General features: G+C 36.9%; 53 protein-coding genes and 3 pseudogenes (1 of these 56 cut by a window edge). 42 read left to right on the top strand and 14 right to left on the bottom strand.

Translation table 11 applies throughout. The annotated features are described in order from the left end of the window. Positions 1-211: pseudogene (locus MPH60_RS13670) on the bottom strand (DUF1641 domain-containing protein); the annotation flags it as partial. Between the two features lie 966 nt (positions 212-1,177). Between MPH60_RS13670 and MPH60_RS13665 the strand changes: the two are divergent. From MPH60_RS13665 to spoVK, 9 genes are all read left to right on the top strand, one after another. Continuing rightward, a complete protein-coding gene (locus MPH60_RS13665; protein WP_241592848.1) occupies positions 1,178-1,633 on the top strand; it encodes an SMI1/KNR4 family protein in 456 nt (151 codons plus the stop codon). Positions 1,634-1,705: 72 nt separating this feature from the next. Further along, complete coding sequence (locus tag MPH60_RS13660) at positions 1,706-2,413, top strand: response regulator transcription factor (protein ID WP_241592849.1); 708 nt, start codon at positions 1,706-1,708, stop codon at positions 2,411-2,413. Beyond that, complete coding sequence (locus MPH60_RS27910; RefSeq protein ID WP_241592850.1) at positions 2,410-3,471, top strand: sensor histidine kinase; 1,062 nt, start codon at positions 2,410-2,412, stop codon at positions 3,469-3,471. The genes MPH60_RS13660 and MPH60_RS27910 overlap by 4 nt, the downstream gene beginning before the upstream one ends. A gap of 97 nt (positions 3,472-3,568) precedes the next feature. Beyond that, the gene (locus MPH60_RS13650; protein WP_241592853.1) at positions 3,569-4,345 is read left to right on the top strand and encodes an ABC transporter ATP-binding protein; all 777 of its coding nucleotides are present in this window, start codon (positions 3,569-3,571) and stop codon (positions 4,343-4,345) included. Further along, entirely contained in the window at positions 4,323-6,263 is a 1,941-nt protein-coding gene (locus tag MPH60_RS13645) for an FtsX-like permease family protein (protein ID WP_241592854.1), read from the top strand. The genes MPH60_RS13650 and MPH60_RS13645 overlap by 23 nt, the downstream gene beginning before the upstream one ends. Before the next feature lie 547 nt (positions 6,264-6,810). Then, on the top strand, positions 6,811-8,157 hold the full coding sequence (locus MPH60_RS13640; protein WP_241592856.1) for a sensor histidine kinase: 1,347 nt from the start codon (positions 6,811-6,813) through the stop codon (positions 8,155-8,157). 304 nt (positions 8,158-8,461) lie between these two features. Further along, positions 8,462-9,382 (top strand): tRNA (adenosine(37)-N6)-dimethylallyltransferase MiaA, encoded by a 921-nt coding sequence (miaA, locus tag MPH60_RS13635; protein ID WP_241593027.1) that lies wholly within the window; start codon positions 8,462-8,464, stop codon positions 9,380-9,382. A gap of 3 nt (positions 9,383-9,385) precedes the next feature. Beyond that, a complete protein-coding gene (hfq, locus tag MPH60_RS13630) occupies positions 9,386-9,619 on the top strand; it encodes an RNA chaperone Hfq (protein WP_034313436.1) in 234 nt (77 codons plus the stop codon). Between the two features lie 363 nt (positions 9,620-9,982). After that, complete coding sequence (spoVK, locus tag MPH60_RS13625; protein ID WP_241592858.1) at positions 9,983-10,939, top strand: stage V sporulation protein K; 957 nt, start codon at positions 9,983-9,985, stop codon at positions 10,937-10,939. A gap of 37 nt (positions 10,940-10,976) precedes the next feature. Here the strand turns inward: spoVK and MPH60_RS13620 are convergent, their stop codons facing one another. Further along, on the bottom strand, positions 10,977-11,585 hold the full coding sequence (locus MPH60_RS13620; RefSeq protein ID WP_133353081.1) for a trimeric intracellular cation channel family protein: 609 nt from the start codon (positions 11,583-11,585) through the stop codon (positions 10,977-10,979). Between the two features lie 165 nt (positions 11,586-11,750). Between MPH60_RS13620 and hflX the strand changes: the two genes are divergently transcribed. The 4 genes from hflX to glnA all read left to right on the top strand — a co-directional run bounded on the left by hflX (position 11,751) and on the right by glnA (position 16,258). Then, positions 11,751-13,004, top strand: coding sequence for a GTPase HflX (gene hflX / locus MPH60_RS13615; RefSeq protein WP_241592860.1), 1,254 nt, complete (start codon positions 11,751-11,753; stop codon positions 13,002-13,004). A 12-nt stretch (positions 13,005-13,016) separates the two neighbouring features. Continuing rightward, complete coding sequence (locus tag MPH60_RS13610; protein ID WP_241592862.1) at positions 13,017-14,285, top strand: methionine gamma-lyase family protein; 1,269 nt, start codon at positions 13,017-13,019, stop codon at positions 14,283-14,285. A 197-nt stretch (positions 14,286-14,482) separates the two neighbouring features. Further along, positions 14,483-14,887: a MerR family transcriptional regulator gene (locus MPH60_RS13605; RefSeq protein WP_101226049.1), complete on the top strand. Its 405-nt coding sequence runs from the start codon at positions 14,483-14,485 to the stop codon at positions 14,885-14,887. A 36-nt stretch (positions 14,888-14,923) separates the two neighbouring features. Further along, positions 14,924-16,258 carry a type I glutamate--ammonia ligase gene (gene glnA, locus MPH60_RS13600; RefSeq protein WP_034313424.1) on the top strand — a complete coding sequence of 445 codons (1,335 nt, stop codon included), beginning with the start codon at positions 14,924-14,926 and terminating at the stop codon, positions 16,256-16,258. 456 nt (positions 16,259-16,714) lie between these two features. On the opposite strand, the pseudogene MPH60_RS13595 reads toward glnA, so the two are convergent. Then, positions 16,715-16,871: pseudogene (locus MPH60_RS13595) on the bottom strand (hypothetical protein). A 69-nt stretch (positions 16,872-16,940) separates the two neighbouring features. Next, positions 16,941-17,411, bottom strand: a complete 471-nt coding sequence (locus MPH60_RS13590) for a hypothetical protein (RefSeq protein ID WP_241592864.1) — start codon at positions 17,409-17,411, stop codon at positions 16,941-16,943. 861 nt (positions 17,412-18,272) lie between these two features. On the opposite strand from MPH60_RS13590, the gene MPH60_RS13585 reads away from it, so the two are divergent. Both MPH60_RS13585 and MPH60_RS13580 read left to right on the top strand, forming a co-directional pair. Further along, positions 18,273-19,754 (top strand): serine hydrolase domain-containing protein, encoded by a 1,482-nt coding sequence (locus MPH60_RS13585; RefSeq protein WP_241592866.1) that lies wholly within the window; start codon positions 18,273-18,275, stop codon positions 19,752-19,754. Between the two features lie 745 nt (positions 19,755-20,499). After that, positions 20,500-20,994: a GNAT family N-acetyltransferase gene (locus MPH60_RS13580; protein ID WP_241592867.1), complete on the top strand. Its 495-nt coding sequence runs from the start codon at positions 20,500-20,502 to the stop codon at positions 20,992-20,994. A gap of 352 nt (positions 20,995-21,346) precedes the next feature. On the opposite strand, the gene MPH60_RS13575 is transcribed toward MPH60_RS13580, so the two are convergent. Beyond that, positions 21,347-21,805: a hypothetical protein gene (locus MPH60_RS13575; RefSeq protein WP_241592870.1), complete on the bottom strand. Its 459-nt coding sequence runs from the start codon at positions 21,803-21,805 to the stop codon at positions 21,347-21,349. Between the two features lie 419 nt (positions 21,806-22,224). Here MPH60_RS13575 and MPH60_RS13570 point away from each other — a divergent pair, with 419 nt between their 5' ends. Further along, positions 22,225-22,497, top strand: a complete 273-nt coding sequence (locus tag MPH60_RS13570) for a hypothetical protein (protein WP_241592872.1) — start codon at positions 22,225-22,227, stop codon at positions 22,495-22,497. Positions 22,498-22,790: 293 nt separating this feature from the next. Here the strand turns inward: MPH60_RS13570 and MPH60_RS13565 are convergent, their stop codons facing one another. Next, positions 22,791-22,949 carry a hypothetical protein gene (locus MPH60_RS13565; RefSeq protein WP_241592874.1) on the bottom strand — a complete coding sequence of 53 codons (159 nt, stop codon included), beginning with the start codon at positions 22,947-22,949 and terminating at the stop codon, positions 22,791-22,793. A 1,034-nt stretch (positions 22,950-23,983) separates the two neighbouring features. Here MPH60_RS13565 and MPH60_RS13560 point away from each other — a divergent pair. The 10 genes and pseudogenes from MPH60_RS13560 (at position 23,984) to MPH60_RS13520 (ending at position 32,406) form a co-directional block, all read left to right on the top strand. After that, positions 23,984-24,385, top strand: coding sequence for a hypothetical protein (locus MPH60_RS13560; RefSeq protein WP_241592875.1), 402 nt, complete (start codon positions 23,984-23,986; stop codon positions 24,383-24,385). A 99-nt stretch (positions 24,386-24,484) separates the two neighbouring features. Continuing rightward, positions 24,485-24,748: a CPCC family cysteine-rich protein gene (locus tag MPH60_RS13555; protein WP_241592877.1), complete on the top strand. Its 264-nt coding sequence runs from the start codon at positions 24,485-24,487 to the stop codon at positions 24,746-24,748. 455 nt (positions 24,749-25,203) lie between these two features. Continuing rightward, the gene (locus MPH60_RS13550) at positions 25,204-25,419 is read left to right on the top strand and encodes a hypothetical protein (RefSeq protein ID WP_241592878.1); all 216 of its coding nucleotides are present in this window, start codon (positions 25,204-25,206) and stop codon (positions 25,417-25,419) included. 42 nt (positions 25,420-25,461) lie between these two features. Then, positions 25,462-26,023 (top strand): annotated as a pseudogene (locus tag MPH60_RS13545) (ABC transporter permease); the annotation flags it as partial. 292 nt (positions 26,024-26,315) lie between these two features. Then, on the top strand, positions 26,316-28,931 hold the full coding sequence (gene ppsA / locus MPH60_RS13540; protein WP_241592879.1) for a phosphoenolpyruvate synthase: 2,616 nt from the start codon (positions 26,316-26,318) through the stop codon (positions 28,929-28,931). A gap of 404 nt (positions 28,932-29,335) precedes the next feature. Continuing rightward, the gene (locus MPH60_RS13535; RefSeq protein WP_101221498.1) at positions 29,336-29,614 is read left to right on the top strand and encodes an ArsR/SmtB family transcription factor; all 279 of its coding nucleotides are present in this window, start codon (positions 29,336-29,338) and stop codon (positions 29,612-29,614) included. Positions 29,615-29,717: 103 nt separating this feature from the next. Beyond that, positions 29,718-30,101, top strand: coding sequence for a VOC family protein (locus MPH60_RS13530; protein WP_241592880.1), 384 nt, complete (start codon positions 29,718-29,720; stop codon positions 30,099-30,101). A gap of 74 nt (positions 30,102-30,175) precedes the next feature. Next, entirely contained in the window at positions 30,176-30,310 is a 135-nt protein-coding gene (locus MPH60_RS27815; protein ID WP_272492875.1) for a hypothetical protein, read from the top strand. 109 nt (positions 30,311-30,419) lie between these two features. Beyond that, positions 30,420-31,046: a GyrI-like domain-containing protein gene (locus MPH60_RS13525; RefSeq protein ID WP_241592882.1), complete on the top strand. Its 627-nt coding sequence runs from the start codon at positions 30,420-30,422 to the stop codon at positions 31,044-31,046. Positions 31,047-31,734: 688 nt separating this feature from the next. Beyond that, a complete protein-coding gene (locus MPH60_RS13520; RefSeq protein ID WP_241592883.1) occupies positions 31,735-32,406 on the top strand; it encodes a carbonate dehydratase in 672 nt (223 codons plus the stop codon). A gap of 807 nt (positions 32,407-33,213) precedes the next feature. Here MPH60_RS13520 and MPH60_RS13515 read toward each other — a convergent pair. Next, the gene (locus MPH60_RS13515) at positions 33,214-34,116 is read right to left on the bottom strand and encodes a DMT family transporter (protein ID WP_241592884.1); all 903 of its coding nucleotides are present in this window, start codon (positions 34,114-34,116) and stop codon (positions 33,214-33,216) included. Between the two features lie 161 nt (positions 34,117-34,277). Between MPH60_RS13515 and MPH60_RS13510 the strand changes: the two genes are divergently transcribed. The 3 genes from MPH60_RS13510 (at position 34,278) to MPH60_RS13500 (ending at position 37,711) form a co-directional block, all read left to right on the top strand. Continuing rightward, on the top strand, positions 34,278-35,654 hold the full coding sequence (locus tag MPH60_RS13510; protein ID WP_241592885.1) for an aminotransferase-like domain-containing protein: 1,377 nt from the start codon (positions 34,278-34,280) through the stop codon (positions 35,652-35,654). A gap of 224 nt (positions 35,655-35,878) precedes the next feature. Further along, complete coding sequence (locus MPH60_RS13505; RefSeq protein WP_241592886.1) at positions 35,879-37,048, top strand: MFS transporter; 1,170 nt, start codon at positions 35,879-35,881, stop codon at positions 37,046-37,048. A 348-nt stretch (positions 37,049-37,396) separates the two neighbouring features. Further along, positions 37,397-37,711 (top strand): MTH1187 family thiamine-binding protein, encoded by a 315-nt coding sequence (locus tag MPH60_RS13500; protein WP_241592888.1) that lies wholly within the window; start codon positions 37,397-37,399, stop codon positions 37,709-37,711. A gap of 378 nt (positions 37,712-38,089) precedes the next feature. On the opposite strand, the gene MPH60_RS13495 is transcribed toward MPH60_RS13500, so the two are convergent. Continuing rightward, positions 38,090-38,542 carry a hypothetical protein gene (locus tag MPH60_RS13495; RefSeq protein WP_241592890.1) on the bottom strand — a complete coding sequence of 151 codons (453 nt, stop codon included), beginning with the start codon at positions 38,540-38,542 and terminating at the stop codon, positions 38,090-38,092. A 167-nt stretch (positions 38,543-38,709) separates the two neighbouring features. Beyond that, complete coding sequence (locus MPH60_RS13490) at positions 38,710-39,180, bottom strand: hypothetical protein (protein ID WP_241592894.1); 471 nt, start codon at positions 39,178-39,180, stop codon at positions 38,710-38,712. Between the two features lie 224 nt (positions 39,181-39,404). Between MPH60_RS13490 and MPH60_RS13485 the strand changes: the two genes are divergently transcribed. Together MPH60_RS13485 and MPH60_RS13480 are read left to right on the top strand one after the other, a co-directional pair. Next, a complete protein-coding gene (locus MPH60_RS13485) occupies positions 39,405-39,686 on the top strand; it encodes a hypothetical protein (protein ID WP_405389940.1) in 282 nt (93 codons plus the stop codon). Positions 39,687-40,017: 331 nt separating this feature from the next. Next, positions 40,018-40,293 carry a hypothetical protein gene (locus MPH60_RS13480; protein WP_241592895.1) on the top strand — a complete coding sequence of 92 codons (276 nt, stop codon included), beginning with the start codon at positions 40,018-40,020 and terminating at the stop codon, positions 40,291-40,293. Between the two features lie 675 nt (positions 40,294-40,968). On the opposite strand, the gene MPH60_RS13470 is transcribed toward MPH60_RS13480, so the two are convergent. Then, entirely contained in the window at positions 40,969-41,520 is a 552-nt protein-coding gene (locus MPH60_RS13470; RefSeq protein WP_241592896.1) for a hypothetical protein, read from the bottom strand. A gap of 241 nt (positions 41,521-41,761) precedes the next feature. On the opposite strand from MPH60_RS13470, the gene MPH60_RS13465 reads away from it, so the two are divergent. Further along, the gene (locus tag MPH60_RS13465) at positions 41,762-42,826 is read left to right on the top strand and encodes a sulfite oxidase (protein ID WP_241592897.1); all 1,065 of its coding nucleotides are present in this window, start codon (positions 41,762-41,764) and stop codon (positions 42,824-42,826) included. Between the two features lie 457 nt (positions 42,827-43,283). Next, positions 43,284-43,919 (top strand): hypothetical protein, encoded by a 636-nt coding sequence (locus MPH60_RS13460; RefSeq protein WP_241592898.1) that lies wholly within the window; start codon positions 43,284-43,286, stop codon positions 43,917-43,919. Positions 43,920-44,246: 327 nt separating this feature from the next. On the opposite strand, the gene MPH60_RS13455 is transcribed toward MPH60_RS13460, so the two are convergent. From MPH60_RS13455 to hppD, 4 genes are all read right to left on the bottom strand, one after another. Next, positions 44,247-45,404 (bottom strand): homogentisate 1,2-dioxygenase, encoded by a 1,158-nt coding sequence (locus tag MPH60_RS13455; RefSeq protein WP_241592900.1) that lies wholly within the window; start codon positions 45,402-45,404, stop codon positions 44,247-44,249. 50 nt (positions 45,405-45,454) lie between these two features. Further along, positions 45,455-46,750: a fumarylacetoacetase gene (fahA, locus tag MPH60_RS13450; RefSeq protein ID WP_241592902.1), complete on the bottom strand. Its 1,296-nt coding sequence runs from the start codon at positions 46,748-46,750 to the stop codon at positions 45,455-45,457. Further along, entirely contained in the window at positions 46,747-47,691 is a 945-nt protein-coding gene (locus tag MPH60_RS13445) for a hypothetical protein (RefSeq protein ID WP_241592903.1), read from the bottom strand. The genes fahA and MPH60_RS13445 overlap by 4 nt, the downstream gene beginning before the upstream one ends. 61 nt (positions 47,692-47,752) lie before the next feature. Further along, positions 47,753-48,874: a 4-hydroxyphenylpyruvate dioxygenase gene (gene hppD, locus MPH60_RS13440; protein WP_241592906.1), complete on the bottom strand. Its 1,122-nt coding sequence runs from the start codon at positions 48,872-48,874 to the stop codon at positions 47,753-47,755. 240 nt (positions 48,875-49,114) lie between these two features. Here hppD and MPH60_RS13435 point away from each other — a divergent pair, with 240 nt between their 5' ends. From MPH60_RS13435 to MPH60_RS13395, 9 genes are all read left to right on the top strand, one after another. After that, positions 49,115-49,360: a DUF1450 domain-containing protein gene (locus MPH60_RS13435; protein WP_241592908.1), complete on the top strand. Its 246-nt coding sequence runs from the start codon at positions 49,115-49,117 to the stop codon at positions 49,358-49,360. 166 nt (positions 49,361-49,526) lie between these two features. Next, positions 49,527-50,168: a hypothetical protein gene (locus MPH60_RS13430; RefSeq protein ID WP_241592909.1), complete on the top strand. Its 642-nt coding sequence runs from the start codon at positions 49,527-49,529 to the stop codon at positions 50,166-50,168. A gap of 342 nt (positions 50,169-50,510) precedes the next feature. Next, positions 50,511-51,185 carry a GntR family transcriptional regulator gene (locus MPH60_RS13425; protein WP_241592910.1) on the top strand — a complete coding sequence of 225 codons (675 nt, stop codon included), beginning with the start codon at positions 50,511-50,513 and terminating at the stop codon, positions 51,183-51,185. Between the two features lie 19 nt (positions 51,186-51,204). Further along, a complete protein-coding gene (locus MPH60_RS13420) occupies positions 51,205-52,089 on the top strand; it encodes a hydroxymethylglutaryl-CoA lyase (protein WP_241592911.1) in 885 nt (294 codons plus the stop codon). Positions 52,090-52,213: 124 nt separating this feature from the next. Then, positions 52,214-53,371: a CaiB/BaiF CoA transferase family protein gene (locus MPH60_RS13415; RefSeq protein ID WP_241592916.1), complete on the top strand. Its 1,158-nt coding sequence runs from the start codon at positions 52,214-52,216 to the stop codon at positions 53,369-53,371. Positions 53,372-53,568: 197 nt separating this feature from the next. Next, positions 53,569-54,900 (top strand): CitMHS family transporter, encoded by a 1,332-nt coding sequence (locus MPH60_RS13410; protein ID WP_241592917.1) that lies wholly within the window; start codon positions 53,569-53,571, stop codon positions 54,898-54,900. A 205-nt stretch (positions 54,901-55,105) separates the two neighbouring features. Further along, entirely contained in the window at positions 55,106-55,642 is a 537-nt protein-coding gene (locus MPH60_RS13405; RefSeq protein ID WP_241592918.1) for a gamma carbonic anhydrase family protein, read from the top strand. A 265-nt stretch (positions 55,643-55,907) separates the two neighbouring features. Next, entirely contained in the window at positions 55,908-56,213 is a 306-nt protein-coding gene (locus MPH60_RS13400; RefSeq protein WP_101221521.1) for a YerC/YecD family TrpR-related protein, read from the top strand. 629 nt (positions 56,214-56,842) lie between these two features. Continuing rightward, a protein-coding gene (locus MPH60_RS13395) for a processed acidic surface protein (RefSeq protein WP_241592919.1) crosses the window boundary here: on the top strand, positions 56,843-57,217 show its 5' portion. Its footprint extends 1,035 nt past the window's final position; only the first 375 of its 1,410 coding nucleotides appear in the window; its start codon is at positions 56,843-56,845; the stop codon falls past the right edge of the window.

Genomic DNA, 57,217 nt, shown 5'->3' with positions numbered 1-57,217 from the left:
TCAAGACATCATCAGTCGCAACCGATTGAGCGAAATCATATGACTTTGTTAAAATATTCACTAACTCAGTCAGTTTTGGTAACTGCTCAACTAAAGTGTTCAATGATTCCTGAACCTCAGGCTTTAAAAGCTGATCTAGGATGTCCAATTGTTCTTGGTTTGCAGAAATATTAAGTGTTTCATGTTCAGGTTTTGTGACTACATCTACCATGTCTAATTCCCCTTTAAACTCAATTATTTTGATTTATGTGTTTTCCGCCGATACTACTAATCATACGACTCTAATCTCTTAATTTCAAATATTTCTTTTGTGATACGAATATAATTTTATAGTTTTAAATAAGAGTTATTAGGTGGGTTTAGAAATTTATCTTAATATTCCGAGAAAATATTAAGATTATTCTAATGATAATACCTTTTTTCTTGTTTCCTATAATAATAGGACACTCCATGTCCATAATCTTTGAATATGCCATGATTGAAGGAGACCCAAGAATATTTTAGCTGATTTAGGGTAAATAATATTATCGGAATTGGAGATGATGCCTTTGGTAGAACGCAGGATGTTAAAGGTCCGTGGTGAGAATATCGAAATATCCTCTAGGTACAATGAGAAATATAGTAAATGGAATTGTACGGCTAAAATTCCCAATAGTTCCATCATTGCTTATTGTCGTGATAAGAATAAGCTGCGTGCTGAGACAGTTTCTATGAGCAGGTTATTAATTACTTATGATGACTATAAAATTATCTGAGTTGTAAAAGGCGCCCAACCTTGAAGAGGTAGTGGGCGCCTTTTTTATAGAATAATATTTTTATCTGCGATATCGGGAACATATCTTGAAAATGGAGATATATCAACGAAAACTCCTGATTTATCTTCGAATTATACGATTTATCGATTTTTCGACAAAAATTCCTTAACAAAAAGCTAATTTCTTAACGAAATTGTCAAAAAAAATATCAGAAAATACTGAAAAGGAAAGTAAAATTATGTTAATATATTTAAAAAAAGTATTATTTTATTAGAAATATTGAATATTTTATTTTTAAAGGATCTCCATTAATGGAGTGTAGGACCTGGCCATTTTATATGCAGCGATTAGCAAGTGAAATGGCCTTATAGAATAAGATTATCAATTGAATTTACTACAATAAACTGAAATGGAGTGATAGAATGGTTAATATTACCGGATATGGCAAAGCGACTCAAGAAGCAGTGAACAATTTTCAGGAATTTTTGGGTTTTGAGATCCCAGCAGATTATCAAAAATTTCTCCTTACTCATAATGGCGGCACAACTGCGGTCAGAAACAGTAAGTTTTATGTAGATGGATTAGACACGCTCGTTTGCTTAAATGTACTTTATGGATTAGAGCTTCAAGATAAAGACCTGGATTTACAGAAATGGCATGAAGAAAATAGGGAAGACTTACATAAGAATTGCATTATAATAGGTAATGATACATGTGCAGGTAAAATCTTGCTGATAGATAACGAAGAGGAAAAGGGAGTTTACTTCTGGGATCAGGGTTGGTATTCGGATCCATCTAGTCAGGATGAAAATATTTATAAAGTTGCATCGAGTTTTCAATCCTTCATTGAAGGATTGAAAATCCCGGAAGAAATCTAATTTTATTGTAATCCCCTTGAGTGGCTCATACCATTCAAGGTTTTTTATTGTCATGTTAATGAGGAGAATAAGATGTATAAAATATTATTGGTTGAAGACGATTCAAAAATAGCTGGAATTTTGGTCAATTACTTAACAAGGTATGGGTATGAGGTTTTTGAAGTGAAGCATCTGGATCAAGTCTTTGCGGAGTTCCAGGAGATAAAGCCAGATTTGGTTTTATTGGATATTAATCTGCCCTATTATGATGGTTTTCATTGGTGTCGGCTAATAAGGACGGTTTCAAAGGTTCCCATCATATTCATCTCTGCAAGGACAGATGAAATGAACCAAGTCATGGCCATTGAATATGGGGGAGATGATTATTTAACAAAACCGTTTCATTTGGAAGTGGTACTGGCGAAAATAAAGAGTGCCCTACGTAGGGTTTACGGTGAATATGCGGAAATATCTTCATTCCACCAACATATTAAGGAAATGGATGGATTAGCGCTTTATATGGAAAAAGCAATGATCGAATATCAAGACAATCAGGTAACGTTAACTCAAAATGAGTTGAAATTATTGAGCTGTTTACTACGACAGTATGACACGATTGTCTCGCGCGAAGATTTGCTTGAAGCATTATGGAATGATGATTCATTTGTTGATGACAATACATTGACCGTCAATGTTACAAGGGTTCGGAAAAAGCTTGAAGATATCGGCGTCAAGCATGCCATAACAACCTCTAGGGGAAAAGGATATCGACTAAAAGTAGTGCATGGTGAAGAAAAGTGAAACTAAAATCCTTTATGAAAGACCGTCTTTATTTTATATTTTATACCGTTCTATTGGTAAGCCTGCTTATTATTGCTTATACACTAGCCGTTCTGGAAGCGGGGAATCACTTATCGGTTTCAAATATTATCTATTTAATTATTCTGGCGTTATTTATGATGCTTTTATTTTTAGCGGGCGATTATATAAGGCATTTCCGTTTTCTTAATCAATTAGCAAGGATGAAGCAGGAACCGAGCTTATCATTTGAATATGTCGAAGCCTTTAGGGATCCCCTGTCAAATGAACAAAAGTTGTGGATGGATCTTTTTCAACAAATGAATCAGGTAACAATTGGACAATTACAAGAACAAATCAAACAGAAGGAGCAATATGAGTTGTTGATTCATCAATGGGTTCATCAAATGAAGACTCCTGTATCAGTCATTTCCTTACTGGTCCAAGAAGGCAATAGGGCATTTTCGGATGAGACGATGAAGGATTATCTAAAAGGGATAGAAGAAGAAAATGATCGATTTCGCAGAGGGCTGGAAATTATATTGCATGGAGCAAGGCTGCAGCGTTTTTCGGACGATGTAAAATCGGAGCGTGTGGACTTAATTAATCTAGTCAAGCAAGTGATTAACCAGGAAAAAAAACAGTTCATCAAACGGTTCATTTATCCCAGGCTTGAAACGGAGCTTGAGAATGTTTTTGTGCATTCGGATCGTAAGTGGCTCCACTTCGCCATTAGTCAGGTGGTCTTTAATGCACTGAAGTATTCAAGGCAGGAAAAGCATGACAGCATAACGTTCAGCATTGTGGAAAAAGAGTCGGAGATTTTCCTCAGGATAACAGATCAGGGAATTGGAATTGTCCCGCATGATGTAAAGAGAGTGTTTGATCCATTTTTTACTGGAGAGAACGGGCGAGTCCAACAAGAGTCAACTGGAATGGGATTATATCTAGTGAAGGAAATCGTTAACAGACTTGGGCATGGGGTTACGGTTCGATCGACTGTATCCGAAGGGACTACAGTGGAATTTTTCTTTAAGTCAAATACCTTACATGATAGGTGACAGAATTGTAAGGGTGCTAAACGAATATGTAATAAACTTCGATGGGAGCCTCCCGCTTTATTCATTATACTTACGGTAAGAAAGGGAGGTATTAAGGATGTCAATTTTAATAGCGGAACAATTATCCAAAACTTATTTTCAAAAGCAAGGGAATCTATTTCATAAAGCGTTACATAATTTCACCATGAATGTACAGAAAGGGGAATTTGTCGGGGTGATGGGTCCATCAGGCAGCGGTAAAACCACTCTGCTTAACTTAATGGCCACGATTGATAAGCCCACCACCGGTATAGTCATTCTAAATGATCAAAACCCTAATGAATTAAACAATCAAGACCTGGCTTTGTTTCGCAGGAGGGAAATTGGATTTGTTTTTCAAGACTTCAACCTACTTGATACACTTACCGTTCGAGAAAATATCCTCCTTCCTTTAGCTTTAGATCATTATAAATTGGAGGAAATGGAAAACAGGGTAAATCAGTTGGCGAGCCTTCTTGGTATAGAAGGGATTTTAGAAAAGCGGACTTATGAAATTTCCGGAGGTCAGCAGCAACGAACGGCTTGTGCAAGAGCGATGATTCATGAGCCTTCCATTATTTTAGCGGATGAACCTACTGGTAATTTGGATTCCAAATCCGCCAAGCAGGTAATGGATACCCTCACGACACTTCAGGAAAAAAAGGGAGCAACCATTCTCATGGTCACTCATGACCCGACTGCCGCCAGCTTCTGTGACCGAATTCTATTCATAAAGGATGGCAAGTTCTTTTCGGAGGTTCACAGCGGAGGGGAAAGACAGAGCTTCCACCAAAGGATATTAGATACGTTAAGCGTTTTGGGAGGAGTCTATCATGAACATCCGACTTCTCGCTAAGAGAAATATCCAAGGAAATGCACAACGTTATCTAGCTTATTTTTTCAGTATTGTCCTTTCGGTCTCAATCTTTTTTATTTACGCATCATTTATCTTTCATCCAGATGTGGTCCAGGCGAATATCCCTGGGGGACAGTTAATTAGTAAGGGGCTCATTGCAGCTGAAATAGTGATCATCATATTTTCAGTTTTCTTTATCGCTTATTCGAATGCCGCATTTATACATCCGCGAAAAAAAGAGTTTGGGCTGCTGACACTGCTTGGAATGTCTAAATCCCAATTAAGAAAGCTGATTTACCTGGAGCAAACGATGGTTTCCCTCATATCTATCCTGATAGGAGTAGGGTTGGGATTTTTGTTCTCAAAGTTATTTTTGATGGCAGTTTCTTGGTTATTGGCTGTAGAGCAACCAATTTCGTTTGTCGTTGTCCCTGAGGCCTTTGTTTATACGATTGTCGGTTTCATCTTGCTATTTCAGCTATTATCGCTCCTTTCTTTATTCCACATTGGAAATGCGGAGGTGGTCGATTTACTAAAAGATAAACAAAAACCAAAAAAGACGCCCCTCGTTTCAAAGTGGTTAATTGCTTTATCAGCGATTTGCTTAAGCGCTTCTTATTATTTGGCAGGCACTATGTCGTTGAACAATTCTTATATTCGAGTGATGCCCATTTTATTCTTGGTACTGATCGGCACTTATTTTTTCTTCAGCCAAAGTATTGTCGCTTTTTGCAGCAGGCTTTACCGGAAGAAGAAAAGTTTATATGGTGGAACGAATTTAATCACGCAAACAAATCTGATATTTAATATTAAGGACTATTCTAGATTATTCTTTTTGACCTCGATCATTACAGCCGTGATTTTGACAGCTGCAGGAACACTTTTCATGTTCAGTGCAGATTTAAAAAAGCAAGGGATGGATAATATTCCGCAATCAATTGGCTGGGTTGAAAATGACGCTTCCATTTATTCCGTAATTGAACCATCCGCTGTGGAGAAAACATTAAAGGAAGATGGATTCAAGATCCTTTACGAAGTTAATATGACAGGTGTGCCCATTTCACACATGTTACCTCATATGAAAACGGGAGAATCCAATGAAAATTGGTCATTATTAATCTCGGAAAGTGATTATAACAATGCGGCTGCATGGCGAAAAATTGATCCAGCAAAGCTATCTGGAAAAGAAGCCTTATACATTTTTCCTTATGGAGGAATCGACTATCAATTCGTCCAAAAGGGTGAGCAAAAGGAGCTTTACTATGGTAAACAAACCATACAGGTAACAATGATCGGTCAGCGCAATCAATCGATAGTCGCTCCCATAAAATCAGCAACCACCCTGATGGTCGTCGATGATCAACTGTATCATGAAATCACTGCTGATGTACCTTTAAAAGAGAAGGTAAGAGTACGAGGATATGAAGTTAAGGATTGGGAAGAATCAATGGGAACAGCTGCTAAAATCGAAAAAATGTCTAATAATCCTGACCATAATCAATTGCAAACAAGAGCTCCGATTTATCAAGAAATGAAACAGGGAAGCATTTTGATACTTTTTATCGGATTGTTTGTCAGTTTATTATTCTTTATCGTCCAAGGAAGCATGATGTATCTGCGAGTTTTTACGAATTTAGAAGATAAAAAAATTCAAATTCACGCCCTTCATCGATTGGGCCTGACAAAAAAAGAAATACGGCAAATTTTAAGTGCGGAAATACGGATTCTCTTTTTCGCTCCTTTTCTGATAGGAATGATTCATGCCATAGTCGCTTACGTGGCATTAAGCAATTTATTGGGATCCAATTTGTTTGTCTATTCGGCCATCGTCATCGCAACGTATTTTCTTTTTCAACTGCTCTATTATCAAGTAACTAAAAAGATGTATGAGCGGGCAGTCATCAAATCGATTAAATAAAAGCTATCATATAAATGGAATCAGGGGATCAGGCTCTGATTTCATTTTTTTTATTCAGGAGATCTCCTCATTGAAATGGCGTTTTCATTAATGAGGAATTAGTGAATATGTACTATTGAAAGAGGAGTGATTTGCTTTTTTGCACAAATTATATGAAAATGGTGGGATTTTACAGGTCAATTCTCTATATTCTTGTAATATTTTCATATAAAGGGTAAAATTATTTATTTGAAGCGAAAATATCGAACTTCACAACAGTAATTTTCCCCCTTTTCACATACAAAATTATACTGATATAACTATTTATATGGAAATAAACTGATTTATTAGAAATGATTTATAGTTAAAGTGGTTTAGATTAAAATATAAAAAGTTAGATGATCAAAAAATAGTGGGTAAACTGTTAATTATTTGATTAATTATAGTAGTATATGCCCGGGATTACAGAGAATTTTAGTTTTTTCTCTATTTCTTTGTCACTTTATATAGTAAACTCAGAATAGGTTCGTTAACTTTTAGCTGCTAGAGATGAGGTAAGTTTAATCCTATGAAAAATAAAAAGTTAAGGGCATTTCTTTATTTGACCATTCTTTTATTGATTGTTTTCATTCTTCTAAATATGTTTTCAACATATTTAAGCATTAAAAATTCTGTGCAAAAATCCGTTGCTAATCAAAACTTGGTAGCCGCTAGATCTATAGCCGACTCGATGGATATGGAGGCTTATCAGCGATTTCTCAATAACCAAGTAAAGAGCCGGGATTATAAGGATATAAAAGCTTACTTAGAAGATGCCCGAGAAAAAATAGGAGCATTATATGTTTATACCATTTTGATTGATAATCCGAGAGTATCCAAGGCCATGATCACTGGATTTTCAAAAAATCATAAAGGGGATTTTCCTATCGGCGGTGCATGTACTGTTCCGCCGGAGCAGGTCAAACAGGGTTATGAAGGCAAAAGCTTCATTACCGGGATTCTAGAAGATCCGGAATATGGTGAATATTTGACTGTGGGAGTGCCAATGAAAAATCAAGATGGAGACATTATTGGTTTTTTGGGCATTGATGTGAGCGCAGAGGATATTAATGCCATTAACGGCAAGGTATTGAAAAGCAGCATTGCCATTCTTGTTTATAATGGTGGATTTGTTATCATGCTGCTGGTTACCTTTTTTGTCATTCAAAAATGGTATCAAAAGGAACTGACACGTGAAGTGGGAGATACGGAGGATACGTATCAATCGGAATTTCAATCGCTCATTGCTTCAGTCCGTTCATTAAGGCATGATTTTTCCAATCATATACAGGTGATACATGGACTGCTTAAATTAGAGGAGAACGCAAAAGCACTCGAATACTTAACAGGTCTTTCAAAAGAAGTGCATTCGATTGAATCGATGAAATTGGATGTGAGTCATCCGGGCTTATCTGTCCTGTTAGAGACGAAAAGACTCTCGGCCCAGAATTATAACATCGATATTGAAATCGATGTATCACCCGAATCCTTCAATCGGGTCAAAACAACCGATTTGATAAAACTATTATCAAATGTTATCGACAATGCTATTGAGGCAACGATTGAATTGCCAGAGCAAGAACGCCGAATGAATATAGCATGTAAAGCTGATGATGAAAAGTATACGTTTATGGTAACGAACACCGGACCAATGATTTCGGAATTAGATCTGGAGAATATATTCACCAGCGGATTTTCAACCAAAAAGGCACAAAAGGGCAAAGTTCGCGGACAAGGATTGTTCATCGTTAAAGACTTAGTGAACAGATATGATGGAGAGATTCATGTACATTCCTCGGAAAAAGAAACGGCCGTTACGATGATCATACCCGTAAATGGAAAAATGGGCAAAATTGAAATTGATAAAAAGGCATGATTCTAGTATCGGGATTAGAAACCCCTGCTATCAGGAGGAGGGGATTCATTTTTCCACAGTGCCGCAAATGGAGCTATGAGCTTCAAATGCATTTTTGGTATTTTACACTCTGACTATTTAAGAGTTATAAAGATGAAAAGTTGAATAAAAGTACCTGAAATGGACATAATGGGTAGATGTTTAGCTGCTTTCTTCGAGATTATGATAAGATAGGGAAAAAATCAATTAAGGCAGTGAGATTGTGAAACAACAAAAAGGCAAACTTCTCGTGATCATTGGACCGACTGCTGTTGGGAAAACAAAGATGAGCATTGAGATGGCAAAGTTATTTAATGGTGAAATTATTAGCGGAGACTCCATGCAGGTTTATAAAGGGATGGATATTGGGACTGCTAAAATCAAGAGGGAAGAAACAGAAGGAATTCCACATTATTTACTTGATATTAAAGACCCGGATGAACCATTTAGTGCTGCAGAGTTCCAAGAGCGAGCTAATGCTTGTATTGAGGATATCCAAAGCAGAGGTAAACTCCCCATTATCGTCGGTGGAACAGGATTATACATACAATCGGTCATTTATGATTATCAATTTTCGGAGGCGCCATCCGACCCTGTTTATAGGGAGGAACTTGAAAAAATGGTAAGGGAGTCAGGAATTGATCCCATTTTTGAACAATTACGCAGCGTTGATCCGGAAAGTGCGAATCGGATTCATCCTAATAATGTAAGAAGGGTGATCAGGGCCCTTGAGATTTTTCATTGTACCGGTAAAACGATGAGTGAGCAGCTGAATGAACAGCCTACAGAATTGAAATATGATACGTGCATCATTGGGTTGACAATGGAACGTGAAAAGTTATATCAACGCATCGATCAACGTGTTGATGTCATGGTAGGAGAAGGGCTGATTCAAGAAGTGAAGTCATTTCATGAAAAAGGCTTGAGGGATTGTCAATCGATCCAGGCTATAGGCTATAAAGAAATCTACGATTATTTTGATGGAAGGGCTTCATTGGAAGAAGCGGTTGAGTCATTAAAGCAAAACTCCCGTCGCTATGCAAAAAGGCAATTGACCTGGTTTCGGAATAAAATGGATGTAAATTGGTTTGATATGACCGATCTCGAGGGCTTTCCAAAAAAAATACATGAAATATCTGGATTTATAGCAGGAAAGCTTTTCAGTGAAGGCGAATACATAAATTTAGAGAGAAAAGAGGAGGACTAGTTCATGAAACAATCAGTAAATATTCAAGATCAGTTTCTTAATCAATTACGGAAAGATGGTACGTATGTGACGGTGTTTTTATTAAACGGGTTCCAGATTAGAGGACAAGTGAAAGGGTTCGATAATTTTACCGTTTTATTTGAGTCGGAGGGCAAACAGCAATTAGTCTATAAACATGCGATCTCTACATTTGCTCCACAACGTAATGTTCAGATTGATTACGAAGTGAAGGAATAATCATATATATGTATGTAAAAAACAGGTTTAGCTTATAGCGACCTGTTTTTCTTTTGCGTGCATTTTGCTGTTCTTTTTAAAAGAATCGATAATTTTACGTACCTGTTTTGAATATATATCAAGGGACGGATTATTTTCCGGGAAACCGCAGGAAATGACATTCCCCTATATAAATTGGTGAATGGGAATGGAGATTGTCGTAACATATCCTCCAAGGAAAGAATTCTGTCAGAATAAGTCGCTTTTCAGGAAGGGAATACGGCTTAAATAATCGAATTTTCCGATGGGTTAGTTGTAACCATCATAAATCGAATGAAAATTTGTGGAATTAGAGTAAGGGTCCAAGATGGAGAGGTGAATGCATTGGAACAACCGATCCGTATGAAAAATAACGGGCAAATCAATATTGTGTTTAATGCGGAAAACAGAAAAGCGCTACAAAAGGAACTGCCGATAAAAGAAATTTTGGTGCAGGAAATCCCCCACCAGCATGTGGCATTGAAAGAGATTGAAGATGAGCTGAAATCGCTGGTCGGGATGGAAGAAATGAAAAAGATGATAAAAGAGATATATGCCTGGATTTACATCAATAAACAACGTGAGGCAAAAGGGCTGAAGACTGGCAGGCAAGCACTGCATATGATGTTTAAAGGAAATCCCGGAACGGGGAAAACAACGGTTGCACGTTTAATCGGTAAGTTGTTTCAAAAAATGAATGTACTATCGAAAGGGCATTTAATTGAAGCGGAGAGAGCAGATTTGGTCGGGGAATACATTGGTCATACTGCCCAAAAAACAAGGGATTTAATTAAAAAGGCCATTGGCGGGATCTTATTTATTGATGAAGCCTATTCCTTGGGAAGAGGCGGCGAAAAGGATTTTGGCAAAGAAGCCATAGATACCCTTGTCAAGCATATGGAGGATCGGCAGCACGAATTCATTTTGATCCTTGCTGGATATTCGAGGGAAATGGATTATTTCCTCAGCCTTAATCCCGGACTTCATTCCAGATTCCCGCTTGTTATTGATTTTCCGGATTATACGATTGAACAGTTAATGGAAATAGCCGATCGGATGCTGCAGGAAAAAGAATATCTAATGAATCGGGATGCCGAAAGGAAATTAAAAGAACATTTAATCATATTGCGTTCATTTCGGGGACCTATTTCATTTTCAAATGGACGTTATATCCGAAATGTACTTGAAAAGTCAATTAGGGCCCAGGCAATGCGGCTTTTACTGGAGGATTCATTTGAAAAATCCGATTTACTGACGCTTACCAGTCAAGATTTGGTTTTCGAGGATGATGAAAAAGAATGACATGGAAAAGCCCACCAAGACGGCGGGCTTTTCAAATTTATGTTTTAGGCACCCATTTTTTATTAGGAAGATGCCAATTGTTGGTGTAGGAAAGGACTCGCAAAATCGTGATGACGGCAAAGAGCGAATAAAGCTGCCATGACTGGGATAATACACCACTGCCTAAGGCCAAGCCAGCAATGATGGCCCATACTGCGTAGATTTCTTTTCTGAAGACCAATGGCTTTCTGCCGGCGAGTACGTCACGGAGTATCCCGCCGCCGCATCCGGTTAATGCAGCTGATACAATGATGGCGCTTATTGGATGATTAAGTTCCACGGCATACATCGCCCCTTGGATGGCAAAGGCTGAAAGGCCAATGGCATCACTGAAGTTTCCCCATCTATCCCAGTGCTTTGAAAGGTTTGTAGGAAAAACAAAAACGATGGTGATGGATACTAAAGCGATGACAAAATAGAAACTTTGATCCCATAATGCTGAAACGGGGACACCAATCAGCAGATTGCGGATTGCCCCTCCGCCAAAGGCGGTTATGATTCCTAAAATATAAACTCCTAAAATATCATACTCTTCTTCCATGGCGATGATGGTCCCGCTAATAGCGAATGCAATCGTACCTATGAAGCTTAATACTTCCCATGTCATATGAATGTCCCTCTATGTCTTTTTGATTTTGATGGTAAAGCCAATATGATTTTAGCATGTTATCGGAATTTTTAAAACGGTTAAAAGCTACGTTTTCAGGAAATTTTTATATATTCCATTTTTTTGTTATGATTAACTGAAATCTACCCGAAGGTGGTGCATGTTTTGGAAGAAGCAATAAAGGAAACGGCCGTTTTGATTGGGTGTCAAACAACTGAGACTAATGAACGTTTTGAATATTCACTTGATGAACTGGCTTCATTGGCGAAGACGGCGAATGGTGAGGTTTTAATGACCATCACCCAGAAAAGGGAAAGCGTCGATCCAGCTACATATATAGGAAAAGGAAAAGTGGAGGAACTTCGGAATCTGGAAGAGGAGCTTGAGCCGGATTTATTTATCTTTAATGATGAACTTTCCCCGAGCCAGATCCGGAACCTTTCGAAGGAATTGGAGGCAAGGGTCATTGACCGGACACAGCTAATATTGGATATATTCGCTCAGCGGGCGCGATCCAGGGAAGGGAAGCTGCAGGTCGAACTTGCTCAGCTCCAATATTTATTGCCGCGTTTGGTCGGACAGGGGACGGCAATGTCCAGGCTGGGCGGCGGAATCGGCACCAGGGGACCAGGTGAGACGAAGCTGGAAAGCGACCGCCGCCATATTCGTGGGAAAATAGATGAAATCAAGCAACAATTAAGTGGCATAGTGAAGCATCGTGAACGCTATCGTGACAGAAGGAAACGTAATAAGACCTTTCAAATAGCCCTTGTGGGATACACGAATGCAGGTAAATCAACACTGTTCAACCGTTTGACGGAGGCAGATTCTTACGAAGAGAACCAGTTATTCGCTACACTTGATCCCATGACACGAAAGGCGATTCTTCCTAGCGGATTTACCGTGCTGCTGACGGATACTGTTGGCTTCATTCAAGATTTGCCGACATCTTTAATAGCCGCTTTCCGCTCGACCCTGGAAGAAGTGAAAGAAGCGGATCTATTGCTCCATGTGGTGGATTCTTCAAGTACAGATTACTTTAATCATCAGAAAACGGTGCAGGATTTGCTAAATGACTTAGATGTCCCTTCCATTCCACAGCTAACATTGTATAATAAGAAAGATAAGGTTCACGCTGATTTTGTCAGGTCAGTCAGTCGTGCTTCATTAATGATCAGTGCATATGAACAATCGGATCTATATGAAATCATGGAAGAAATTGAAAAGTACGTGATTGAAGAAATGGTCCCGTATCATGTTTTCCTGCCATCGAGTGAGGGTAAACTATTATCACAGCTGAAAAATGAAACCATATTGCGCACTCTCTCCTTTAATGAAGAATCGGAAAGATATGAATGCAAAGGTTTTTGTCTAGCTGATCATCCAATAACCGGGCAGCTGGAGAAATATTCATTATAAAGGGGAATTTTGATGTATCAGCAGTTAACAAATGGAGAAGTGTTGAAAAACATTGCACAGGAAGTGGAAGCAATGATTTCTCCATTACATAAGCAAGTGGACGAAAGAATCGAAGAAAATCAATTCCGCGTATTACAAAGCTATCAAGCACATAAAGTGAGTGATTCCCATTTCATCCCTACTACAGGGTATGGATACGATGATATGGGCCGCGATACGCTGGAATTGATATACGCAGATGTTTTTGGAGCGGAAGCTGGATTGGTGCGCCCCCAAATTATATCAGGCACACACGCCATCTCCACCGCTCTTTTTGGCATATTGCGCCCAGGGGATGAATTGTTATACATAACTGGTAAGCCGTATGATACTTTGGAAGAAATCGTCGGTATCCGGGGAACGGGCATCGGATCTTTACGTGATTTTCAGATCAGCTATAAGGCCGTTCCGTTAGCGGAAACTGGAAGCGTTGATTTCGAATCCGTCAAACAAGCCATTCAACCAAATACGAAGATGGTCGGTATACAGCGATCAAAAGGGTATGCTACACGTCCTTCCTTTACGATCGATGAAATAAAGGAAATGATTTCCTTTGTCAAAGGCATTAATCCCGAAATCGTCGTGTTCGTGGACAATTGTTATGGAGAGTTTGTTGAGACACAAGAACCATGTCATGTCGGAGCGGATTTAATGGCTGGTTCTCTCATTAAAAATCCTGGCGGCGGGATAGTGAAAACCGGTGGATACATTGTTGGTAAAAAGGACCTGGTTGAAGCTTGCTCTTATCGGTTAACATCACCAGGAATAGGGGCTGAAGCAGGTGCGTCGCTTTATAGTCTGCAGGAAATGTACCAAGGATTCTTCCTTGCACCGCATGTAGTGGGCCAAGCTGTTAAAGGAGCCATGTTCACAGCTGCCTTTTTAGAAAAGCTCGGTATGAATACATCCCCAAAATGGGATGCGAAGCGAACAGACTTGATTCAATCCGTTCAATTTGATGACCGGGATAAGATGGTTGCCTTCTGTCAGGCCATCCAATATGCATCACCAATCAATTCACATGTGACACCATATCCTGCCTATATGCCGGGATATGAGGACGATGTAATCATGGCTGCAGGCACCTTTATACAGGGGGCCAGCATTGAACTGACGGCAGATGGTCCAACAAGGGCTCCATATGTTGCCTACGTTCAAGGCGGATTGACATACGCCCATGTTAAAATAGCTGTATTGACTGCTGTGAATGCGCTAATGGACAAAAAGCTGATTCAATTGTAAATGAAATTAAATTAGATAGGTAATGGGAATCCAGATACAATTGGATTCCAGTAAAAACAATAGTCGAAATATTTGTGTAGTAACAAATCATTTAATTTTTCTGAAAAAATTCATGTTATTAAATGTAACATCATATTGACAAGTTTAATAACATGATATAAGATTACTTTAAGATAAACAAAAGGAGGATGCTAAGAATGAGCGGCAACAACATTCGGCGTTCGATGCCTCTTTTTTCCATCGGAATCGTCATGCAGTTAACTGAGTTGTCTGCACGCCAAATTCGGTATTACGAAGAGCATCAACTTATTACTCCTATGAGAACAGATGGAAATCGTCGGGTTTTTTCATTAAACGATATCGATCGGCTGCTTGAGATTAAAGATTTAATCGAACAAGGAGTCAATCTGGCCGGCATTAAAAAGATTTTCACTGTAAAGGAACAGAATTTACCTAAAACTCAAGAATTAGAACAAGCGGAAAAAATAAGGCATGACCTTAGTGACGAGGAGCTTCGCAAGCTTCTGCGTTCCGAGCTTTTACAAGGAAGCAAGCATCGAACATCTCTTAGACAAGGGGATATGTCCCGTTTTTTCCAATAAAAAATATGATTTAAGAATTATTAGGGGGAATAGAAATTGGCAAAGTTCACACGTGAAGACATCACTCGTTTAGCGAAAGAAGAAAATGTTAAGTACATTCGTTTACAGTTTACTGACATTTTAGGGACAATTAAAAACGTTGAAATCCCAGTCAGTCAATTAGAAAAAGCACTTGATAATAAAATGATGTTTGACGGATCTTCCATTGAAGGCTTCGTTCGTATCGAAGAGTCTGATATGTACCTATATCCTGATTTAAACACATGGGTTATCTTCCCTTGGACTTCCGAAAAAGGTAAAGTGGCACGTTTAATCTGTGATATTTACAATACGGATGGAACACCTTTTGATGGAGATCCACGTGCTAACCTAAAACGTGTTCTTGCAGAAGCAAGAGAAATGGGCTTCACAGATTTCAATCTTGGACCTGAACCTGAATTCTTCCTATTCAAACTGGATGCAGCAGGCGAGCCGACGCTGGAATTGAACGATAAAGGCGGATACTTTGACCTTGCACCTACTGACCTAGGAGAAAACTGCCGTCGTGATATCGTTCTTGAGCTTGAAGAAATGGGATTTGAAATCGAAGCATCCCACCATGAAGTAGCTCCAGGACAACATGAAATTGACTTTAAATATGCAGATGCAATCTCAGCTTGTGATAACATCCAAACATTTAAATTGGTTGTTAAGACGATTGCCCGCAAACATGGTTTACACGCGACATTCATGCCAAAACCATTGTTCGGTGTTAACGGTTCTGGTATGCACTGTAACGTTTCTTTATTCAAAGGCAACGAAAACGCATTTTATGATAAAGAAGGTAAATTGGAATTAAGCAAAACAGCTGAGCAATTTATCGCAGGTATCATTAAGCATGCTCCAAGCTTCACGGCGGTAACAAACCCAACTGTTAACTCATACAAACGTCTAGTTCCTGGTTACGAAGCCCCTTGTTATGTTGCATGGTCCGCTAAAAACCGTAGCCCATTAATCCGTATCCCAGCATCACGCGGAGTAAGTACTCGCGTTGAGGTACGTAGTGTCGATCCAGCAGCAAACCCATACTTGGCACTTGCAGTTCTACTAAAAGCTGGTCTTGACGGTATCAAGAACGACTTGACTCCACCGGCTCCAGTTGACCGCAACATCTATGTTATGAATAAAGAAGAACGTGAAGAAGTAGGTATCGTTGATCTACCAGCTACTTTATATGCTGCATTGGAAACATTAAAATCTGATGAAGTCATCAAAGAAGCATTAGGTGAACATTTACTTGAACACTTCGTCGAAGCAAAAGAAATCGAGTGGGATATGTTCCGCACACAAGTTCACCCATGGGAACGCGAACAATATATGTCAATGTATTAATATCTCAAACCCTTGGCACCTTTGGTGTCAGGGTTTTTTTATTTGGTGGGCAAATCTAAGTTAAATAAATGAAATAGATTTTTGCCCACCATTTGCCCACCAAATTCAGCAAAAAAATTTAATCGATGATTCCCTTGGTGTATTCCTCAAACTTGTCCATATTTTTCTTTTCGAGTTTTTTGCTTATATGTACGTAAACATCAGAAGTTATAGCAACACTGCATGACCTAATCTTTTCTGAACATATTTCATATCGGCTCCAGATGGAGATCGCCCTGGGTGTTTGATTTTTGATGAATGGCATTATGAAGATACAAAACTAATAAATACGCTAAGCTCTGGTTTAGGGAAAGTAAAGCATAGAAGAAGAATTAGCATCCTTTTGAGGGTGCGTTTTATTATGGGGAAAGAAGGTGATGGATAAATAGTGTGCAAACAAAAAGACCTATCAAAGGGTCAGATACTTTTCTTCATGCCACTATAGATAAAGTCCTTAACGGAACTTTTAAACTGGGCTTTATCACAATTATCACATACCACTCTTAATATCAGGGTGGTCTTTATAGTCGTAAACAATGGATGTATCATAGCCGTTGTATTTTTCTTCAGTCAATGCTGATCACCTTCAATAATGGATTTAGCTTAATATATGATAACAGATTGTAGAATAAGGTGCAGTTGCTCAGTTAAATATCTTTTTAAAGTAATGAACATTCATTATGTTAATAGCAATTCCGATTATCGTAAACATAATTATATCGATTAGATTAGTTTCATCCATGGAATGATATGGAGCGAAAAGTTCAATATATGTATAAGCAATGATAAATAAAGGTACTGACCATAAAAAGCTACGTAAAAATAATGGAATCGTTAAGCTAAAGAATGGTAAGAAAAAACCTAAATCTTTTCTACTTCTCTTTTTATAAATAACGATTAACAGAAAGATTGCAATTACATCGATAATTGAGGTCAATATAAAATCAATAACATCATATCTATTCATAGATGAAGGGTTATAAACTACAGGAAGTGAAAGCACTGAAAGAGCAACTATTACCCCAAAAATAATACTGTAACTTTTCTTTTGATTGTCAGTAATCGTTCCTTCCTGCAAAGCCATGACGAGTTTGTTAATATTCCAAATATACATTGTTGTCTCCTTATGATGTAGAGTATCAGACTAATTATAGGTTAGGGTTCATTGAAAAGCCATCTTTATTAAGATAGTAAGGGAGGTCAAGGGTCTATTATGATTGTCTCAATTCATGGGTAATCAGCTCACAATAACAAATACAAGCCTGATAAGCTAAGAAGTTCTATAAGTCAATGAAACTGTTTACGAGCGAATGACTAGGAGTTGTTGCTAGGACAGATGAGCAGAAGAAAAAGTTCTATAGGACAGGCGACTGGAACAGGCTAAGGCAGCAGGCATTGGTAAGAGATAACTTTGAATGTCAATGGTGCAAGAAAGGGGGAAAGGCACTGTTGATTCAATCAAGAAAAAGGTATACAAAAGGATATTGTTCTCAACGTTGACCATAAGTATGGCATAGAAAATTATCCGCAGCTGGCACTGGTATTAAATAATTTGGAAACATTATGCGTTTATCATCACAATGTTAAGGAAGGAAGGGTCGAATTGATCGAGACGATCTGATAGAAGTTGATAAGGTGATTCGGTATATAGCGATTGTTAAGCAAATTAGAAAGCTTCAAATTGCAAAGAGCATTTCAATTCTAGGAGCAAGTTTTCTTGGATGATATAGATTTTTAAAAGGCGCTGTAAAAGGACGTTGTTGATTTTCAAATTGAACTATGAGGCAGGATTGTTAAATAATTATAATGGTTTTTTGTGTTAAAATAAGCAGGAAAAGGAAATGAGGAGGGTAACTATGGAAGGTAGGAAATATACGATTTTTTAAGATTAGTTTTTATTACTTTTATATTAGTTATTTTATTGAATAGAAACAAATTCGAATAATAAAATTTACAGTTAAGGGAAAATGAGATTATGCGAAAAAAACAATTTGTAATCGGTAAAATGATCGTAATCGCCATATTAATGCTAATGACAAGTGTAAACGGAGTTGTATTTGCAAACGATAATGAATCTATAAATGGTAATCTTGATATTTCTAATATAGATGAGTTTATGACAAATGAGATAGAGAGACTGAACATTCCTGGTGCTTCATTGGCCATCGTAAAGGGAGATCAAGTGGAATACTTACAAGGATATGGTGTTTCGAATCCAGATGGAACAGAAATGACATCGCAAACGCCAATTGTTCTTGGATCAGTTAGTAAATCGTTTACGGCACTTGCCATTATGCAGTTAGTGGAACAGGGAAAAATTAGCTTACTTGATCCCGTGCAATCATATATACCGTGGTTTCAAATTGAAGATAAAGAGGAATCTAAAAAAATCACCATTCAACACTTACTGAATCATACAAGCGGTCTTTCTACATATGAAGGTCAAGTAGCTATATCACAAGGGGATAAAACATTAAAAGAACATATACAAAGCTTGGCAAATACAGAATTGAAACACCCTGTTGGTGATCAATATGAATATTCGAATTTAAATTATAACCTATTAGGCTTAGTCATCGAGGAAGTTACGAATAAATCGTATAAAGACTATATAAATGAATTCATATTCAAACCGCTTGAAATGAATAATAGCTATGCTGACTCTAAAGATGATACAAATAATACAATTGCGGATGGATATCAAACTGTATTTGGATTTAAGATGCCAACAAAGCAATTAAACCATGAGGGAACTGTTCCTTCTGGTTATATTATTTCCAGTGCGGAAGATATGGCAAACTATATGATCGCACAATTGAATCAGGGAGAATTCAAAGGAAAAAGTATATTATCAGCGAACGCCATGAGCACTATGCATCATCCATCATCATTCATGGGGAATGATACCTACTATGCGATGGGGTGGGAAGTGAATAAAGAAGGTATCTCCCATAATGGATGGACAGAAAACACATACTCAAAAGTTTTGTTAGATGGGGAGTATGGCATCAGCCTGCAGATCAATTCAATGGATTATTTCAATCTTAATGAATATGATGCCATCATAAGTGGGATAAACAAGCTGGTACATAATGAAGAACCTTCTCTATCTGATAGCAATCCATTTATGAAGTATGTAATTATTGATTTGATTTTACTGGCAATCGTTGCTTTAATTGTTTGGTCATCTTACAGAATTTTTAAACCTAAGAATCGTAAAGTAACAACATTCCGTAGGATTCTAAATGGGTTCTCAATATTAGTATTTAACTGGCTGCTGCCCTTGATTATTTTAATTGGATTCCCTAAATTATTTGGCCCTTTGTCTACCGTAACATTATTTGCACCTGGAATAGGGCATCTGTTATTTTTAATACCTTTGCTCCTTCTAATTGTGGGAGTCGTTAAATTAGGTAAAGTTACACTACCATTAAAGAAAAATACTTTGGATGCATAAGCTGAAAAATCGTGATTGATTTTATGAATTCTCTCTATTAATTGGAAAAGGCAATTTTACATGGATCCTACAGGCAACACTTTATTTGGAAGGATTAGTAAATATAAATTTCTTCTATTGTACTAAAGGGGGCAATACTTGATTAGTGGTATTGCCTATTCTTATCTCACAAACGAAGCAGCATTCCTGTAATAACTGAAAAACATTTTAGAGTTTGTGAATTAATGTACTTAAACAAATGGGTGCGTTAGCTGAAGATCAGCACTGTCGGCTTTATTTCAGAAAATTGAATTGCGATTTTACAAAATAGAAAAAAAAACCCCGAAAGATAGGGGTTATTTTTTATTTACTTGACGTCCACTTTTTTTGGGGCTCTGTGAACTTGTGTTACCAATTTGAAATTCATTACCTAGTTCAACATCATTTCTTTTATCCTGTTTCTCGATTTGCTTTCTCGTTTGATCCTTGTTTTGCATCCCTTGTTTAGACAATATGTATCCATCTCGCTTTCATTGTTATTGTTTTTAATATGCGCAAGTATTAGGAAAATACGTATTATTATTTTAAAAAAATTCTTGTCTTTAGTAACTTATTATTTAGCCTTGTTGAAATATCAGGTGCGGTAGCTTTAGATCAGGGCTGTCTTTAAGGAAGCTTTTTCTTTATGCAACTAACGGGGCAGGTTAGTTGAAGAACAGGTAATAAATTTTCCATGTCGAATTAGTAACAAATGGGGTGATTAATTTTGATACTTGTAAAAAGTTCGGAACAAAGTGAGCATGATTTAGATTTTTTAACGGATATGATGTATGAAGCTATTCATATTCTTGAAAATAAGCCACCTAAAGAAGAACTGTTAAATTTACCACATATCAAAAAATATAGTGAGGGATGGGGACGAAAAGGTGATAGAGCAATAATTGCTTTTGAGGATAATTTTCCTGTTGGTGCTGCATGGTATCGCCTATTTGCAGAAAATCAAAAAGGTTATGGATATGTTGATGATAAGACTCCTGAACTGGGTATAGCTGTAATTAATAAAGCAAGAGGTAAGGGAATAGGTAACCTGCTTATGGAAAAGTTATTTGAAACAGCTTCTAGAGATGGTTATACATCACTATCTTTGAGCGTTGACCCTAAAAACACTCAGGCTGTACGACTTTATAAGAAACTTGGATTTGAACAATGTGATTCATCAGGAACATCTTGGACAATGATATATAACATCTCTTCCAGTTAGAAATTTTCAACTAACGGGTGCTTTAATTGATTAAGCAACACAAAATTGATCAATCTTTTTTATAAAAGAATAATCCAAATAAGATTACAAGGGCATGTTTTGATTGATTTTTTTTCAAAACATGCCCTTTTATTTATTCATTTATCAAGGTTTCTTGTATTAATTTGATCAAATTTTGTTTCAAAGCTAAGTAAGACGGTTTTTAAAAGGACCGTCTTATTTTAAATTCTTATTTCATTTTTCTAAACTTCTTTGTAATTGTTGATTTAAGCACTACGTAAGTATTATTTATACGAGTAATAGATTCTTTTTGTCATAAAAATTATTTATCATACTCTCCAATCTTAGGTATTCACTTTAACTGTTCGAGAACCACAACTTTGTTCCATTCTTTGTTTTTATAATCGGATTCTTCCCAACCCACGCGGAATATACTGCCATAGTCTGGATGAAATCCCATGGTTGTAAATACCTTTTTATCAAAAGTAATGTCTTCGCCCTCGCCACGCGAATTCTCCCCAAGGAGTTTACCATTGTCGATATCCCTGATTTCAAATGTCTCGGAAATGATATTCTCTTCGCCCTCATTAGCAATCAGTTTTTCTCTACCCATATATACTTCAGATGTTTGCTCGTCCAGTTGTACTATTGGCATTTCCTTAATTTTTGAGAGACGGTTTATTTCTGCGATGATCTTTTCATTTTGCTTTTCATCTTGCCTTTCGTCCGCGTTGTAAAAACCGATTGCGTATCCCCCACTTAATCCTACTAACGTTCCTGCAATTGTGAATGCTAATACTGTCTTCTTCATATGTATTTCCACCTTTTCTATTGCTCTTATCTACTTACTTATTAACAATAACATGCAAATCATTACCGTACTCTCCAATCATAGGCATTTTACTAGTTAAAGCCCACTTTTCAGTAGATTTTAATTCACTGGTGTTGCTCTGTAATAAAGTTTGATAATTTGTAAAAAAGTTTGATTAAAACACATTACCTCTTTAGTTTTTCATATAAGATTTTTGGATATTTATGTTAATAAAATTATAGAGATTGTGAAAGAATGTACTTAAACTATCGGGGCAGGTTAGTTCAACAAGCATAGTGTTTTCGTCCGGCGCAGTTTATTATTTACACAAGCTCTTATTATTGTTAAGATTTGGTATTGTATAATGATTTTTTAAAGGACAAAAATCATTATAATCTAATTCATAAGGGGCAATTGTTATGCAAAAAATACCCGGACTTTTATCCATTCTAATCCCGTCTGTTTTAACTCTATTGATCATTAACTTTTTATTTGATATCGTATCCTTGAAAATTCAAGGAATGCCACTCGTATTTCCTTTTATACTGTGTCCAATAGGAGCTATATTTGGATTCGTAGGCTATAAAATGAATCGCGATAAACTTTCGTTTTTTGGAATAATTTTTAACATCATTTTATTTGTGTTCCCAATCTTATATAACATCGTCGTAATACTGACACAAGGTGTATAGTTCTTTAGTGAAAAAGGGTTGGATTATCCAATCCTCCATTTTAGAGATATATCGCACAGTTTGTGTCCCACTCTATAATAGGCCTTAATGAACAACGGGTGTGTTAGTTGAAAATGCGGAGCTTCCATTTGGTGGCTTTTTTCCTTTATGAACTAAAGGGGCAAAGACGGTCTTTATTGTTCAGATAGACAATAGTATAGGTAAAGGTTGATAAAAAAAATTAAATATTAGGAGGATGAAATGGTTGATAATAGTTATGAGAAACAACAACTGAAAAAAGTCAGAACTTATATTTACATCACGATAGCATTACTTTTTTCAATGATATTTATATTTGTTAGCATTTTAATTTTGTATTTCCCTATGACAGGCATTTTAGACATTGTGTATTTTCCATCAAAACTCGCAATTTTTTCATTCTTAATTTCTATTGTATTTTCTGTCTTAGCCATAAAAAATCTCTTTGGTAAGATATTGTTAGTATTAAACATATTTCTAATGCTATTTATGATTTTTTATGGACCATAAATAGATACAAGAAGACTATCTTAGGCTGTAATAGTCAGGCTATTGTTTGGACAGTCCTTTCTTAAGTACAAACGAAGCAGTATTTATTGTGAAGTAATTCCTTAAACTAACGGGCCAGGTTAGTTGAAGATCGGAGCTGTCTTTAAGACAGCTTTTTCTTATGGAACTAAGGGCAGGATCGTTCTATTAGGCATTTTTTTAGATTTATATTAACTCCAGGTATGTTAAAATGAATTAACAATATATGGATAAAAGAAGGAGGGGTTAATTAATTGAATAAATACATAAAACCCTTTTTAGTTTTTGAATGGATAACGGTATTAGGAGCATCAACAGTTGCTTACATACGTTGGGGTTTTCCGCTTTATATCTGTATAGGAATCGTTTTATTAGGTGTTATCCTTACTCTATACTTTTCAAAACGATACGAAAAGAAATCAATTAATAAATGACAATAAACATAGAATCGAAGGATCTCTGATTAGAAGATCCTCTGCTGCTTAAAAAATGCCTTTTCCTTAATGAACTAAAAGGTACGTTAGATGAAGATTGGAGCTGTCTTTAAGACAGGTTTTTTTTATGGGAACTATCGGGGCAGGATAGTTCCACAAGCACAGTGTAGTCGTACTGTGACGTTAAACATTAATACTCCTGTATAGTAAAAATATTAATTAATATGGTATCCTATTAATTAGCAAAATTATACAAATGAGGAGTGTGTAAAAGAGAATGAACGACGACCAATGCCCTAAATGTAACTCAAACAATATTAAGAAAGGAGCTCTTGGAACAGGGTTTAAATTTGTTCAAATGTTTTCCTATGATAATTCAAGGAATAAACCTTCCAAGATTATTTCTTACTATTGTTCAGATTGTGGCTACATACTTAGTTCTTATTTGAAAAACCCATCTAATTTAATAAACTGACATGGGTAACTAGAGAGTGGAGGTGATTCTTTTGGGACAATACACTGGCGTATATTACACATTAGCAATTATCTTTTTAGTAGTAATTTCTAATAGGTTTATATTTTGGTGGATAAAAGCCACAATAGTAGCTTATTATTCTTTGATTTCTTATATCTTTATCACAACTAAAAATAAAATTGATAGGCAATACGAGAATATAACCCCTGTACCGGACGCTTACTGGGATAAAAATTCAGGCTGGGTTGATACTATGGCTAGTTATTATTTCTGGCCTTTGGTGGTAATTCTTCTTTTTATTTATTTCAAATGGTATACAAGCAGACAAAGCAGAATAGCTAAAGGGTGGGTTGTGGTAAGTTTCATTCCATCAACTTTCATTTTTTTATTTTTTACTTTTATGTTTGTGTTTGCATATGGGTACAGACCATAAGGTTTGTACTTTTTTATTGCACAGTTTGTGTCAACTCTACAATAAGGCAGGTTGCTGAGGCTGACTTTTCTTATGGCACTAACGGGGCAGGATAGTTGTATGAAATATACTTGTCCTTGCTGTGGATATAAAACAAAAGATGAGGAACCTCCTGGAACGTATGATATTTGTGAAATCTGTTTTTGGGAAGATGATGGTTACCAATATGAACATCCAGATGAGGATGGAGCAAATTATGTTTCCTTTAGAGAGGCACAACAAAGTTTTGAAAAATTTGGGGCTAAAGGTGAAAGAAGTTTGCAGTATGTAAGAAAGCCAAATAAATCCGATATAAAGGACCCAAATTGGAAATCGTTAGAGTGAGGGTACATAAAGTATTTGTTAGTTCCTTGTAAACTAGGCATACAGAAATACATGATCTACAACAAATAAAGTGATTGTAATGTCTTATGCTTAGTTTAGAGTGAATAAACAATTAGGAATCCTTGCCTTTTAGTTGAATATAAATAGTATGAAAACTAAGGGGGAGAAAAGGTGGATATATTTGATGAACATGCGAAAGTGCTAAAAAAGTTGTTTGACAATAAAAAAGCCCAAAAAGAAATTATATAGAAAATGGGAAACGGCATAAATTCAGAGTTGGAGAATCAGTTGCAAACATTAAAAAAGGAATACTGCGTGTTGAGCAAATTAGAAAGAACATATGATAATCGCTATGAATTTAATTAAAATAGAGCACTTATACATATAGGTGCTTATTATTTGCAGGAAAAAGTCTCATTTTTGTCGTATTGGTTAAACGAAGGGGATGACAAAAAATGAATGATGATTATGAGAAAATCGGTATTTTATTGTCCAATATGACGAACGAATTAGTGTCGAATAGAGTAAGGGTTAAAGCTTTAGTAGAATTACTGATTGAAAAAGGTCAGATAACCTACGAAGAGTATGAAAAAAGTTTTGAAAAAGTGTTTGAAAGAGATGCAAAGTCATTTAGAGATGATTTAATGAAAGACGTCAAGAGTAGTGAATAAAAGCAGAGGGCATCCATTAATTTGGATGCTTTTTTTATCCTGCCGATTGCGAGTGGTATTTCTTATTCGGCTTACCGTCTGTTTTAAGATACTCAAGGGGCATATTTGAGAGGTTTCACTCCATGCCGATTTCGCGTTCAACCGTGCTGTAGGGGCATGTGCTAACCTCGCTGGTATCCAAAGCCTTTTCCGTTGTTGTAATCATTCTCGTTGCTCTCATTATGGGCTTTTGATCATCGGCGGTGGTGCTGTCATGGCTGCCGTAGCCGGTATTCTCGCGCTGTTTACGCTCACTCTGACTTGGATCGTGGCGATTGCTGGACTGTCAGCAAAATCAGTGGACGGTGCAAGCGCCTTTTCCTATCCGTTAATCTTCCTGCCGTTTATCAGCTGAGCGTTTGTACCAATCGAGTCGATGTCGTCGGCAGTTGGCGCCTTTGCCGAAAATCAACCGGTAACCTCGATAGTGAAATCCATTCGTGCGTTGTTGTCAAGTCAGCCAGTGGGTATTGATATATGGATTGCTCTTGGGTGGTGCTTAGGGATTATGATAGTGGCTTATACCTTTATGAGGGCGTATAAAAAGCGGGTATGGAGAAGGTGACGGAAAAAATAAAATTAGCAGAGGTCAAATTAAAACATGATGATACAGTTATGCCAGGGCAAATTTATTTTGATTCTGGTATTTATTTTTTATGGAACTGTAAATCTTTCGAGGTATGTGAACTGCTTTTAAGGGGATAACGGGGGCATTTGGTTACTGTATGATAATTGAACTCTTACTCTTCCTAATTTAATTATAACATATAAGAAATGGTAAATATAGACTATTTATTATTAATTGCTACTGCTAAAATACAATAGACCTTTATTGAGATTTGTGGGAGGGATATAGAATGGGTTCATTGGTTCTCGGTTTTCAGGAGATGGAAAAAACACAGCTATTGCTCGTTGGCGGAAAAGGATTAAATTTAGGGGAGTTATCAAAAATTGAAGGAATACAAGTACCAGAAGGATTTTGTGTTACAACAGTGGGATATCGAAAAGCCATCGAACAAAACGAAACGTACCAAGCTTTGTTGGATCGACTGACAATTCTAAAAGTAGAAGATCGTGAACAAATTGGTGAAATCAGCAGGAAGATTCGACAAATCATTAATGATGTAGAAATTCCTTCCGATGTTGTGAAAGCAGTTATTCACTTTCTCTCCCAGTTTGGTGATGAACATGCATATGCAGTCCGGTCCAGTGCGACTGCGGAAGATTTACCACACGCCTCTTTTGCTGGTCAACATGACACTTATTTAAATATCATCGGCGTCGATGCCATCTTGCATCATATCAGGAAATGTTGGGCTTCCCTATTTACGGATCGTGCGGTAACTTACCGTATGCAAAATGGATTTGACCACAGTGAAGTTCATTTATCCGTTATCGTTCAAAGGATGGTTTTTCCACATGCTTCAGGGATTTTATTTACAGCTGATCCGATTACTTCTAATCGAAAGCTGCTATCAATCGATGCCAGTTTTGGACTTGGAGAAGCACTGGTTTCTGGCTTGGTTTCTGCCGATTGTTATAAAGTACAGGAAGAGGAAATCGTCGATAAGATGATAGCAACCAAGAAATTGGCTATCCATGGACTAAAAGAAGGCGGAACAGTGAAACAACAGATCGATTCCGATCAGCAAAAGACACAAACACTTACTGATCAACAGATTTTACAACTGGCACGCATCGGAAGACAGATCGAAGCTTATTTTGGTCGCCCACAAGATATCGAATGGTGTTTGGTTGATGATACATTTTATATAGTCCAGAGTCGGCCAATCACTACTTTATACCCGATCCCTGAAGCGAATGATCAAGTAAATCACGTTTATGTATCTGTCGGTCATCAACAAATGATGACTGACCCCATGAAACCATTGGGATTGTCTTTTTTCCTGTTAACGACTCCTGCACCTATGCGTAAAGCTGGCGGGAGGCTGTTTGTTGATGTCACACATATGCTGGCTTCACCAGACAGCAGAAAAATGTTATTAGGTGCCATGGGACAACACGATCCGCTCATGAAAGACGCACTCATTAGCATAATAGAGCGAGGAGATTTCATAAAATCTTTACCAAATGATAAGCAAGAACAGAGTTCCGGTAAAAGCAATAAAAGTGTGATGTCTGCGGATTCTAGGGCACAAATCGAAAACGAGCCGACAATCGTTTCTGATTTGATTAAGAGCAGTCAAACATCGATAGAAGAGTTAAAACAAAACATCCAAACGAAATCAGGATCAGATTTATTTGATTTTATCCTGGAAGATATCCAGATATTAAAGAAGATTTTATTTGACCCAGAAAGTTCAGCTGTTTTTATGGCTGCTATGGATGCTTCCTCATGGATCAATGAAAAAATGAACGAGTGGTTAGGTGAAAAAAACGCAGCAGATACGCTTTCTCAGTCTGTATCAAACAATATTACCTCGGAAATGGGTCTGGCGCTATTGGAGGTCGCAGATGTGATTCGTCCTTATCCGGAAGTCATTGATTATTTACAACATGTAAAAGATGATAACTTTTTGGATGAACTGGTTAAGTTCGAAGGTGGACAAAAAACGCAAGAAGCTATCTATGATTATCTCGGCAAATACGGCATGCGAGGTGCCGGGGAAATCGATATTACTAGAACTCGTTGGAGTGAAAAACCAATTACACTTGTCCCGTTGATTCTTAGTAATATCAAAAACTTTGAGCCTAATGCTAGTAAACGGAAATTTGAGCAAGGGCGACAAGCAGCTTTGAAAAAAGAACAAGCGTTATTAGATCGATTGAAGCAATTACCGGATGGTGATCAAAAAGCCAAGGAAACAAAACGAATGATCGACCTAATTCGGAATTTCATCGGTTATCGTGAATATCCCAAATACGGCATGGTTAGTCGCTATTTCGTTTATAAGCAGGCTTTACTGAAAGAAGCCGACCAACTCGTACAAATAGGCGTCATTCATGAAAAAGAAGATATATACTATCTCACTTTTGAAGAGCTTGGCGAAGTAGTACGCACAAACAAACTGGATTACCAGATCATCAGCAAACGAAAAGACGAGTACGAATTATATGAAAAACTAACTCCCCCACGTGTAATCACGTCTGATGGTGAAATCATTGTAGGTGAGTACAAACGAGAAAATCTTCCAGCCGAAGCTATTGTAGGTCTGCCTGTTTCTTCCGGTGTTATTGAGGGAAGAGCACGTGTCATCTTAAACATGGAAGAAGCTAATCTAGAGGATGGAGATATATTAGTCACTTCCTTTACTGACCCTAGCTGGACACCATTGTTTGTTTCCATAAAAGGCTTAGTCACCGAAGTTGGTGGACTGATGACCCATGGAGCAGTTATCGCACGTGAATATGGCTTACCAGCAGTTGTTGGGGTAGAACATGCGACTGAACTGATAAAAGATGGGCAACGAATTCGAGTGCATGGAACAGAGGGGTATATCGAAATATTGTAATTACTGAATACCTATTGAAATTATTATCGAATAATCATTTTTGTGTTCTCTTAAGCCATTAAAATGCCAAAAATCCCTGCTTTTTGATCAGGGATTTTTTTTCTATGTTAAATGATTGTAATTGATATAAAAACACTACAATGGAGAAACACTTCATATGAGATGGATATCCTGAATTGTATGGAATTAGACTAACTGGAGTTGAATAAGAAACGTAATAAAAAACATACAAGGTGCTTAAAATTTTAACTAGTGTGTTACTTTTTTGTTGAAAAACAGTTTAATTTTCTATAATGGTTCAAACTATTATGTGACTTTAACTTGGGAAGATACGTTCCTTTGACAAGCAACCCTACAGTTGCTTATGGTTGACAAGCAACCGTAGAGTTGCTTATAATTGAAATATGAATTGGGACAAAGACGCTATATTCAAAGCACTAGGCGATTCGACTCGTCGACTTATATTAGACGAACTATCCGAACGCAACGAGTTGACGTTGTATGAACTTACGGTACGTCTCATTATGAAGCACGACCTTTCCATTTCGAGACAGGCGATAGCTAAACATCTTTCTGCATTGGAAGATGCAGGACTCGTAAAATCAAAGCGAAAGGGAAAATATCGGGTACTTATGTTCAACAACGAACCTCTTAAAAACTTGTTGAAAGGATGGATAGAGTAAACTTTTCGGAACAGGACTTCTGACGAATGTGTGGGTTGTTTTGCTTGCAGCCAACTGTTAGCAGTTCACCATACGTTGCAAATATCCAAGGAGGCAAAACAATATGAAAATCATTGTTACCAGTATATTCGTACAAGACCAAGACAAGGCACTGGAATTTTATTCAGAAAAGCTGGGATTTGAAAAAAAGCATGACGTTCCTATGGGGAAATTCAGGTGGATTACGCTTGTTTCTCCCGATGATCATGACGGTACCGAGCTTTTACTCGAACCGAATGAGCACCCTGCCGCAAAGGAGTATCAAAAGAAGATATTTTCCGAAGGCATCCCAGCAACAATGTTTGGCGTTGCAGATATTCGTAAAGAGTACGAACGATTATTGGAAAACGGCGTGAAGTTTACTATGGAGCCGACAAAAATGGGCGAAGTCACAATAGCTGTCTTCGACGATACATGCGGCAACCTTATTCAGATAATGCAGCAGTAACTTTATGATGAAATAGAAGCAAGTGGTATATGAGAGTAAAGCTTTTCTGTTCAATAAAAATAAAGGACGCGATTGTGGAACGAGAAGTAAAAGGGTGGTACAAATATGTACCACCCTTTCTTGGCGGGGAAATAATCGTGACAAATCTACAAGGTAAGCCTGATTTTGAAGAAAAATGTACTGGAATAGCCCAGCTTATTTTGATTTAGTGAAACAATAAGGGTTTGAAGGAATTGTCCAGATGTAGGTTAAATTAAAAGGACATTGAAGTAGTAATCAAATATAATGAAAAGTTATAGAGAAGGGGAACAAAAACTATTGAAATACGAATGGAGAAAACAAGAGAAGAATTTATATATCCCAAAACAAAAATCTGAACTTGTAACAATTCCAGAACAGAAATTCTTTTCGATAAAGGGGAAAGGAAATCCCAATGAGCACGAATTCGCTGAAAAGATAGGTGTTCTTTATTCTTTGGCTTATGCGGTCAGAATGATGCCGAAGCAAGGATACACTCCAGATGGATATTTTGAATATACCGTATATCCATTGGAAGGAATATGGGATTTAACAGAAGAGGGAAGAAAAAAAGATACTTTAAATAAAGATGAATTATTGTATACGATCATGATTAGACAACCGGATTTTGTAACAAAAGAAGTAGTGGAGAGAGCATTTAAACATGTTGAAAAAAAGAAACCACATCCATTTCTAAAAGATGTAAAGTTCGGTACATTTCATGATGGATTATCTGTCCAAATGCTTCATGTAGGCCCATATGATGATGAACCTCAAAGTTTTAAATTAATGAATGAATTCATAAAAAATAATAATCTTGAAAGAATTTCATTACAACACAGAGAAATATATCTTTCTGATTTTAGAAAAGTCGAGCCTGCAAAATTAAAAACTGTGTTGAGATATAAGGTTAAGCCAATAGAATAGGATAATCGCTTCAGTATGTAGATAAAGGGTTCTATCAAAAGTAAAAAAATGGATTGGAACAGTTGTGCGAGACTCCTGCGGGAAAAGCGAGTACCTGTAGAGTAAATTAATGTTCGTTCATAGAGTTTGTCGACAGTCTGAATCTCTTAACTCCTAATATGCATTATTATTTACTGTTGCAAGGATTGTTAAAGAGAGTAATTAAAGTAACAGTTCCGTTATTTCCATAGGATGCAATAAAAGTGACTATAAAATAGAACGGATAAGCGAACAATGTATTAATAGCTGTAAAGCCTTGGTGTTACTGAGTTTCTCAGTTGCCTAGGCTTTTTTTGAATCTCTTATTTAATTGGGCATAATCCATGTATACGTCCATAATTTGGTTAAAGTGAAGCAAGGCTTTCGTCGTTTGAAATTTTCTATACGAGTTTCTGAAGTAACCTAGGCTAAAGCTTCGCCTTATTTTTAAACTAGTTTCGATTAGTGTCTTAAATAAATAGCACCAATTTTCTTCTGCCGCAGCATCTGAAAATCTTCATCTTTGCTTTGCTTCAATACTCTAAATTTGTCAGCTGTATTGAATGGAAGGGTACCGGATATTATTACTGTTTTAAGGATAGCCCATTCCTCACCCAATCTTATTGCATAAAATATTTTTAAGCCAATAAATTGAGAAGGAGGTAATTACTTGGGAGAAAAACAAGGATCAAACAACCATTCTCACTGTTTTGAACCATTCATAAGTCCAAACCCTATTACTTCATTCAATCCTGTTCAACGCTTTCCCAAAATTGATGAAACAGCATTTATAAGTCAGTTTTCCAGCGTCATAGGTGATGTTACCATTAGTGACAATGTCTATGTAGCTCCTAATGTAAGTATACGTGCGGATGAAGGAACTCCTTTTTATATAGGTTCCAATTCAAATATACAGGATGGAGTAATTTTACATGGTTTATTTAATAAAAAAATTGCAGCTGGAACAAAAAGGTATTCAATATTCATTGGAAATGAAGTGACCATCGCTCATGGTGCCCTTGTCCATGGTCCTTGTTATATTGCAGACAAAGTATTTGTTGGCTTTAATTCCATTGTTTATACCGCAATTGTAGGGAAAGGCACATTTATTTCTTATAATGCAGTAGTAACAAATGGCGTTCGAATTCCACCTGATAGGTTTGTACCACCTGGGGCTAATATTGATTCTCAAGAAAAAGCGGATGCACTTTCGCCAGTACCAAAGGATAGTAAGGAATTTGCACATGAAGTTCAACGAGTCAATCAGGAATTCCCCGCATCTTATCACTTGTTATTCGGGAAAAACCGGTGCTCCTGCGGATTTGCCTATGACCAACGTTAAAATGCGAAATTCAGATAATAATAAAAGAGAAGAATATTATTTTCCAATAGATCACTAAAACTAATGGGACACCACAAATCAGTAGTTAACGACCTTGGGGTGAACTAATTAGAAACGGGGAATAGCGAAGATTCGGGAGCTGCCTTAAAGGCAGCCTTTTTATTCGCAGCTATCGGGGCAATTTTTTGGAAGAAGAATTCACGCATGCTTACGAACAACTAATTGAAAAAATCATGTAAAGGTGAAAACTGAAGAACTATAATAGTGATCTTACATATGGTGAAAGGCGGAATTTAATAACGTGGCAAAAGGTATCACTAAGTAAAAATTTATGATGTAGAATTGAACCAGCAGGTGATACTGGGTTTTAGGTCAAAGTTAACTTCAAATGCCTAGGAAACCAATTAATGCTATCCATATATACTAAAGGGCGTGATGCGAGCATACCACTCGGTTACCTTATTTTCGTGCTTTTTGTCGCTTTGTGCACGTATGTCCGCAAATTGGAAATATTAAAGAGCGAGAAGATCTATAAAAAGAATATAGAATTACTAAGTAGAATTTCAACGTACAACTAAATGTGAAGGAAAAGAGCGTTAATCCTTATTTGATCAACACTCAAGTTCGGGCAGTAACATTCACTTCATTTTTTAGGTTTGATTTCATTAATGATATAAATCTGTTGCTCATTCAGCATTTGGGATTTTTTCCAGTTGCTAAACAATGAACTTTTGTCTTTGCGTAAAATTGTGCAGAAAAATATACATTTTTCATTTAATTATACAAAAATCTCAATTTAACATGCAGTTAGGTTTTCCCCGATACAGCGCCTTTTTTTGATACAGGAGCATTTTTGCCTAATATAACAGAAAAGACAACAATCACAGCTATTACAAGAGTGAAAATCGTGATGGATTCATCTAGAAATACTGTTGCAAATAGAATCATTAAAAATGGTTGTAAGTATTGAATCTGGCTAACTCTTGCTATCCCGCCCATAGCCATTCCGCTATACCAAGCAACATATGCTAGAAATTGACTAACGAATGCGAGATAAATGAAACCGATCCAAGCTTGTAATGGGGCATGAAGCATTTCAGTCGTGAGGTTTAGTCCAACTGGAATAATGAAAAATGGAGCACCGATCATTATTGCCCAAGCAATCACTTGCCAGCTGCCTAATTCTTTCGCTAATTTCCCCCCTTCTGCGTAACTAAGTCCGAGTATGATCACTGCCGTTAATAAAGCTAAATCGGCAAATTGCAATTGACCGAACCCAAGATGGAGTGCATACATAATGACAGCTAAAGAGCCGATTATACTTGAAGCCCAGAATTTGATTGAAGGGATTTCACCCGCTCTAAACATAGCAAATCCAGCTGTCGCTAACGGTAACAGTGCTACTTCCACAGCTCCATGAGAAACAGGCAAGGATTCCATTGCCCAGGAAGTGAGGAGCGGAAATCCTAAAACTGCACCAATAGCAACAATAAGTAGACTTTTGAATTGGCTTGGAGAAGGCAGTTTTTCCTTTCGGACGATCAATACCACAGCTACTAAAATAGCAGCAACAACCGTTCTTCCTAAACCGACGACCGTAGTCCCAAAATACTCTACAGCAATACTTGTAGCGGGGAGCGTTAAGCTAAAACAAATGACGCCTACTAATCCCAACAATAATCCTAATTTCTCCCTGGTTACTCCCTGCATTTCTTCCAACCCCAATCTTTATATTTTGTATCACATCTGTACCATTTTTTACTTATCTTAAAAACAGTTTTGATATAATTAACATACTATGAGTACATTCAATAAAAATAAACCATTTTTTCGCCTATCTGTCCTGGTACAGATGAAGGAGGACCAATATATTGAACTCAAAATATATAAAGATAATGGAAGATATTAAGCTTCGACTTGAAGATGGTTCGCTAATTGCAGGCAGTAAACTTCCTTCGGTTCGTCAGTTATCTGCGTATTTTTCATGTAGCAAAAATACGGTCATTAAAGCATACGTAGAACTTGAAAAAGAGCATTTAATCTATTCTGTTCCTAAAAGCGGCTACTATGTTGTGAATGAATATCAAAAAGAGACGGTAGAAACTGAGGTGATTGATTTTTTGTCTGCCGGTCCAGATAAAAATGTTATGCCTTATGTGGAATTTCAACATTGTATGAATCAAGCAATCGACCATTATAAAGAAGAGCTTTTTACATACTCAGATCAACAAGGGCTTTACTCTCTGCGAGTACAGTTGGTGAAATATTTGCAAAATTTACAGGTGTTCACTCAACCGGAGAGATTAGTGGTTGTTTCTGGCTCGCAGCAAGCCCTTAATTTATTAGTTTCTATGCCATTCCCAAATGGAAAAAACAATATTCTGATTGAACAGCCTACTTATTTCGGAGTCATTGAGTCGATCAATCTGCATCAAGCTACTACTATTGGTATTGAATTATCAATGGAAGGGATTGATCTTGATCGACTTGAATACATTTTTCGAAATAATGATATAAAATTTTTCTATATGATCCCGAGATTTCACAATCCACTTGGACATAGTTACACGAATAGCGAAAAGAAAAAAATCGTTGAGTTAGCTGAAAAATACGATGTATATATAGTGGAGGATGATATTTTAGGAGACCTTGATCCAAATCCAAAATCAGATCCTTTATTTTCCTTTGATCCTTCTGGGAGAGTGATCTATATTAAAAGCCTTTCGAAAATCTTTCTCCCAGGATTAAGGATTGGTACTGTCGTTCTTCCGGCATTAATGATTAACAATTTTTTGCGATATAAATTCAGTTCTGATTTTAATAGTTCAGCACTTTCTCAAGGTGCGCTAGAAATCTATTTAAAAAGCGGTATGTTTAATAGCCATCTTAAAAAAGTAAAAGAGGTATACCGTACTAAAATGCAAATCCTTCAAGAAGCATGTGATGAATTGCTGCCGGCCAATACTTCTTTTTCTAAACCGAATTCAGGATTCTATCTTTCCATCAGTTTGCCCGAGAATGTGAAAGCAAAACAGGTGGTTCATATGCTAAACGAACAGCATATATATGTTGATGATGCCTCAAGGATGTTTTTAGCAGAATATAAAAAGGAAAATCTCGTTCGATTATGCATCTCTCAAGTGAACGAGAGTCAAATTAAACTAGGGATAGAACGATTGGCTCACTGTATTTCTTTAATTGACAGAAGAAAAAATCATATTACTCCTAATAACTTTTTACTCATTTAGAAAGTGTCGGTTTTTTTTTCATCACAACCTACATTCTAACTTGTCCTTCCTTTAAAAAAGAGCTTGTCTATAAGGGTAGGTTCTGATATGATTGTTTGATAAATTTTTTAAGGGGTTTAGAGAGGGTGAGTCAATTGACTAAAAACCTTAGACAATTGAAAAACGTTTCGGTGTTCCAAACGCTTCTAACTTAGAAAAATAATTTAGAAGCGAGGAATAATTACATGAAAAATCAAAGAATCTTTAATAAATCATTTCTTTTTTTATTTATAAGCAACTTTTTAGTTTTTATTGGGTTTGAAATGTTGCTTCCTATTTTGCCTGCCTATTTGTTAAGCATGAATGCATCTTCCATTCAGGTTGGTCTAGTAACATCATTATTTACGATAGGTGCTGTTTTAATCAGGCCCTTTGTAGGGTACTATTTAATGGATAACCAGAGAAGAAGTCTGGCCATTTGTGCAAGTGCAGCTTTAATGGTCATTACAATTCTATATCCGTTTCTTAATATGATATGGCTTCTTCTATTGTTAAGGCTTTTCCATGGTGCAGCTTGGGGGGTATCAACCACAGCTAATAGTACAATGGTAGTGGACTTAGTTCCCAAGACACACTTAGGAGAAGGAATAGGGTATTTTTCTATATCTACAACAGTCGGGGCTATCGTTGCACCGAGTATAGGGATCCTTATCTATGACTCTTTTTCCTTCGATATTTTGATATGGTCATCAGCAGTATTGAGCTTATTGGCAGTACTTGCGCTTCAATTTGTGCATTCACCTACAATTGTAAAGCGTGATAAGAAGCCATTTCGCTTTTGGGATATGATTTTTGAAAAAGACGTATGGTTCCCAGCAGTACTTACGGTTATTACAACACTAGGTTTTGGGGCTATCATCACTTTTTTGGTTCTTTTTGGAAAACAAAAAGGAGTAGATCATATTTTTCTATTCTTCCTTATCAATGCAACTGTCTCAACTTTACTACGTCCGTTTACGGGAAAATGGTATGACAAAAAAGGGCCTTGGTCTATTATCATCATGTCAGCTGTGTTAGGATTTTTTTCACTTGTTATCCTGTCATATATGACAAATGATTCTCAACTTATCATTGCGGCGATTTTATTTGGTGCAGGTTATGGAACTGTTATGCCATGTTTACAAACATGGACCGTTCAAAAGGTAAGTGAAGAAAAAAGAGGAGCAGCCAACGCAACCTTTTTTTCCAGTTTCGACGTTGGTGTTGGAGTTAGCGCATTTGTATTAGGCATTTTAGCTGAATGGATCAGTTTGGAGATGATCTTCAGGTTTGTTAGTCTAAGTTTTATGGTTGTTGCTGTTTTAGTCTATAAGGATTATATAAATGAAAAGTTAGGGCATAATAAATCGATCTAAAACGAATCCACCTCTATTTTACTAGAGGTGGATTTGTTTGTTAGATTATAATACCAATATGGCTATACATCTAGTCTACTCGTACGCATATATGGGATGTATAGAAAAAGCAGCTAATAATCTAGTCGGCAGGACAAGTGTTAAAAATCAACGCTTCCTTTTTTATTTGTCCGATTCCACAGTAATTTTCTTGCCAGTAGAAGTGCTTTGATTTACGAATCTCACGCCCAAAGCCATATCAAATTTCCCAGGTGCGAAGTTTGAGTTATAATAGTAAAAAACATCCGTCTATATAGATGAATGTCAGCAAGCTTCATGATTAATACATAAAAAGGATTGGTGAATAAAATGGCAATTGTTGATGTAACAGTTATTCCTGTCGGTACACAAACTCCAAGTGTTAGCAGCTATGTGGCAGATATTCAAAGAGTATTAAAGCAATATGAAGAGAAGGGAGAAATCCGTTTTCAACTGACACCCATGAATACCATCATTGAAGGCGACCTGCCTAAATTGTTTGAAGTGATCCAAGCGATGCACGAAGTACCTTTTGCAAAAGGTCTTGCTAGAGTCTGTACGAATATCCGAATCGATGACCGTCGTGATAAAGAACGCAAGATGGAAGACAAAGTAAAGCGAGTGAAGGGCATGCTTGAGGAATAACAGCTTCTTTAGTAATAGGGACAGATATATCTCGTTTTTCGTTGATATATTGCAGTTTTCGGAGATATATCTTGATTTTCGTAGATATATTGCTGTTTTTCGGAGATATATCCCGATTTTCAATTAATGTCAATGTATTAATTGCTTTAAAGCCTTGGTATTACTGATTTCTCAGTTACCAAGGCTTTTTTTATTTATTATTTAATGAAAGGGAGCCGATTGGTGATTCCATTTCATAGATTTTCATATTCTATCTTGCATAATCCTTGTATTTATATAACCATTTCACTTTTTTCTTGTCATTAGCATGCTACGGTATCTTCTTTACCGGCTTCCATCTGCCATACTGCATGAGTTGAGGTAGTGAGTGTAGATAATTCATAAACGTTCGCCATAAAGTTCTTTTTCTTCAATTGGATGAAAAAGAGTGAATCCTTTTGAACAAAATACAAACCTTCTATCTATCTCGAATCCAGCCTTATTCAAAATTTCAACAGTTCCATGCGAACCTGTGCCAGCATACCCGCAACTACAACCTGATAGGTGCAGCTCATTTCCTTTTTTGTCTATAAGGATGAGATCGCTATCAAGCAAAATATTATCTTTATTAATTTCTTTAACTATTTTTGCAATTTTAAAACGGTCAAAATGATCTTTAACTGCTTCGAATAGGGCAATACTTTTATTGGTAATGCCACAGTCTTCACCGTAATCTTTTATGACGAATACTTCCCGCTCATATGACTTCTTATAAAGTTTGTATTTTTGGTAAGTGATGTCATTAATTTTACATATTAGTGGACTATTACTATCCAGTTTTTGATTAAACATTGCACCCCTCCTAAATAGTTAGTTTATTAAGTTTATTAGGAGAAAAAGAGATTAGTACTAAGAAGCTGATATAAGGGAAAAAAATTTTTCATTTTTGATTCTCGTTTAACTGGTAGGAGGAAGTGAAATTGTGATGTGAAATTAAAAAGCACCCAAATAGGTGCTTCCTAGTTATATATCTTCTTAAAGTAATGAACAAACATAATGTTCATTATCATTTCGACTATAGCATTAATGCTTACATCGATAATATTAGTTTCCTCAAGTGAATGATAAGGGGCAAATAAGACAATATAAATAGAGCCAATGATAGTTAAAAGTATGGTCCATAAGCTGTTACGAATAAAAAGTGGAATCATTAAGCTAAAAAAGGGCAAGAAGAAATCTAATTCTTTCCTACTTCTCTTTTTATAAATACCGACTAAAAGATAGATTGCAATCACATTGATAATAATAAATAAAATTAAATCCATAACATCATACCCATTCATAGATGAAGGGTTATAAATTTCAGACAGTGAAAACATTGTTAGAGCAACTAGTAACCAAAAAGTTATCCGGTATCTTTTCTTTTGTTTGCCAGTTATTCTTCCAGTCTGTAAAGACATGACGAGTTTGTTAATATTCCAAAAATACATTACTGTCTCCTTTTGTAGATTATCAGACTAATTATAGAGTAGGGTCTACGTAAAAAACCATCTTTATTAAATTCCCCTGTCCATACTCATTACATCTTTCGAAACATAAAAAAATCCGGATAATGGACACTTTTTTATGTGTTTATTAACTTGGGTGGATTTTTTTTGTTCATTTTGTAGGCTGGGTACTTCGACAAGGTTAAGCGGAGGCAGCATCAAATGTATTGACCGGAGAAGGACATGAAAATACGGTTTACGAACTTTCTGGTAAGCCAATGACTCAAGAGGAATTAACATCTGCCCTTGGGGATGGATTAGTGAAAGAAGTACATGTACAGCAAGTTGATGATATTGCTTATGCGAACATGATGAATGGTGCAGGGGTACCAGAAGCATACCTCCCTATGCTTGTAAAATACGTAAAAAGGTATTCGAAATGGTGGGTTAGAGATAGAGAGCAACGATTTAAAAAAATTACTAGGTCGCTCTTCTACACCAATAAATGAAGCTTTGAGTCAAATTGTCGATCAAATTTCCCAAACGGGAGTTTAAGTTTAATCAAAAATGACCTCCTCATATGTAATGAGGGCATCCTAACCACTAGAACATATCGTAACCGTCTATCCATAGAGTAGACGGTTTTTTATGTTATTAGAAATATGCATTTAAGTGTGTGCCTAAACACCTCCTGAATGTTTTTAGAAATCATCGAATGGCACTCATTGTCTGGGTGCTTTTTCTCTGTATAAATGTAATTTAATTACTATGGGGACAAGCACAAGCGTAATTAAATAATTTCCATAATATAAAGCAATGCGTGATTTGGAGGTGAATTACATGGGAAAAGAAAAAGAGGAAAAAAATAATAGTAAGAAAGATAAATATTATAGTAATAAAGATAAAAATAATAGTAAGAAAGACAAAAAGTCTAAAGAAGAAAAATGCTGTTTTAAATTGGAATATAGTTTTAAACTAGAGAAATGCAGTAATAAAGAGGATAAAAAATGTTGTAAGAGTAAAGATAAAAATTGTGACAAGAAAAAAGAAGATAAAAATTGTGACAAGAAAAAAGAAGATAAAAATGACAGCAAGAAAAAAGAGGATAAAAAATGATGTTGTGATTGCAGTAAAAACAAGAAACAATTGCTAACACCATTAAGGGTTAGAACCCATTTCCAGGGAGCATCCATTCATTGGGTGCTCTTTATTTTGGGAAATAATGTGACTTGAGGGTATCATACAAGTGTAGGAAAGTTCCTCATATGCATTTAGCTAAAAACAATATTTCGGAAAATTTAAGTGATTCTATGTCTTTAGAAGAAGAGGGTTACCTCTCTGGAACTCAATCAGTTCCAGTTGACGGAAAACAGTTTTATTAAATAGGAAAGACATGATACCGAAGAATATGACAACCCCTCTTTGTCATACCCTTTATAAAAAGATAAGGGTGTGACAATTCTGAGTATGAAGAAAAACGACCAAATCGTTATTTATATAATAAAAGGCTCAACAATTAAAAGGTTCTTAATCCTAGATCTAATTATTGGATCAGGAATTTTTTATGTAGTCAAATTCATTTCTTCAAGCATATTAATAGCGAGTGCGAGCAGTTTTGTTGGAACAGAAGGAATAAAAAAGGCACCGAAAGTTCTGAAAAATGCAATTGGATTAATATCCTAAAGGATTATACATTCCACAAAATCGAGCGTTGTTTAACAAGAAGAGAATACATATTGTAAAGGTCTGATATGTATTCTCCATTTTACAATGATACAACGTTGGCGTTCTCTACGTATTTTTCCATACAGTTGCATACTTCTTTTGATATTTTGCAACCTCTTCTTTTTCAACTAAATTCAGTGCGATTTGCTTAATTTCTTCATCTTTTATTTCATTAAATAAATTCCTAAGTCCTTGAATAATATCAAAACGAATTAACGTGTAGTTTTTTTCATGAACACAATTTAAATACCGATCAACAAGACTACTTATTACCATTTCTTTTTGCTCAGTGCCAGCTAGACCTATTTTCCATATAGATTGTAGGCTATGTCTTGCGGTGACGAATTTTTTATCTTTTGTCACTTCCCAAACCAATGGGAAATCCTTTATCATTCTTTTTTCAGGATCACTTTTCGCCAAACTGCAAAGAAATTGTGCCGCCCTAGATCTTCGGTGGTTATCAGAATGAGTTAAATCCTCCTTCAATTGTTCCCATACATCATAAGCCCAGTCCACCTCTTCTTTGGTAGAAGCAAGGATATGATTGTAGGCTTCGAATTGTAAGTCCTTATCTTGAGAAAGTAAATTTTCAAAAGAAGTTAGTATAGTACGATCCATTAGATACACTCCTTCTTAAAATATGATAGGCAGCCTCTCATCACAGTTGTACTGTCCCGAATAGCCAATTAGTTCAATATAATTAATTCAAATAAAAATATACGTACAATAACTTTCTCGAGAAGCGGCCATTTTTAGCGGGCTTAAAGCTCGCCTGTATTTGAAGTTAAAATTCAATAACCTAATTAGGCTGTACCGAACGTATACATCTATAATGAAGCATTTTAATTTGGGGGGAATTATGACACATCCACATAAAGTGAAACCCTATTTATTGACACGTAGTTTGCAACCGGAAAATCAGGAGACACCGATTCATTTCATCAATAATGATAGCAAGGAAAATCAATTATTTTATAGAAGGAACCACTTTTCTTATCCGACTCTTTCCTATTCAAACTATTGGCTCCCTATAAATGGGTTAGTATCCGCTCCTTTACTACTGTCCATGCAAGACATTCTTCAATATCCATCAAAAACTGTGGAAGTTGTCCTTGAATGTTCGGGTGACAAGCGTAATCTCTTCGAACCCAAAATATTTGGAGAACAATGGGGAAAGGGAGCTATCAGCCAAGGTAGGTGGAAGGGTGTACCATTACGGACATTACTTGAATTATCTGGAATAGGGGAAGGGACAAAAGAAGTTGTCGTAGAGGGCTATGATTATGGAAATAGGAAAGATCTAGATGAGGTTTATACCTATACCAGGAGTTTGCCTATCGAGAAAGCACTGCATCCAGATACCATTATTGCATATGAATATAATAACCAGCCAATTCCTTTTAAACATGGCTATCCATTGAGGTTAATAGTTCCGCAGTGGTATGCAATGGCATCCGTTAAGTGGATAAAGCAGATAAGTGTTATTGATTCTACATTCAATGGGCCGTTTCAAACAATTGATTATGTATATTATCCAAATAAAGACAATGATCATGGTGCATTTCCAGTTACTACAATAAATATCAATTCGACTATCCAAAAACCGCTGGATATGGAAATGATAAATACTGGTAAGCATTTAATAAAAGGAATTGCTTGGACAGGAAAAGGAGTAATTACAAAGGTGGAAATTAGTCTTGATGGTGGCTATACATGGAGAAACGCCGATATATTACCTCGACAGAATATTGTTTACGGATGGGTTAGTTGGTCATTTGAATGGACTATACTAAAAAAAGGTGAGTATACGATTAAATCCAGAGCAACAGATTCATTTGGTCAAATTCAACCGAATTTTCCTTTTTGGAATAAAAAAGGTTATGGGTATAATGCCATTGATAAAATTGAAGTTAAGGTAGAATGACTATCAATTCATCTTTAGGGAAAGAAACGGGAGAATAAATTATAAAGAAGAATATAAGTGATCCAATCGATAAGAAAAAAATCAGCCTAATCATCTTTGAAATTGTTTAAATCAATGTAGATTATCGTTGAAAATTACAGGAACGTATGAAAAAGAGTCGCCCGTTTCCGTATCAGAAACTCCTTCAGTGGATATAGCGTTAAGAAAATGGATTTGGCCAAATAACGGTTTTGTGTTACAGAGAAACACCCTTCCAAAAGAGTTTTGGAGGGTTATTTGGCATGGCCAATTAAGTACTTAGCTGGTTAGATGAGATGCGCGTGAAAAACAGTATAGAATTCTCAAGTCTCCAAATATTAAAAAGGGGTACTGAGATATCGACACTTCGTAATTCTTTTTTCCAAGACTAAAAAGCATTGAAAATACAGCAATAGTGATTTTAATAGGAGTGACCTTAATGAAGTCAATAAGAGTATTTTTTATAGCAGTATTTCTTTTTACTTATGTACACCTTCAAACTTATTCTTATGCAACAGAAATTAATGTTCCTGAAAAAAGTAGAGTGTTGTTACAAGTTAAAGATACAAAAGGGATTAGTTATGATGTTTATTTTTTTGCTCCTAAAGAAACTAAAACAGACTATTACCTTTGCAGCACAGGCGATGAAGTATTTATAGGTAATTATAGTTTTCTAATTCAAAAACAAGGTGAAAAAGAAATAAAAACGACATCCATCACATTAAAGGATTATCCTTATAACCAAACCCAAAGAACCGTGTTTCCGATAATATCTAAATCTTATCCTGATATCGTTGTGGTTTCAAATCAATTAGACTGTAACACAAAGGCAGGCTATCTGTATTATGTTGATAATGAAAAGATGGTATCACTAAAGAGTGCTTTGTCCTATACTTTACCACCAAGGTTCAATGAGAAAAATGAGTTAGAAACAATGAGTTATTACAATATGGAAGATTTACCTTGGGTATTAAATACTTATGAATTGGATTTAAAGAGTAATTCATTGAAAATGATAGATAAAAAATCCTTGTCTTTTGAGGAAGGTCAGAAGATGAAAAATAAATGGCAATGAATTAATTCTTTGAACTACTGCCTGAAACGCCCAAAAAGGCGTTTTTTTAATGTGAGGGCTATTTAGATAAAAGTGAATGAATTAAAAAATCATACTCTTGTATATAACCGTTGATTTTTGGTCCAATTTAGGAAATTTAGAGTTCTCATCATAGTAGAAAAAGTCGCAGACTTGCTGAAGACCATTATGACAACAAAAGCGCCGGAGCTAGATTCATGCTCCGGCTTTATTTCATGAATGATATTGTGATGAACTGATCTGCCTAGGGAAGTAGATCGATCATGGTTTGTTATCAAAGGTACAAAAATGGTAAAGGGACCTTAGCTATTAATTTGGCAGCCAGCTGCTCATATACGCATCATCTTCTATAGCGTGTGCTTCTTTTACGATATACAGCGGACGGAATGTATCGACCATGACGGCCAATTCACGCGTTTCTTTTTTACCGATACTCGCTTCAATTTTGCCAGGATGTGGCCCATGTGGTAAACCGCTTGGATGAAGGGTAATCGATCCTGTTTCAATGCCGCGGCGGCTCATGAAGTCACCATCCACATAATATAGGACTTCATCACTTTCCACATTGCTGTGGACATATGGAGCAGGGATGGCTTCTGGATGATAGTCATACATACGTGGTACAAATGAACATACGACATAATTATGTGCTTCAAACGTCTGATGTACTGGCGGTGGCTGATGAACGCGTCCGGTTATAGGTTCAAAATCATGAATGCTGAACGCATAAGGGAAGAGGTAACCATCCCATCCTACCGCATCAAGCGGATGAAAATCATACGTATAGGATGTGATCATGCCTTGTGCCCGCACTCTGATTTCATATTCTCCTTTTTCATCTTTAGGCTCCAATTTTTCTGGTGTCCGGAAATCACGCTCGCAATAAGGTGAGTGCTCAAGAAGTTGGCCAAACTCATTGCGATAGCGTTTTGGCGGTACAATTGATGAACTCGATTCAAGGATGAAAAAGCGAGCTTCTTCTGATTCCAAGACGACGCGATACGTGGTGCCAATCGGAATGATGAGATAGTCCCCTGGCCAAAAGCTTAGTTCACCGAAAATACTTTCGATTTTGCCTCTTCCTTCATGGACAAACAACATTTCATCACCTTCACCGTTTCGATAAAAGTAATCCATTTGCTGGTTAGGGCGAGCAACGCCAAGTGCTACATCATCGTTTGCCATGAAAATTTTGCGAGATTCAAGAAAATCGCCGCCAACTTCCGTATTCCATGTCCGGAAATGACGGTGTTTTAATGCATCTTTTTCTTCATATTCATAACGGACATCGCGAATTTTTTGTGCTTTTTTTACTTGTGTTGGCTGATTGATATGATAAATGAGTGATTGAATACTAGAGAAACCTTTCGTACCCATCAATTGTTCATAATATAGGCTTCCGTCCTCCTGACGAAACTGAGTATGACGTTTATGAGGAATGCGACCCATTTTAACATAATGTGTCATTGCCAAAACTCCTTCCATGTAACTGTCTTTTACATTTAGTAGATTAGTTGCTACATCTTCACTTTTTGGGTACCTAAAATCTTTGCCTCCGAAAGGGCTGGCAAAACTTGACCGCTTACTTCACCAAATCCAATTCGATACCCATCTCCTTGACACCAGCCACTGATGGTCAACTTGTCCCCATCCTCAATCCAGCTTCGTTCGCCCCCGCCTTTAAGTTGAAGCGGTTCTGTGCCGCGCCATGAAAGTTCAAGGAGGCTGCCTCGTTGTTCACGGCTTGGACCGCTGATAGTTCCAGATCCATGCATGTCACCAGGACGCATATTACATCCTGTAATGGTGTGGTGAGCCACTTGCTGAGCGATTGACCAATACATATAGCTAAAGTTGGTATTCGTAATCCTGGTTGCTTGTTCTGTATTTTCTGGTGTCAAATGAACTTCAAGGTGAATATTAAATGCTCCATCTTTTGTTTGCTGCAGGTAGGGAAATGGCTCTGGATCCTGTTGCGGTCCAGCAGTTCGAAAAGGTTCCAGTGCTTCTAGCGGCACAACCCAAGGCGAAATGGATGTAGCAAAGTTTTTAGAAAGAAATGGGCCAAGAGGCTGGTACTCCCATGCCTGTATATCACGTGCACTCCAGTCATTTACGAGAACGAGCCCGAAAACATGATCTTCAGCCTGATTAACTGGAATTGGTTCTCCAAGAGGATTGCTAGGTCCAATAAACCAGCCCATCTCAAGCTCGAAATCAAGCTGTATCGAAGGACCAAATACTGGATAATCTGCATCCTTTGGTTTGCGCTGTCCCGAAGGACGCCGTACCTGGGTACCACTTGGAACGATCGAACTTGCCCGTCCATGATAACCAATCGGCAAGTGTGTCCAGTTTGACATGAGGGCATTATCTTTCCCTCTAAAAATTGTCCCCACATTGGTTGCGTGCTCTCTGGAGGCATAGAAATCTGTATAGTCTCCAATGTCTGCTGGCAGAAGCATCTTTACATCTGCCAATGGGTGAAACGCTTTCAGACGAAGCTCTTCATTATCTCGTAAAGCAGACGTTTTCGAATCCAAAAGGTATTGAAGTTTGGTACGTACAGCAGTCCAAACCGGACGGCCAAGTGACATAAATTGATTAAGCGAGGAAGAGGAAAAGACATTTTTACCTTCTGCACCTGTCCCACTTAGCAATCCAACTTCATCGATTACAGATAAATCAAGAACATAATCACCGATGGCTGTACCGGCACGGGGGCTTTGCCCTTTTTTTTGGAAAATGCCGTATGGCAAGTTTTGAATTGGAAAATGTGATTCTGGTGTTGTCTCAATAAAGGAATGTTTCATCTTACTGCCTCCCCATGAAAAATAGTAAGCTCTCCTAGTTCCTCCCGAGGCTCGTTAAAGCTGCAGCTTCCATAGGAAGCTGCAAAGAAACTGCGTGCTTTGCTGATCTCGGCCGAACTGACTGTAAAATCTCGCCAGGAAAGCGAGTCTGTTGTAAATGAAAAATTTGTTGGGTCTTCATCAAGTAAAATGGCTTGAATGGTTTCTGTATTAACCGAACGGATATATGCCATAATAGAAGCGGTAAATACGTTAACAAAACCATGCATATGTGTTTTTACTTCCGTTCGGTACTGGCGTATCGGATGGTGCAGACCAGCTGTGAATTTAAGTGGCAGTTCTCGTTTCTGGCATTCGTGAATAACGAATGCTGCTTGATTGACAGTAGGAAACAAATTAGCCGTGATTCCACCCATGCGCATTTTGATACCTATGCGTTTTAGGGATTTTTGGTTAATCGAATGAATAGTATCCAATGTGTTTAGAAGTTGATCATTCATCCCTGTCATTTCGCAATAAATGGGATAACTCCCAGTTTGTTTTTCAAGATTCTCCAAGAATGAAGAATTAACCTGTGTTGGAAGCGGAAATTCGATTGCTTCTATGGATCCAGCTGTTTTATATGTTTCTAAAAAAAGACGAATAGCTTCCATTTCGGTTTCGATTTCTTCGAATTTCGTTAAAATAACAGATAACCGAAGTGGATATTTGTCATTAAATAGAGCTTTAAATGATATAAGTTCACTCAATCGTGAAGCAGGAATAACAAACGGGCCAAGCATCCAGCTGTCCGAATCATGGATGTATGCATGAAAATTTGAAATAGCTTCAGGAAGAGGAAGTGCAGCTGGTGGAAATAGACCTGCATAATCAATGAGTTCTGTCATAAAATGACTGACCGCTTCTTCTCTCCACTTTACATTTACTTTTGTTAACAACAACCTCAACACCTCCTATTAAAGGAGGCCATACCGCGAGAGACAACGGTATGACCGTTCCAGATCAAATATTTCCGCGAAGTTCTTGCTCGCGTTCAATCGATTCAAACAATGCTTTAAAGTTTCCGTCGCCGAATCCAAGTGCACCTTTACGCTGTATGATTTCGATAAACAGTGTTGGACGATCAACAAGTGGTTTAGTAAAGATTTGAAGCAAGTATCCTTCATCATCACGATCGACCAGAATATTAAGTTCTTGAAGTCGTTTCACATCTTCATCAATATCTCCGACACGATTGGCAAGTTCTTTATAATAAGTCTCAGGGGTGTTTAAAAATTCCACACCATTTTCTTTGAGTGCAGCCACCGTGCCGATGATATCGTTTGTCAAAAGGGCAAGATGCTGAACGCCCGGTCCATTATAGTAATCTAGATATTCTTGAATTTGAGACTTTCGCTTTCCTTCCGCAGGCTCATTTATTGGGAACTTAATGCGTCCTGTTCCATTCATCATAACTTTTGACATTAGGGCAGAGTACTCGGTCGAAATGTCTTCATCATCAAAATGCTTCAGAACAGTAAAACCGAATGCATTTTCATAATAGTTTGTCCATTCTTCCATAACTTCCACATTACCAACAAGGTGGTCAACCCCAATTAATCCGGTTGGTTGAGATCCAAGGGTGTTCTCGCGAGCTTCAAACCCTGGCATAAATACGCCTTTATAATCGACTGATTCCACAAGCGTATGAATTGTATCCCCATATGTACCTAATATCGCTTTTTTCACCTTGCCGTTTTCATCTTCTTCCACCCATGGTTCCCGAAGAGCGATGCCACCTCGTTCAATCGCACCCGCATATGTTTTTTCTAGATCCTTTACTAGGAGGGCGATATCTTTTACACCCTCGCCATGAAGTTTTATAAACTCGGCAATGTCTGTATTGTCTGATAGGGTACCTGTTAAAATCAATCGGATAGCCCCCTGTTCCATTACGTAAGATACACGGTCACGGGAACCTGTTTCTAATCCTTTATATGCTACAAGTTTGAAACCGAAAGATTTCGCATAGTAATAAGCAGCCTGCTTTGCGTTTCCTGTATAGATTTCTACGTAATGAACACTCTTTACCGGAAACAATTCTTCTTTTTTAGTTTTAGGTGATGCTACCATTTTTTCGGCCATTTTAACCTCTCCCTTATCATTTTTAACTTTAAGAAACAGAATTTTCAAAATTTATATTCTGTAATGTTTCAAATCTTAATCTATAAAAATTCATCGCGCAAATATGTGTTTTAACGCGTTTAGTATTTATGGCATGAGCCTTTTAAACCGTTAAAGCGAATATGCGTTTGAGTGTACTCTTGCAAACTTTTGGTTAATCCAATTAAAATGTTGGCAATAAAAACCGAAGGGGAGTTAACCATGAAAATTAACGTAAAGTTCTGTCCATGTAATTTCGAAGACGAGTTGGAAACTTTGAAGGGAAAATTAATTGAGCGCACCGATTTGGAGGTTATTGAGGAAAGGTGCTTGTTATATTGCGGCCAATGTTTGATGGAGCCATTCGCACTTATAAATGGTGAAAATATTGTCGCAGACGATCCGGATGAACTTTATAAAAAAATCGATCAACATGTGGCTAGCATTAAACTGGGGGAAATCGTGTAAAACCGAAAGAAAATCAGATGTTTTGATCGAAAATTATATATTTAGAGTTGTTACTGTCCGGAAACCTGAGGCCTTCAGAAGGAATCTATATATATAAAATAAAAATAAGCCCTACTCCAAAATGCATGATAGTAGGGCCTTATTTTTATTCTGAAGGGAATTCATTATGACTGCATTAATTGGTAAAAAGTTTGAAAATGGTGTTTTTATTATGGCTGATAAAAGAATAACCTATAGAGGAACCGAAACCTTCAGTGATGATGAAAAAAAAGTAATAGCATTAAATCAAAATGTAATTTTTGCCTTTGCGGGTGTTAAAAATATCATCGATACGTGCATGGAAGAACTAAAAATGTTTTCTCTTGGAACAAATTCAATTGAAGAAATCGAGGCACAATCTCAAAAATTATTTAGAAATTCATTGGAGGCGTTCCAAAAATTATATCCTGAACAGGATTATGCAACTGTTTATTTATTGGCAGGGTTTACAGCTGATGGTATACCTCGTGTCACTTACTTCTCATCAGATGATGCTTTTCAAAAAAGCAATCCTCTCGATTTTTTTTATAAAACATTTCCGAATACAGAAATGATGTATCTCCGGAATTATTTAATAAATGAAGTGGATGCCACCAGAACAGATCTAAATTATTTTATCATTAAATTTTCTTCTGCCATCCGACAGATAAACAATGAAAAGGTTAGTAAGACTGCGTATTCTATATTCCTAACCAAAAATGGCTTATTTGAGATAGACATTGATGAGGATGGAATGATTAAGAATGTACAAATGAATCTCGATTGTTAAAACAAAGGTGATAATACTGACAGCAGATTCGTTTATTTTTAGATTAAAGAAAGCTATTTAACTTTAACGCGGTGAAAGCTAGCCGTTTTACAGAATATATGCTTTAATGTATAAGCTTGCAGTAGGGGGAAACATATAATAACATTTAGAAAAATTGTGAAATTAGTGAGGGAACTATTTTCACAGTGAAGGGTAGGTGCAACCTAAAAAAAATAATATTTTATTATGAAGCTGCAGAAAAAAATCACACTATAGTCAAAAACATCCATTTGATATATGATAATGTTAACAAATATTTTTTGTATACATTTTCTGAAAATTATGACTACGGGTGTGATAAAATTGAAGTTAAAAACAGTACAGTCGCAAACTCTACAAAATCAAGTATATGAATATTTACATGAACGAATTGTAAGCGGAAACATACCACCTGGACAACGAATCGTGGAAGGAAAAGTTTCTCAGGAAACAGGTGTCAGCAGAAGTCCAATCCGAGAAGCGATCCGCAGGTTAAACAGTGAAGGGTTAGTAACCGTCAGTCCAAGAGGCGGAGTAAGAGTATACCGCGCAACCTTTTCAGATTTTAAATATCTTTATGAATGCAGGTTAAGCCTGGAACCTACAGCTGCTTTTTATGCCGCTTCACGTATGAATGAAAAACAGCGTAAACAATTGTCAGATTCAGTTGATAAAATGAATCTCATGGTTGATAAGAAAGAGCTTGAAAAATTAAAGGTCCTAAGCAGTCAATTTCACTACCTGATTGTGGAGGCTAGTGGTAATCCTTATTTGATGAAAATGATGAATCAGTTAAATTCCTTAATTTCTTTTTATCGAAATGCTGTATTGAATATCCCGAAGAGAATAGAAGAGGGTGCCGATGAACATAAAGCGATATGGAATGCTATTAAAAATGAGGATGGGAAAGCGGCAGAGGAGTTAATGAAGGCACATATTCAACGTGATTATCAATTTTATGTTTCCATGTACTCGGGTGTTAAGGATGACGAATATTAATAAAAGGAGAGTGAAAAAAATGATTTTTCCAGAAAAACTTAAAATTCGTGATGTTACATTGAGAGATGGCCTGCAAAATGAACCTGTATTTGTAGAAACCGATCAAAAGATTAATAAAATTAAAAATTTAATTGAAGCAGGATTTGACCGCTTGGAAGTCACGTCCTTTGTTCATCCAAAGTGGGTTCCTGCTATGAAAGATGCGGATGAATTAGGACAAAATCTGCCAATGGCTCGTGGAGTAGAATATGAAGCTTTGGTCCCCAATAAACGAGGATTAGACAGGTTCCTAAATTCAAAGATTCACAATGCGCTTTTTTTCCTCTCTGCGAGCACCCAGCATAACCAGGCAAATTTAAATAAGAGTTCTAATGAATCTTTAATTGAAATTAAAGATTTAATTGAAGAAACGACTAAGGAGGGTAGAAAAACAATTGGTGCAATTTCAACGGCATTTGTTTGTCCGTTTGCCGGGATCGTACCATACTCAGAGGTGGAAAGGATTGCAGAGTACCTCGTTAATAATGGGGTTTGCGAATTGGGCCTGGGTGATACAATCGGCAAAGCAACGCCGAGACAGGTATATGAATACTGTAGCCGTTTGGTAGAGAAGTTTCCGGATATTCCTATTGGGCTTCATCTGCATGATACGTATGGATACGGTTTGGCAAATGTTATGGCCGGGATACAGGCTGGTGTTCATTTAGTTGATGTAGCCCAAGCTGGACTCGGAGGATGTCCATATGCTCCTGGGTCTCCAGGGAATATTCAGGCAAGTCGTGTAGTAGAATTTTTAGAAAAACAGAATATCAAAACAGGTTTGGATTTGGAACATTTAACGACATTAGATACCGAATTTCCCCAACTGTTAGGAAACAGTAAAGGAATAACGAAAACAGTATAAAGTTAATTCAAAATTAGGAAAAACCACACAGTTAATTGTATACATTATTAGAATATTCAGAAAATAAAAAAGTGGTAGTTAGGAAACAGGTAGGATATGTTAATAATTGAAGGGCGGGAATACAATGAGAAAACCTTTAGAGGGTATTAAAGTATTAGAATTAGGTAACTTTGTAGCAGCTCCGTTTGCCGGGAAGATTTTTGGTGAATTTGGTGCTGAAGTGATCAAGGTTGAGGATCCTAATAAAGGGGATTCTTTACGAAATTGGCGAGTGATGCATAACGGAACTTCCCTGTGGTGGTACGTGCATGCAAGAAATAAAAAATCTATAACTCTTAACCTTCGTGAAGAAGAGGGGCAGGAGATGGTTCGGGAGTTAGCAAAAGATGCGGATGTAATTATTGAAAATTTCCGTCCAGGAACGTTGGAAAAATGGGGAATTGGCTATGAAGATATTAAGAAAATTAATCCAAGTATCATTATGACAAGGATTTCTGGTTATGGACAAACAGGCCCTTACCGAAACAAAGTAGGATTTGGCAGCGTTGCGGAATCAATGGGTGGCCTACGGTACCTGACAGGATTTCCTGATCGTCCCCCAGTTCGAGTTGGTTTAGCAGTTGGTGATTCTATAGCAGGTTTATATGCTGTGAATGGAACGTTAATGGCATTAAGAGCAAGAGATAACGATCCATTAAAAAGAGGACAATATGTGGATGTCGCTCTAACTGAAGCGGTATTTTCTTTGCTGGAAGGTGTGCTGCCAGAATACGATTTAAAAGGAATAATAAAAGAAAGAACAGGTGCTACCTTGGAAGGAATTGCTCCTTCAAATACCTATATATGTGCAGATGGTAAATATATCGTCATTGCAGCAAATAGCGATAGTATTTTCAAAAGATTTGCGCATGCAATAGGACGGCCAGAATTTACGGAAAATCCGACTTATTTAACCAATAATGGCAGAGCTGAAAATGCAGAATATCTAGATCAAGTCATTGAAGAGTGGACTAGGAAGCACTCACAAAAAGAAGTGCAAAAAATATTAGATGAGGCTGGTGTGCCGGTTGGCCCTATTTATAATATTGAAGATATTGTAAGGGATGAACATTATCAAGCACGTGATATGCTTCAGACGGTCACTTTGCCGGATGGGGAGCAGGTACTAGTTCCAGGAATTGTACCAAAACTATCTGAAACTCCAGGCAGCATTGAATGGATTGGTCCTGAACTAGGACAACATAACGAAGAAGTCCTTGGGGGAAAAAAATTGAATCAGTAAAAATAGTTTAATTTATTATTGCTAGATAAATCTTAAAAATTACATGCTTGTCTGTCGGCCTACAGAGGTAGAAAGGAAATGTAATTATAAGGGGTTATAATGCTCTTATTCTAACCTGAGAAAAAAGAGATGGTTACAGTAGATTTCTAGGTGATTTTTGAAAGCGGTACCAATAAGGAACCCTGGGGAGGAAGTTTATGTTATCTATTTTAGGATTTGCTATGATTTGTACCTTCTTATTTTTGATTATGTCAAAACGTATATCTCCGTTTATTGGCCTAACGATTGTACCTATCATTTTTGGTTTAATCGGAGGATTTGGACCGGAATTAGGGACATTGATAATGGAAGGTATTCAAAATGTAGCACCTACAGCCATTCTTTTGTTATTTGCCATTTTGTATTTTGGTGTCATGGTAGATACAGGGTTATTCGATCCATTAACCTCAAAGATTATAAAGATAGCTAACGGAGATCCACTAAAGATTATCGTAGGAACTGCTGTGTTAGCGGGAATAATAGGATTTGATGGTGATGGATCCACGACGATGATGATTGTTGTAACAGCTTTTCTTCCTCTATATAAAAAAATGGGGATCAGTCCTATCATATTGGCCTCCATTACAATCATGCAAATTGGTATCACGACACTGGTTCCGTGGGGGGGACCTGCTGGCCGTGTAGCGAGTGTGTTAAATCTTAATCCAACGGAATTATATCTTCAAATGTTGCCTGGAATGCTTGTAAGTTTGCTGTATGTTATTGCCGTTGCTTATTTTATCGGTATGAAAGAACGAGCTAGATACAAAAAGGAAAATACAGAATCTTTTTCTATCCCTGAAGCTAGAATAATAGATGCTGCAATTGAAAGCGCTACAATAGAAAATATCTCACCAAAAAACACAAACATTAAGCGTCCTAAACTAATTTGGATCAATTTCCTTGTATCAATAGTCATCATGGTTGCCATTGTACTAGAATGGTTACCTGCTGCCGTACTCTTTATCATTGGTACCGCACTAGGACTACTCATTAATTATCCAGTCTTAAATGATCAACGAGATCGGGTCGCCGCTCATGCACCTAATGCAATAGCAGTGGTTGCCATGGTTTTTGCTGCGGGGATTTTCTCAGGAATTTTCAAAGGTACTCCAATTTCTGAATCTATGGCACAATCGATTGTTTCAATTATCCCTACAGACCTTGGTCCATATCTGGCTTTAATAACTGCGGTTGTTAGTGCACCTGCCATCTTTTTAATTGGTCCTGATGGATTCTACTTTGGGATTTTGCCAGTCCTGGCTGAAACTGCTTCTACTTACGGCATTGATACTTTATCAATGGGAACAGCTGCATTATACGGCACTCCTTTTGGTATCATGGGTCCGCTCGTAGCATCTGTTTATTTATTGATTCACATAACGGGTATCAGCCTAGGTGATCTTCATAAATATGCAGCAAAATGGTCTTTAGGAATATTGCTTATTTATATCATCGTAGGAGTGATTTCAGGGACAATCTCTTTCTAAAAAATGAATTCTAAACAAAATCATTGGAGAGAAGGAGGACAATCCAAAGGTAGCTGAAAATGTGGAGACATATAATGGAAGGAACTGTGGCAGTTGTATGCAGGGGCCAGATTTAAGATTCTTATACTATATTAATGGTGTTAAGAAAGGCTCCCTCTGGTTTTATTATGGAATAATGAACATAACGCAAAAGGAGGAATGAAGAATGATTCATAAATTTAAAGGACACTTCCCCAATGTACATTCAAGCTCATATATAGCCCCAGGAGCACAGTTGATTGGAAACATAGAACTTAAGGAAGATACGTCCGTTTGGTTCAATGCCGTTTTAAGAGGGGATAATGAGAAAATAACGATAGGAAAAGGATCAAATATTCAAGACGGTGCAATAGTTCACGTGGATCCAGGTTTCCCAATTAAAGTCGGTGAAAATGTTACTGTCGGACATAACGTGGTTCTACATGGCTGTACTGTAGAAGATGGCGCGTTAATTGGTATGGGCGCAACAATTCTAAATGGAGCAGTAATCGGAGAAGGCTCTCTAATCGCTGCTGGGGCTCTAGTTCCAGAAGGAAAGATAATTGAACCGGGTGTTTTAGTAGCCGGTGTTCCCGCAAAGGTCATCAGAAAACTTACACCAGAAAACATAGAACAGGCAAAAGAGGGAGCATCACAGTATATCAAAAATGGCGCTCTATATAAGAAAGAGAACATAATCGTAATAGAGAAAGCATTCAAATAATTAGAATGCACCTGTACGTTAAAAGTGAGAAGGCAGGCTGTCCGCAAGATTGGACGAGTCTGCTAAATTATTAATAAAACGGTAGAAGCAAAAGAACTTTTTTTATGTAAGGCCATTTGCATGGGAGTTGCAAGGTATATTGCATTTCAACCCTCCTTCCGAGTGTGATTAAAGTGTCAGTCTGTTAAGATTGGTTCCCGTTTTAGCATGGGTAGGCAATAGGAGCGGATAAATATTATTTTGAAAACTTTATTGGAGGTCAGTTATGTATAAAAGTAAATTGTCTGAAAAAAACATACAACAATTATTTAAGGCTATCCTTTCTTTACGGACACAAGAAGAGTGTATGGCTTTTTTTGATGATTTGTGCACAATGAATGAAATAAAAGCTTTTACCCAAAGACTAGAAGTTGCCAGAATGCTTCGGGATGGCTTTACATATGAAGGAATCGAGGCAGAAACCGGTGCCGCTTCAGCTACAATTTCAAGAGTTAATAAACTTTTGAATTATGGGAGTAATGGTGGGTATCAGATGTCGTTAGATCGCATGGATACTACTAAAAAATTTTAAGAGTTTCGACAGACGGGTTTGACTTTTGGTTAAAAAATATAAATATATATAGAAGAAACGCGTCAATAAATAGCTTTTCATTTTCTTTTAAACATACCTCACTAGAGATTGTCATTTACAGTCTCTTTTTTTTTGAAAAAGTGTAATCGAAGATAACTTTTATAAGTTAGAAGGATACACTTACAGGAAATGGGGAGTTGCATCATGTTGAAGAAGAGGGAGCATGAAGATGGATTATCTTTTTTTTCGCTATGTCTAAGTGCATATTTATAGGATATGAATTTCGATACTTTTAGACTGATTACTTTACTTGATTTAGCAAAATTGATGGCTGAATAGATGGATAGTCCGGCGGTCATTTGTTGTTAATTTTTCGCTTTAGTTAAATTTAGCAGGAATACAATATTTATAATTTTTTATCCGGAGACACAAGGGGAGGGGTTGGTGTAATCGATATATTAATAGGAAGAAATACGTCTTTATAAGAAATAAATGCTGCAAAAGCTAGTTTACAAAATAAATAAAATAGCAATTTTCCGTTAGTGGAAAAAATAACTTCATTGTTAAATTATTGTTATTACCTTATAATTTTCTAGAAACATATGAAATGTTATGAATAGGAGAAAAGTATGAAAAAACTGTGGGCGATTTTAGTTTCATTTACGTTGTTAATTAGCTTATTCCCGCAATTAACATCGGCAGCACCAAGCAAAAATTTTGAGCAAGAACTTACAAAGTATTTAAAAGAGGTAAGCCTTGTAAGGGGTTTTGAAGTGACGAAGGATGATATTGAAACATCTCTTTCTTTTTACGACGAAAGTATTAATAACTTTGAATCTATTGGTGATTTAAAAGAAGCCTTGGGCGAAGTCATTAAGGCAGATTTAAGTAATTTAGATGCCATTTATGAAGATTATAATCTAACCAATGAGAGCCTAATGAATCTATTACACGAAAATGGCGAAGAACTAGACGATTATATCTTTATCTGGGACCTCGATGAA

Origin of the sequence: Peribacillus sp. Aquil_B1 (assembly GCF_022603275.1) — a bacterium.
In the GTDB taxonomy this organism is placed as follows: domain Bacteria; phylum Bacillota; class Bacilli; order Bacillales; family DSM-1321; genus Peribacillus.
The sequence above is the reverse complement of the archived record's forward strand: the minus strand, read 5'-3'. Positions and strand labels throughout refer to the sequence as shown.

Bases quoted from the DNA above. Each gene is read 5' to 3' on its own strand.
- MPH60_RS13665 (WP_241592848.1), top strand. From the start codon at position 1,178: ATGGTTAATATTACCGGATATGGCAAAGCGACTCAAGAAGCAGTGAAC.
- MPH60_RS13660 (WP_241592849.1), top strand. From the start codon at position 1,706: ATGTATAAAATATTATTGGTTGAAGACGATTCAAAAATAGCTGGAATT.
- MPH60_RS13650 (WP_241592853.1), top strand. From the start codon at position 3,569: ATGTCAATTTTAATAGCGGAACAATTATCCAAAACTTATTTTCAAAAG.
- MPH60_RS13645 (WP_241592854.1), top strand. From the start codon at position 4,323: ATGAACATCCGACTTCTCGCTAAGAGAAATATCCAAGGAAATGCACAA.
- MPH60_RS13640 (WP_241592856.1), top strand. From the start codon at position 6,811: ATGAAAAATAAAAAGTTAAGGGCATTTCTTTATTTGACCATTCTTTTA.
- miaA (WP_241593027.1), top strand. From the start codon at position 8,462: ATGAGCATTGAGATGGCAAAGTTATTTAATGGTGAAATTATTAGCGGA.
- hfq (WP_034313436.1), top strand. From the start codon at position 9,386: ATGAAACAATCAGTAAATATTCAAGATCAGTTTCTTAATCAATTACGG.
- MPH60_RS13620 (WP_133353081.1), bottom strand. From the start codon at position 11,585: ATGACATGGGAAGTATTAAGCTTCATAGGTACGATTGCATTCGCTATT.
- MPH60_RS13610 (WP_241592862.1), top strand. From the start codon at position 13,017: ATGTATCAGCAGTTAACAAATGGAGAAGTGTTGAAAAACATTGCACAG.
- MPH60_RS13605 (WP_101226049.1), top strand. From the start codon at position 14,483: ATGAGCGGCAACAACATTCGGCGTTCGATGCCTCTTTTTTCCATCGGA.
- MPH60_RS13590 (WP_241592864.1), bottom strand. From the start codon at position 17,411: ATGTATATTTGGAATATTAACAAACTCGTCATGGCTTTGCAGGAAGGA.
- MPH60_RS13585 (WP_241592866.1), top strand. From the start codon at position 18,273: ATGCGAAAAAAACAATTTGTAATCGGTAAAATGATCGTAATCGCCATA.
- MPH60_RS13575 (WP_241592870.1), bottom strand. From the start codon at position 21,805: ATGAAGAAGACAGTATTAGCATTCACAATTGCAGGAACGTTAGTAGGA.
- MPH60_RS13570 (WP_241592872.1), top strand. From the start codon at position 22,225: ATGCAAAAAATACCCGGACTTTTATCCATTCTAATCCCGTCTGTTTTA.
- MPH60_RS13565 (WP_241592874.1), bottom strand. From the start codon at position 22,949: ATGGCTAAGACAGAAAATACAATAGAAATTAAGAATGAAAAAATTGCG.
- MPH60_RS13555 (WP_241592877.1), top strand. From the start codon at position 24,485: ATGAAATATACTTGTCCTTGCTGTGGATATAAAACAAAAGATGAGGAA.
- MPH60_RS13550 (WP_241592878.1), top strand. From the start codon at position 25,204: ATGAATGATGATTATGAGAAAATCGGTATTTTATTGTCCAATATGACG.
- ppsA (WP_241592879.1), top strand. From the start codon at position 26,316: ATGGGTTCATTGGTTCTCGGTTTTCAGGAGATGGAAAAAACACAGCTA.
- MPH60_RS13535 (WP_101221498.1), top strand. From the start codon at position 29,336: ATGAATTGGGACAAAGACGCTATATTCAAAGCACTAGGCGATTCGACT.
- MPH60_RS13530 (WP_241592880.1), top strand. From the start codon at position 29,718: ATGAAAATCATTGTTACCAGTATATTCGTACAAGACCAAGACAAGGCA.
- MPH60_RS13515 (WP_241592884.1), bottom strand. From the start codon at position 34,116: ATGCAGGGAGTAACCAGGGAGAAATTAGGATTATTGTTGGGATTAGTA.
- MPH60_RS13505 (WP_241592886.1), top strand. From the start codon at position 35,879: ATGAAAAATCAAAGAATCTTTAATAAATCATTTCTTTTTTTATTTATA.
- MPH60_RS13500 (WP_241592888.1), top strand. From the start codon at position 37,397: ATGGCAATTGTTGATGTAACAGTTATTCCTGTCGGTACACAAACTCCA.
- MPH60_RS13495 (WP_241592890.1), bottom strand. From the start codon at position 38,542: ATGTTTAATCAAAAACTGGATAGTAATAGTCCACTAATATGTAAAATT.
- MPH60_RS13490 (WP_241592894.1), bottom strand. From the start codon at position 39,180: ATGTATTTTTGGAATATTAACAAACTCGTCATGTCTTTACAGACTGGA.
- MPH60_RS13480 (WP_241592895.1), top strand. From the start codon at position 40,018: ATGGGAAAAGAAAAAGAGGAAAAAAATAATAGTAAGAAAGATAAATAT.
- MPH60_RS13470 (WP_241592896.1), bottom strand. From the start codon at position 41,520: ATGGATCGTACTATACTAACTTCTTTTGAAAATTTACTTTCTCAAGAT.
- MPH60_RS13465 (WP_241592897.1), top strand. From the start codon at position 41,762: ATGACACATCCACATAAAGTGAAACCCTATTTATTGACACGTAGTTTG.
- MPH60_RS13460 (WP_241592898.1), top strand. From the start codon at position 43,284: ATGAAGTCAATAAGAGTATTTTTTATAGCAGTATTTCTTTTTACTTAT.
- MPH60_RS13455 (WP_241592900.1), bottom strand. From the start codon at position 45,404: ATGACACATTATGTTAAAATGGGTCGCATTCCTCATAAACGTCATACT.
- fahA (WP_241592902.1), bottom strand. From the start codon at position 46,750: ATGAAACATTCCTTTATTGAGACAACACCAGAATCACATTTTCCAATT.
- hppD (WP_241592906.1), bottom strand. From the start codon at position 48,874: ATGGCCGAAAAAATGGTAGCATCACCTAAAACTAAAAAAGAAGAATTG.
- MPH60_RS13435 (WP_241592908.1), top strand. From the start codon at position 49,115: ATGAAAATTAACGTAAAGTTCTGTCCATGTAATTTCGAAGACGAGTTG.
- MPH60_RS13430 (WP_241592909.1), top strand. From the start codon at position 49,527: ATGACTGCATTAATTGGTAAAAAGTTTGAAAATGGTGTTTTTATTATG.
- MPH60_RS13420 (WP_241592911.1), top strand. From the start codon at position 51,205: ATGATTTTTCCAGAAAAACTTAAAATTCGTGATGTTACATTGAGAGAT.
- MPH60_RS13415 (WP_241592916.1), top strand. From the start codon at position 52,214: ATGAGAAAACCTTTAGAGGGTATTAAAGTATTAGAATTAGGTAACTTT.
- MPH60_RS13410 (WP_241592917.1), top strand. From the start codon at position 53,569: ATGTTATCTATTTTAGGATTTGCTATGATTTGTACCTTCTTATTTTTG.
- MPH60_RS13405 (WP_241592918.1), top strand. From the start codon at position 55,106: ATGATTCATAAATTTAAAGGACACTTCCCCAATGTACATTCAAGCTCA.
- MPH60_RS13400 (WP_101221521.1), top strand. From the start codon at position 55,908: ATGTATAAAAGTAAATTGTCTGAAAAAAACATACAACAATTATTTAAG.